The organism is Phenylobacterium sp. VNQ135, from assembly GCF_049445735.1.
Taxonomy (GTDB): domain Bacteria; phylum Pseudomonadota; class Alphaproteobacteria; order Caulobacterales; family Caulobacteraceae; genus Phenylobacterium.
Map to the genome: position 1 here is coordinate 1 of NZ_JBMSDS010000002.1, position 53,568 is coordinate 53,568.

At 69.8% G+C, this 53,568-nt stretch carries 56 protein-coding genes, 1 tRNA gene and 1 pseudogene (1 of these 58 only partly in view); 25 read left to right on the top strand and 33 right to left on the bottom strand.

What is annotated here, in order from left to right; genetic code table 11:
• Window positions 1-89 precede the first annotated feature (89 nt).
• Window positions 90-953 (bottom strand): TonB-dependent receptor plug domain-containing protein, encoded by an 864-nt coding sequence (locus ACO2Q0_RS05650; protein WP_423350526.1) that lies wholly within the window; start codon window positions 951-953, stop codon window positions 90-92.
• Between the two features lie 124 nt (window positions 954-1,077).
• Here ACO2Q0_RS05650 and ACO2Q0_RS05655 point away from each other — a divergent pair.
• Window positions 1,078-1,251 (top strand): annotated as a pseudogene (locus ACO2Q0_RS05655) (FAD-dependent monooxygenase); the annotation flags it as partial.
• 132 nt (window positions 1,252-1,383) lie between these two features.
• Here the strand turns inward: ACO2Q0_RS05655 and ACO2Q0_RS05660 are convergent.
• Genes ACO2Q0_RS05660 through ACO2Q0_RS05675 form a run of 4 tightly spaced genes read right to left on the bottom strand, consistent with a single transcriptional unit; the run spans window position 1,384 to window position 4,643 of the window.
• Window positions 1,384-2,355 (bottom strand): NAD(P)H-quinone oxidoreductase, encoded by a 972-nt coding sequence (locus ACO2Q0_RS05660; protein WP_423350527.1) that lies wholly within the window; start codon window positions 2,353-2,355, stop codon window positions 1,384-1,386.
• Between the two features lie 4 nt (window positions 2,356-2,359).
• Window positions 2,360-3,208 carry a fumarylacetoacetate hydrolase family protein gene (locus ACO2Q0_RS05665; RefSeq protein WP_423350528.1) on the bottom strand — a complete coding sequence of 283 codons (849 nt, stop codon included), beginning with the start codon at window positions 3,206-3,208 and terminating at the stop codon, window positions 2,360-2,362.
• Window positions 3,209-3,243: 35 nt separating this feature from the next.
• A complete protein-coding gene (locus tag ACO2Q0_RS05670) occupies window positions 3,244-3,795 on the bottom strand; it encodes a VOC family protein (protein ID WP_423350529.1) in 552 nt (183 codons plus the stop codon).
• A gap of 11 nt (window positions 3,796-3,806) precedes the next feature.
• Window positions 3,807-4,643: a fumarylacetoacetate hydrolase family protein gene (locus ACO2Q0_RS05675; RefSeq protein WP_423350530.1), complete on the bottom strand. Its 837-nt coding sequence runs from the start codon at window positions 4,641-4,643 to the stop codon at window positions 3,807-3,809.
• Window positions 4,644-4,846: 203 nt separating this feature from the next.
• Between ACO2Q0_RS05675 and ACO2Q0_RS05680 the strand changes: the two genes are divergently transcribed.
• Together ACO2Q0_RS05680 and ACO2Q0_RS05685 are read left to right on the top strand one after the other, a co-directional pair.
• Window positions 4,847-6,067, top strand: coding sequence for a spinster family MFS transporter (locus tag ACO2Q0_RS05680; protein WP_423350531.1), 1,221 nt, complete (start codon window positions 4,847-4,849; stop codon window positions 6,065-6,067).
• Between the two features lie 56 nt (window positions 6,068-6,123).
• On the top strand, window positions 6,124-6,480 hold the full coding sequence (locus ACO2Q0_RS05685) for a S1/P1 nuclease (protein ID WP_423350532.1): 357 nt from the start codon (window positions 6,124-6,126) through the stop codon (window positions 6,478-6,480).
• Window positions 6,481-6,857: 377 nt separating this feature from the next.
• On the opposite strand, the gene ACO2Q0_RS05690 is transcribed toward ACO2Q0_RS05685, so the two are convergent.
• Window positions 6,858-7,283, bottom strand: a complete 426-nt coding sequence (locus tag ACO2Q0_RS05690; RefSeq protein WP_423350533.1) for a PaaI family thioesterase — start codon at window positions 7,281-7,283, stop codon at window positions 6,858-6,860.
• The gene (locus tag ACO2Q0_RS05695; RefSeq protein ID WP_423350534.1) at window positions 7,280-7,705 is read right to left on the bottom strand and encodes a nuclear transport factor 2 family protein; all 426 of its coding nucleotides are present in this window, start codon (window positions 7,703-7,705) and stop codon (window positions 7,280-7,282) included. The genes ACO2Q0_RS05690 and ACO2Q0_RS05695 overlap by 4 nt, the downstream gene beginning before the upstream one ends.
• 103 nt (window positions 7,706-7,808) lie before the next feature.
• Here ACO2Q0_RS05695 and ACO2Q0_RS05700 point away from each other — a divergent pair, with 103 nt between their 5' ends.
• The 3 genes from ACO2Q0_RS05700 to ACO2Q0_RS05710 all read left to right on the top strand — a co-directional run bounded on the left by ACO2Q0_RS05700 (window position 7,809) and on the right by ACO2Q0_RS05710 (window position 13,883).
• Window positions 7,809-11,222 (top strand): indolepyruvate ferredoxin oxidoreductase family protein, encoded by a 3,414-nt coding sequence (locus tag ACO2Q0_RS05700; protein WP_423350535.1) that lies wholly within the window; start codon window positions 7,809-7,811, stop codon window positions 11,220-11,222.
• A 47-nt stretch (window positions 11,223-11,269) separates the two neighbouring features.
• Entirely contained in the window at window positions 11,270-12,856 is a 1,587-nt protein-coding gene (locus tag ACO2Q0_RS05705; RefSeq protein ID WP_423350536.1) for a sulfatase-like hydrolase/transferase, read from the top strand.
• Between the two features lie 148 nt (window positions 12,857-13,004).
• A complete protein-coding gene (locus ACO2Q0_RS05710) occupies window positions 13,005-13,883 on the top strand; it encodes a formylglycine-generating enzyme family protein (RefSeq protein ID WP_423350537.1) in 879 nt (292 codons plus the stop codon).
• Window positions 13,884-14,229: 346 nt separating this feature from the next.
• Here ACO2Q0_RS05710 and ACO2Q0_RS05715 read toward each other — a convergent pair.
• Window positions 14,230-14,306, bottom strand: a tRNA-Arg gene (locus tag ACO2Q0_RS05715).
• A 136-nt stretch (window positions 14,307-14,442) separates the two neighbouring features.
• On the opposite strand from ACO2Q0_RS05715, the gene ACO2Q0_RS05720 reads away from it, so the two are divergent.
• A complete protein-coding gene (locus tag ACO2Q0_RS05720; protein WP_423350538.1) occupies window positions 14,443-15,264 on the top strand; it encodes an FkbM family methyltransferase in 822 nt (273 codons plus the stop codon).
• Window positions 15,265-15,284: 20 nt separating this feature from the next.
• On the opposite strand, the gene ACO2Q0_RS05725 is transcribed toward ACO2Q0_RS05720, so the two are convergent.
• On the bottom strand, window positions 15,285-16,583 hold the full coding sequence (locus ACO2Q0_RS05725; protein WP_423350539.1) for a hypothetical protein: 1,299 nt from the start codon (window positions 16,581-16,583) through the stop codon (window positions 15,285-15,287).
• A gap of 43 nt (window positions 16,584-16,626) precedes the next feature.
• Window positions 16,627-17,649, bottom strand: a complete 1,023-nt coding sequence (locus ACO2Q0_RS05730) for a P1 family peptidase (protein ID WP_423350540.1) — start codon at window positions 17,647-17,649, stop codon at window positions 16,627-16,629.
• Between the two features lie 80 nt (window positions 17,650-17,729).
• On the opposite strand from ACO2Q0_RS05730, the gene ACO2Q0_RS05735 reads away from it, so the two are divergent.
• Entirely contained in the window at window positions 17,730-19,460 is a 1,731-nt protein-coding gene (locus tag ACO2Q0_RS05735; RefSeq protein WP_423350541.1) for a gamma-glutamyltransferase family protein, read from the top strand.
• On the opposite strand, the gene ACO2Q0_RS05740 is transcribed toward ACO2Q0_RS05735, so the two are convergent.
• From ACO2Q0_RS05740 to ACO2Q0_RS05755, 4 genes are read right to left on the bottom strand one after another with little or no spacing between them, the layout of a single operon-like run.
• A complete protein-coding gene (locus tag ACO2Q0_RS05740) occupies window positions 19,457-20,941 on the bottom strand; it encodes a sensor histidine kinase (protein ID WP_423350542.1) in 1,485 nt (494 codons plus the stop codon). The two genes, ACO2Q0_RS05735 and ACO2Q0_RS05740, sit on opposite strands and share 4 nt — an antisense overlap.
• A gap of 60 nt (window positions 20,942-21,001) precedes the next feature.
• Window positions 21,002-22,045 carry a quinone-dependent dihydroorotate dehydrogenase gene (locus ACO2Q0_RS05745; protein ID WP_423350543.1) on the bottom strand — a complete coding sequence of 348 codons (1,044 nt, stop codon included), beginning with the start codon at window positions 22,043-22,045 and terminating at the stop codon, window positions 21,002-21,004.
• Window positions 22,042-22,383, bottom strand: coding sequence for a DUF952 domain-containing protein (locus ACO2Q0_RS05750; protein WP_423350544.1), 342 nt, complete (start codon window positions 22,381-22,383; stop codon window positions 22,042-22,044). Before ACO2Q0_RS05750 ends, ACO2Q0_RS05745 begins: the two co-directional genes overlap by 4 nt.
• Window positions 22,380-22,877: a SixA phosphatase family protein gene (locus ACO2Q0_RS05755; protein WP_423350545.1), complete on the bottom strand. Its 498-nt coding sequence runs from the start codon at window positions 22,875-22,877 to the stop codon at window positions 22,380-22,382. Before ACO2Q0_RS05755 ends, ACO2Q0_RS05750 begins: the two co-directional genes overlap by 4 nt.
• Window positions 22,878-22,966: 89 nt before the next feature.
• On the opposite strand from ACO2Q0_RS05755, the gene metX reads away from it, so the two are divergent.
• Window positions 22,967-24,124: a homoserine O-acetyltransferase MetX gene (metX, locus tag ACO2Q0_RS05760; RefSeq protein WP_423350546.1), complete on the top strand. Its 1,158-nt coding sequence runs from the start codon at window positions 22,967-22,969 to the stop codon at window positions 24,122-24,124.
• A 5-nt stretch (window positions 24,125-24,129) separates the two neighbouring features.
• Entirely contained in the window at window positions 24,130-24,840 is a 711-nt protein-coding gene (gene metW, locus ACO2Q0_RS05765; RefSeq protein WP_423350547.1) for a methionine biosynthesis protein MetW, read from the top strand.
• Here the strand turns inward: metW and ACO2Q0_RS05770 are convergent.
• Both ACO2Q0_RS05770 and ACO2Q0_RS05775 read right to left on the bottom strand, forming a co-directional pair.
• Complete coding sequence (locus ACO2Q0_RS05770) at window positions 24,837-25,181, bottom strand: P-II family nitrogen regulator (protein ID WP_423350548.1); 345 nt, start codon at window positions 25,179-25,181, stop codon at window positions 24,837-24,839. The two genes, metW and ACO2Q0_RS05770, sit on opposite strands and share 4 nt — an antisense overlap.
• A 31-nt stretch (window positions 25,182-25,212) precedes the next feature.
• On the bottom strand, window positions 25,213-26,001 hold the full coding sequence (locus ACO2Q0_RS05775; RefSeq protein ID WP_423350549.1) for a class I SAM-dependent methyltransferase: 789 nt from the start codon (window positions 25,999-26,001) through the stop codon (window positions 25,213-25,215).
• Between the two features lie 65 nt (window positions 26,002-26,066).
• Between ACO2Q0_RS05775 and gloB the strand changes: the two genes are divergently transcribed.
• Window positions 26,067-26,828 (top strand): hydroxyacylglutathione hydrolase, encoded by a 762-nt coding sequence (gloB, locus tag ACO2Q0_RS05780; RefSeq protein WP_423350550.1) that lies wholly within the window; start codon window positions 26,067-26,069, stop codon window positions 26,826-26,828.
• Here gloB and ACO2Q0_RS05785 read toward each other — a convergent pair.
• The 3 genes from ACO2Q0_RS05785 to ACO2Q0_RS05795 all read right to left on the bottom strand — a co-directional run bounded on the left by ACO2Q0_RS05785 (window position 26,825) and on the right by ACO2Q0_RS05795 (window position 29,582).
• Window positions 26,825-27,550: a DUF4908 domain-containing protein gene (locus ACO2Q0_RS05785; RefSeq protein ID WP_423350551.1), complete on the bottom strand. Its 726-nt coding sequence runs from the start codon at window positions 27,548-27,550 to the stop codon at window positions 26,825-26,827. The two genes, gloB and ACO2Q0_RS05785, sit on opposite strands and share 4 nt — an antisense overlap.
• Window positions 27,551-27,641: 91 nt before the next feature.
• Complete coding sequence (locus tag ACO2Q0_RS05790; protein ID WP_423350552.1) at window positions 27,642-28,367, bottom strand: beta-ketoacyl-ACP reductase; 726 nt, start codon at window positions 28,365-28,367, stop codon at window positions 27,642-27,644.
• A 39-nt stretch (window positions 28,368-28,406) separates the two neighbouring features.
• Window positions 28,407-29,582 (bottom strand): acetyl-CoA C-acetyltransferase, encoded by a 1,176-nt coding sequence (locus ACO2Q0_RS05795; RefSeq protein WP_423350553.1) that lies wholly within the window; start codon window positions 29,580-29,582, stop codon window positions 28,407-28,409.
• Between the two features lie 177 nt (window positions 29,583-29,759).
• On the opposite strand from ACO2Q0_RS05795, the gene phaR reads away from it, so the two are divergent.
• Complete coding sequence (phaR, locus tag ACO2Q0_RS05800; RefSeq protein WP_423350554.1) at window positions 29,760-30,395, top strand: polyhydroxyalkanoate synthesis repressor PhaR; 636 nt, start codon at window positions 29,760-29,762, stop codon at window positions 30,393-30,395.
• Window positions 30,396-30,442: 47 nt separating this feature from the next.
• Entirely contained in the window at window positions 30,443-30,766 is a 324-nt protein-coding gene (locus tag ACO2Q0_RS05805; protein WP_423350555.1) for a hypothetical protein, read from the top strand.
• On the opposite strand, the gene ACO2Q0_RS05810 is transcribed toward ACO2Q0_RS05805, so the two are convergent.
• Both ACO2Q0_RS05810 and ACO2Q0_RS05815 read right to left on the bottom strand, forming a co-directional pair.
• Window positions 30,763-31,065 carry a DNA-binding protein gene (locus ACO2Q0_RS05810; protein ID WP_423350556.1) on the bottom strand — a complete coding sequence of 101 codons (303 nt, stop codon included), beginning with the start codon at window positions 31,063-31,065 and terminating at the stop codon, window positions 30,763-30,765. The genes ACO2Q0_RS05805 and ACO2Q0_RS05810 overlap by 4 nt on opposite strands.
• A gap of 143 nt (window positions 31,066-31,208) precedes the next feature.
• Complete coding sequence (locus tag ACO2Q0_RS05815) at window positions 31,209-31,949, bottom strand: glycosyltransferase family 2 protein (RefSeq protein WP_423350557.1); 741 nt, start codon at window positions 31,947-31,949, stop codon at window positions 31,209-31,211.
• Between the two features lie 43 nt (window positions 31,950-31,992).
• Between ACO2Q0_RS05815 and ACO2Q0_RS05820 the strand changes: the two genes are divergently transcribed.
• Together ACO2Q0_RS05820 and ACO2Q0_RS05825 are read left to right on the top strand one after the other, a co-directional pair.
• Window positions 31,993-33,684, top strand: a complete 1,692-nt coding sequence (locus tag ACO2Q0_RS05820; protein WP_423350558.1) for an ArnT family glycosyltransferase — start codon at window positions 31,993-31,995, stop codon at window positions 33,682-33,684.
• Window positions 33,681-34,595, top strand: a complete 915-nt coding sequence (locus tag ACO2Q0_RS05825; RefSeq protein WP_423350559.1) for a hydroxymethylglutaryl-CoA lyase — start codon at window positions 33,681-33,683, stop codon at window positions 34,593-34,595. The genes ACO2Q0_RS05820 and ACO2Q0_RS05825 overlap by 4 nt, the downstream gene beginning before the upstream one ends.
• A gap of 6 nt (window positions 34,596-34,601) precedes the next feature.
• Here ACO2Q0_RS05825 and ACO2Q0_RS05830 read toward each other — a convergent pair whose 3' ends face one another.
• The 6 genes from ACO2Q0_RS05830 to cysS form a co-directional block, all read right to left on the bottom strand.
• A complete protein-coding gene (locus ACO2Q0_RS05830) occupies window positions 34,602-35,537 on the bottom strand; it encodes a glycosyltransferase family 2 protein (RefSeq protein ID WP_423350560.1) in 936 nt (311 codons plus the stop codon).
• Window positions 35,534-37,510 (bottom strand): threonine--tRNA ligase, encoded by a 1,977-nt coding sequence (gene thrS / locus ACO2Q0_RS05835; protein WP_423350561.1) that lies wholly within the window; start codon window positions 37,508-37,510, stop codon window positions 35,534-35,536. Before thrS ends, ACO2Q0_RS05830 begins: the two co-directional genes overlap by 4 nt.
• The gene (gene yidD / locus ACO2Q0_RS05840) at window positions 37,507-37,764 is read right to left on the bottom strand and encodes a membrane protein insertion efficiency factor YidD (protein ID WP_423350562.1); all 258 of its coding nucleotides are present in this window, start codon (window positions 37,762-37,764) and stop codon (window positions 37,507-37,509) included. The genes thrS and yidD overlap by 4 nt, the downstream gene beginning before the upstream one ends.
• 85 nt (window positions 37,765-37,849) lie before the next feature.
• The gene (locus tag ACO2Q0_RS05845) at window positions 37,850-38,299 is read right to left on the bottom strand and encodes an iron-sulfur cluster assembly scaffold protein (protein ID WP_423350563.1); all 450 of its coding nucleotides are present in this window, start codon (window positions 38,297-38,299) and stop codon (window positions 37,850-37,852) included.
• A gap of 3 nt (window positions 38,300-38,302) precedes the next feature.
• Window positions 38,303-38,881, bottom strand: a complete 579-nt coding sequence (locus tag ACO2Q0_RS05850; RefSeq protein WP_423350564.1) for an SRPBCC family protein — start codon at window positions 38,879-38,881, stop codon at window positions 38,303-38,305.
• Window positions 38,881-40,296: a cysteine--tRNA ligase gene (gene cysS, locus ACO2Q0_RS05855; protein ID WP_423350565.1), complete on the bottom strand. Its 1,416-nt coding sequence runs from the start codon at window positions 40,294-40,296 to the stop codon at window positions 38,881-38,883. Before cysS ends, ACO2Q0_RS05850 begins: the two co-directional genes overlap by 1 nt.
• A 180-nt stretch (window positions 40,297-40,476) precedes the next feature.
• On the opposite strand from cysS, the gene folE reads away from it, so the two are divergent.
• The 5 genes from folE to ACO2Q0_RS05880 all read left to right on the top strand — a co-directional run bounded on the left by folE (window position 40,477) and on the right by ACO2Q0_RS05880 (window position 43,315).
• Entirely contained in the window at window positions 40,477-41,106 is a 630-nt protein-coding gene (folE, locus tag ACO2Q0_RS05860; RefSeq protein WP_423350566.1) for a GTP cyclohydrolase I FolE, read from the top strand.
• A 16-nt stretch (window positions 41,107-41,122) separates the two neighbouring features.
• A complete protein-coding gene (gene hisI / locus ACO2Q0_RS05865) occupies window positions 41,123-41,524 on the top strand; it encodes a phosphoribosyl-AMP cyclohydrolase (protein ID WP_423350567.1) in 402 nt (133 codons plus the stop codon).
• A gap of 70 nt (window positions 41,525-41,594) precedes the next feature.
• Window positions 41,595-42,131: a DedA family protein gene (locus ACO2Q0_RS05870; RefSeq protein ID WP_423350568.1), complete on the top strand. Its 537-nt coding sequence runs from the start codon at window positions 41,595-41,597 to the stop codon at window positions 42,129-42,131.
• Complete coding sequence (locus tag ACO2Q0_RS05875) at window positions 42,128-42,754, top strand: LysE family translocator (RefSeq protein WP_423350569.1); 627 nt, start codon at window positions 42,128-42,130, stop codon at window positions 42,752-42,754. The genes ACO2Q0_RS05870 and ACO2Q0_RS05875 overlap by 4 nt, the downstream gene beginning before the upstream one ends.
• Before the next feature lie 123 nt (window positions 42,755-42,877).
• Window positions 42,878-43,315: a calcium-binding protein gene (locus ACO2Q0_RS05880; protein WP_423350570.1), complete on the top strand. Its 438-nt coding sequence runs from the start codon at window positions 42,878-42,880 to the stop codon at window positions 43,313-43,315.
• A gap of 149 nt (window positions 43,316-43,464) precedes the next feature.
• On the opposite strand, the gene ACO2Q0_RS05885 is transcribed toward ACO2Q0_RS05880, so the two are convergent.
• Entirely contained in the window at window positions 43,465-45,129 is a 1,665-nt protein-coding gene (locus ACO2Q0_RS05885; protein WP_423350571.1) for an alkaline phosphatase D family protein, read from the bottom strand.
• 65 nt (window positions 45,130-45,194) lie between these two features.
• Here ACO2Q0_RS05885 and ACO2Q0_RS05890 point away from each other — a divergent pair, with 65 nt between their 5' ends.
• Window positions 45,195-45,512 carry a ferritin family protein gene (locus ACO2Q0_RS05890; RefSeq protein ID WP_423350572.1) on the top strand — a complete coding sequence of 106 codons (318 nt, stop codon included), beginning with the start codon at window positions 45,195-45,197 and terminating at the stop codon, window positions 45,510-45,512.
• A complete protein-coding gene (locus tag ACO2Q0_RS05895; RefSeq protein WP_423350573.1) occupies window positions 45,502-46,488 on the top strand; it encodes an RluA family pseudouridine synthase in 987 nt (328 codons plus the stop codon). The genes ACO2Q0_RS05890 and ACO2Q0_RS05895 overlap by 11 nt, the downstream gene beginning before the upstream one ends.
• On the opposite strand, the gene ACO2Q0_RS05900 is transcribed toward ACO2Q0_RS05895, so the two are convergent.
• On the bottom strand, window positions 46,485-46,961 hold the full coding sequence (locus ACO2Q0_RS05900; RefSeq protein ID WP_423350574.1) for a VOC family protein: 477 nt from the start codon (window positions 46,959-46,961) through the stop codon (window positions 46,485-46,487). The two genes, ACO2Q0_RS05895 and ACO2Q0_RS05900, sit on opposite strands and share 4 nt — an antisense overlap.
• 336 nt (window positions 46,962-47,297) lie before the next feature.
• On the opposite strand from ACO2Q0_RS05900, the gene rpoH reads away from it, so the two are divergent.
• A complete protein-coding gene (gene rpoH, locus ACO2Q0_RS05905) occupies window positions 47,298-48,185 on the top strand; it encodes an RNA polymerase sigma factor RpoH (RefSeq protein WP_423350575.1) in 888 nt (295 codons plus the stop codon).
• Window positions 48,186-48,191: 6 nt separating this feature from the next.
• On the opposite strand, the gene ACO2Q0_RS05910 is transcribed toward rpoH, so the two are convergent.
• A complete protein-coding gene (locus ACO2Q0_RS05910; protein ID WP_423350576.1) occupies window positions 48,192-48,968 on the bottom strand; it encodes a response regulator transcription factor in 777 nt (258 codons plus the stop codon).
• Between the two features lie 102 nt (window positions 48,969-49,070).
• The gene (locus ACO2Q0_RS05915; RefSeq protein WP_423350577.1) at window positions 49,071-50,357 is read right to left on the bottom strand and encodes an adenylosuccinate synthase; all 1,287 of its coding nucleotides are present in this window, start codon (window positions 50,355-50,357) and stop codon (window positions 49,071-49,073) included.
• 141 nt (window positions 50,358-50,498) lie between these two features.
• Here ACO2Q0_RS05915 and ACO2Q0_RS05920 point away from each other — a divergent pair, with 141 nt between their 5' ends.
• Window positions 50,499-50,918, top strand: a complete 420-nt coding sequence (locus ACO2Q0_RS05920) for a VOC family protein (protein ID WP_423350578.1) — start codon at window positions 50,499-50,501, stop codon at window positions 50,916-50,918.
• A complete protein-coding gene (locus ACO2Q0_RS05925) occupies window positions 50,915-51,898 on the top strand; it encodes a threonine ammonia-lyase (RefSeq protein ID WP_423350579.1) in 984 nt (327 codons plus the stop codon). The genes ACO2Q0_RS05920 and ACO2Q0_RS05925 overlap by 4 nt, the downstream gene beginning before the upstream one ends.
• A gap of 6 nt (window positions 51,899-51,904) precedes the next feature.
• On the opposite strand, the gene ACO2Q0_RS05930 is transcribed toward ACO2Q0_RS05925, so the two are convergent.
• Both ACO2Q0_RS05930 and ACO2Q0_RS05935 read right to left on the bottom strand, forming a co-directional pair.
• Complete coding sequence (locus ACO2Q0_RS05930; RefSeq protein ID WP_423350580.1) at window positions 51,905-52,807, bottom strand: hypothetical protein; 903 nt, start codon at window positions 52,805-52,807, stop codon at window positions 51,905-51,907.
• A 59-nt stretch (window positions 52,808-52,866) separates the two neighbouring features.
• Window positions 52,867-53,568 carry the end of an efflux RND transporter permease subunit gene (locus ACO2Q0_RS05935; protein WP_423350581.1) on the bottom strand. It continues 2,442 nt past the right edge of the window, so only the last 702 of its 3,144 coding nucleotides appear in the window; its start codon lies off the right edge, out of view — the gene reads right to left on this strand; the stop codon is at window positions 52,867-52,869.

The window sequence follows — 53,568 nt, forward strand, 5'->3', positions numbered from 1 at the left end:
AGCGGCGGCATCGTGCCATGGGCGAGCGCGCCAGCTGTTGAGGGCGCGCGCTCGCCCACCCCAAACATGGCGTCAGAGCCCGCCGTGCACTAACATTGAGCTTGGATCACCCCCTGGGGGCAGGCCATGGTCAGCAGGTCGTAGGAGAACTGCCCCAGGCCCGGCGAATCCTCGTCGAAATACTCGGCCCGGACGAGGGCGCTGAAGGTCTCGCTGGGCTTCCAGAGCGCCTGGAGCCGGCCGCCCCAATAGTCCTCATGGTCGAGGTAGCGATCGCCCAGAACGTTGGTGCGCGGATCCCGCGTATTGCGGAAGAAGCCCTTGTTCTTGTCGAGGTACGTCGCGCCGAAGCGCAAGGCCAGCTGGTCGTTCACCGGCAGGTTGGCGACGACGTCCCCCGTCCAGGTGTCGCTGACGCCGTAGCCCACCGTGACGCTGCCGCCCGCCGCGCCCAAGTCCGGGCGCTGGTGAACCAGGTTGATCGCGCCGCCGAGCGCGTTGCGGCCGAAATAGGCGCTCTGCGGTCCACGCAGGACTTCCGAGCGCTGCAGGTCGAAGAAGCTCAGGCGGGTGAAGGAGGAAGAACCCACGTAGAGTCCGTCCTCGTAGAGCCCGACCGCGCCGTCGGCGTTGCCGCGGAACGCCGTGGCGCCGCCCTGGCCGCGCACGACGATGTTCATATTGCTCTGGCCGCCCGTGTTGGAGACCGTAAGGCCAGGGACCGTCCGCGCCAGGTCGCGGGAATCCTCCACCGCGCGAGCTTGCAACTCCTCACCGCCCATGAAGGTCGCGGTCGCCGGCACGTCCACCACCGATTCCGCGCGACGACGCGCCGTGACCACGAGTTCCTCGATCACGCCCGCATCGCTCTTCGGCACGGGTTGCGCAGAGGCCATCGTGGCCGCAGCGGAGACGACGGCGAACGCCGTGGCGCCGAGCAGGCGAACTCTCATGAAAATCCCTCCCCCTGAGGTGCTGTGTTATTTTTTGCATGCATAATTGCGACTGCCATGCAGGTCAACACCCGGAATACACGGCTCAGACCACATGATTGCGTGCAACAGGGAGTGGAATGCGATGACGCGGGAACTTCCGGTGGTGGTGGTGGTGGTGGTGGTGGTGGGCGCAGGTCCTGTGGGGCTCACCGCCCTGCTGCGCTCGGCCCGGGGCATCGACCAGCTGCTCGTCGAACGGCGCGGCGGGCCGCACCAGGCGCCCCAGGCCCACGTGCTGAAGACCCGCACCTTGGAGATCTTCCGCGGCCGATTAGGCGCTGTTGAGGGGCGCGCGTTGATGAGCGCCGCCCCCTCGTTGTCCCCCGTGTCGATGCACGCAGGCGTGCCGGTCAAACCATCCGGCTGCGGAGCGACGTCTCGGCACGGCTCACCAGGCCAGCAGCAGCTTTCCGAAGTGGGCGCTCGCGCGCATGCGCGCATGGGCCGCCTCGGCGTCGGCGGCGGGAAAGACCTCATCGATGACTGGGACCACCTCACCACGCGCCACCAGGCGCCAGACGACCTCGACGGTCTCCGTGATCACCTGACGCTTAGCCTCAGGACTGCGAGCGCGCAGCGTCGAAGCGATCACGCTGAGGCGCCGGCGCATCATGAGCGCCAGGTCGAGTTCGCCGATCGGCCCGCCGCTCACCGAGATCACCGAGAGGCGGCCTTCCGGCGCCAGGCATTGCAGGTTCCGGCCGAGGTAAGGCCCGCCCACCAGATCCAGGATGACATCGACACCCTGGCCCTCAGTGAAGGCCAGGGTCTCCGCCACGAAGTCCTGGGCGCGATAGTCGATGGCGAGGGACGCGCCCAGCCGCCGGCAGCGCTCGACCTTTTCCGGCGTGCCGGCCGTGGCCACGACGCGATGGCCCAAGGCGCGTGCGATCTGGATCGCGGCCACGCCGACGCCGCTCCCGCCACCATGCACGAGCAGCGTCTCGGCAGGCTGCAGGCGGCCGCGCCGCCAGACATTGTCCCAGGCGGTGCAGGCCGCCTCCAGGAGCGCCGCCGCACCAGCGAGGGTCGCGCCGGGCGGCACGGGGGCGAGCTGTTCGACGGGGGCCAGGCAGTGGTCGGCATAGCCCCCGCCGGCGACGAGCGCGCAGACCTTGTCGCCGGGGCTCCAGGGGCCGGCCGCTTTGCCGACCGCGACGATCTCGCCGGCGACTTCGATCCCCAGGATGTCCGACGCGCCAAGCGGCGGCGGGTAGCGGCCAGCGCGCTGGGACAGGTCGGCCCGGTTCACTCCGGAGAAGGCGACCTTGATCAGGACCTCGCCCGGCCCAACCGGCGGCTTGGGCCGCTCGGTGAGCTGCAGGGCCGCGCCGCCGTCGACGACCTCGATACACTGCATGACGTCAGTCAGCCTGGGCGACGAAGGGGTTGGAGAGGACCCCGACCCCCGCCACCTCGACCTGCACGACGTCGCCGGGCTTCAGCCAGCGCGGCGGGACACGGGTGTGGCCCGCGCCGCCCGGGGAGCCGGTGGCGATGACGTCGCCCGCATGCAGTCGCGTCCAGCTCGAGAGGTAGGCGATCAGCTCGTCGATCGGATAGGTCAGGCCGTCGGCCGCGCCCGTCTGATAGACCTCTCCATTGAGGCGCGTGGTGAGCTTGAGGTCGCCCACCGAGGCGATCTCGTCGGCCGTCGTCATCCACGGGCCGAAGCCTGCGGAGGCCGGGAACGCCTTGGCGGCCGTGAAGTGGCGGGTGTGGCGCATATAGTCGCGCGCCGCGCAGTCGTTGTAACAGGCATACCCCGCCACGTGCTCCATGGCGTTTTCGCGCGGAATGGCGAACCCGCCACGTCCCAGGATCACAGCGATCTCACCCTCGAAGTCGAACTCGGCCGTGGCCTTGGGGATGACCAGGGGTTCGCCGTGGCCGACCTGGGTGTCCGGAAAGCGCGCCATTAGATGCGGATAGAGCAGCTTCGGACGGCCTTGCGAGATCCGGTCCTCCTCGTAGTTCAGCAGAATGAGGAAAAGCCGGCGCGGCTGCGGCACCACGGGCGCCCAGCGGACCTCGTCGAAGTTGAAGTCCGCGACGGCGCCGGCATGCGCCGCCGCAAGCGACAACTCTCCACGCTCCAGGATATCGCGAAGCGTGACCCAGGCCGGGTCGCGGGCCGTCAGATCGACGACTCCGCGACCGCCCACCAGGCCTACGCGCGTTCGCTCGCCGGCGATGAACGTCGCCAGTTTCATGCAGTCCCCCTCTCGTGTCGTGCGTTCGGCGGCGATCAGGCCGGTTCGAGTTCGCGCGCCGGCGACGCGGCCGGCGCCTCATCGCAACGCGCCTTCATGGCCTGGTAGTCGCGGTAGAGCTGGGCCTGATCGACCGGATAGCCGACGTAGTTCTCCTCGAACTCCTCGGACATCAGCCGGCCGTTCTCGATCGCCTCCTCCATGCTGGAGAAGGCCTCGTACCAAAACTCGAACTGGTTGCCCTCGGGATCGCTGAAGTAGATACCGACGCCGGTCCGGTGATCGGTGACCCGGTCGACCCGGACGCCGGCGTCGACGAGCCGGCCGAAGGCCAGAACCCAGTTCTGGTAATTGCCCAGGTCGAAGCAGATGTGGTGCAGGCCCGCGCCGTGCGCCTTCGGCGTGCCGGGCGGAACCGGAAGCAGCGCGATGTCATGGTGTTGGTAGCCGAAGCTCAGCGTGGCGAACCGCCCCGCGGCCCGTTTCATGACCTTCATGCCGAGCGCGTTCACTCCGAAGTCGATGTAGCGGTCGATGTCAGTGACGGACAGTCCGACGTGCGTGACACGGGTCGAAGGCCATTGCATTGGCAGCTCCTTTAGGCCGGGACGGCGATTGCAGCAGGCGCAGGCTCGTCGACCACGCCGTTGAACAGGGTTCCCACCCCATCGATGTCGACCTCCACGCGGTCGCCGGCCTTCATCCAGAGCGGCGGGGTTCGGCGCGCGCCCACCCCGGCGGGCGTACCGGTCGAGATGACGTCGCCCGGCAGGAGGGTGGTGATCTGCGAGAGGTAGGCGATGATCTCCGGCACGCCCCAGATCATCGTGTCGGTTCCGGCCTCCTGCACCACCTCGCCGTTCAGCCGCGTGCGCAGGCGCATGGCGTCCCAGGCGGGAGCCTCGTCCTTGGTGACGATCCAGGGGCCGATCGCGCCGGAGCGTTCGAAGTTCTTACCGGCACCCACCGAGTGCTTCTGGAAGTCACGAACGCTGCCTTCCATCACGCACGTGTAGCCGAAGACGTGGTCCAGGGCGTCGCACTCGCTGATCTGGCGGCCCGCGCGGCCGATGACGCAGCCCAGTTCGCCTTCGTAGTCGAAGTGGGTCGACGCGTGCGGCCGCCAGAGGGCCGCGCCGGGCGCGGCGAAGGAGTCCGCCGAGCGCAGGAACACCGATGGGCGTTCCGAAGGGTCGCGCGCGGTTTCGGCCACATGGGCAGAATAGTTGAGGCCGATGCAGAAGAAGCGGCCGAGCCGGATGGGCGCGAGCAGTTCCAGTCCGCCCAGCGAGCGCGATGGCCCTGCGCTCACCATCGCCCTGGAGGCGATGAGGCTCGACAGGCAGTCGCCCGTCGCCTGCAGAAGCGTCACCTCATCGCCATCTAGGCGTCCCAGGCGGTCCTTTCCGTTCTCGCGGCAACGTATCAGACGCATGCGACCTCCCTTTTATTGCATGCAATCTATGAGGCTGGTCTGAGACCGTCAAGGAAAGAGCGGCATGCAATCTTGCGAACGGCGTGCGGATATCGCAAGTTGTCCAAAATTGGGAGGACGCCGTGACTACAGACGTTGAGAGCGCCGACGTTGCGCCATCTCAGCCACGCCCCGGCTTCACGCCGGCCTATGTGGGCTATGTCGTGGTGCTGCTCGCTGTGGTGAACGTCTTCAACTTCATGGACCGCACGGTGATCTCGGTCCTCATGCCGTCGATCAAGGCAGACCTCGGCTTGAACGACACGCAGCTGGGCTTCCTGTCCGGCCTGGCCTTTGCCCTGTTCTACGCCACGCTCGGCATCCCGATCGCCGCCCTCGCCGACCGTTCGATCCGCCGCAACATCATCGCGGTCGCGTTGGTCATCTGGAGCAGCATGACCGCCATCTGCGGGACGGCGCAGAGCTTTCTGCACCTCTTGATGTGCCGGGTCGGCGTCGGGGTTGGCGAAGCCGGCTGCCTGCCGTCGTCACATTCCCTGATCAGTGACTACGTGCCCCCTGCCAAGCGGTCCAGCGCGCTCGCCATCCACACCGCGGGCAGCACGATCGGATCCATGTGCGGCCTGATGATCGGCGGGCTGCTGGTGGCCCAGTTCGGCTGGCGAGAGACCTTCGTGATCCTGGGCCTGCCGGGACTCCTCCTCGCCGTCGTGGTCTGGCTCACTCTGCGCGAGCCGCCGCGCGGCGGCGCCGACCCCAAGTCCGCGCTGGTGGCCGCCGCCGGCGAGCCCACCACCATCTTGGGGCTCATCCGGGCGCGGCCGGCCTACATCCACATGGTGCTGGTCTTCGGCGCCGGAGGGTTCGTCTCGTTCGGCCTGCAGCAGTGGCTCCCCTCCTTTTATGTCCGCTCCTACGGCTTGACGATCGGCCAGGTGGGCCTCGTCTACGGCGCCGTCAGTGGCCTCGCCTCGACCCTGGGCGCCCTCCTCGGCGGCTACATCGGTGACCGCCTGCTGAAACGCGGGCCGCTGACCGCCATCGCCTACGCCATCATCTGCGCGATCCTGGCCTTCGCCTTCAAGATCGCCATGCTCCTCGCCGACCAGGCGTCGATCTCGCTGACCTTCAACTTCTTCTCGAGCTTCTTCGGCCTCGCGGCCCATGGCCCCTGCTTTGCCCTGGTGCAAGGCGTGACGCCGGCGCACCTGCGCGCCCGTGCGGCCGCCGTTCTCACCCTGCTCACCAGCCTCATCGGCACCGGGGCGGGGCCTCTGTTCATCGGCTTCGTCAGCGACCTGTATGGGCACGTCGGCGCTGAATCGCTGCGCTATGGACTGCTGTGGTGCAGCGCCATTGCCCTGTGGCCGGTCCTGCATCTGATGCTTGCCCGACGCACCATCCTGCAGGATCTGAAAGCCTAGCCTTCAGGCGTGCGCGAACAACAGAGTGGCGACAATCTGCAGCAACCCGGGAAGCCATGGATGGTCGCCATGGAAGCGCCACTCCGCGGCGACCTGCCTGTCGGCTTCGATCCACCCGCCGACGCGCCGGCTCGCCGGAACAACCTCGCACCGACGACAGCCTGAACCGCGGGGAAATCGAAGAACAGCGCTCCGCGAACCTTGACAGATCTCGCACGATGGAGAACCGAAAGTCCTACCACGTCGTCTGGCTCGCCCACCTGGTGGGTGACCTCCACCAGCCCATGCATGCGGTCGCGCGCTTGTCCGCCGCGACGCCCAACGGCGACAAGGGCGGCGGCGAGGTGTTCGTGAACTGCAGTGGCTGCGATGGCGTGCTGCACGCGTTCTGGAAGCACAGCTGGGCGCCGTGAACGGCGCGAGCGCGAGCGTCGCGCCGGCGAAGGCAGTTGCGAACGGCCTCGCCGGGTGCGGGCCCCTTCAGCCTGACGGACGATTATAGCGCCCAGGCGCCGGTGCATGCCAAAGGCCCGCGCGGCGCTCGCGGCAGCGCGGCTCGCCAACCTGCTCGACCAGAACTTGAAGTAGCCCGCAAGCCGATTCGCACCGGTCTCGCCTTGCAGCGAGCAACGACAGCGAGGCGCCGGCAGGGCGCCTGATCATGACCTTCGTGGAAGCGCTGCTCGCCAACGCAAAACGCTGCGGAACCTAGGGCCGCGCCACGCAGCCGCTCTGCCGTCAGCAGAGGTCCGCGGGGCTACCATCTGAAGTGTCAGGCGGGCGAAGGCGCCTAGGCGGGACGAGGTTCGAGAGGCGCAGCTGTCACCGTCGCCAGCGCAACCTCACGTTCGACGCCGTGGCGCAGGACGAAGACCTCGCTTTGGGCGACGCTGAGGTTGCGGCCGAGGCGGACAACGCGGGCCCGGGCCAGGAGCAGCTCGCCCTTCGCCGGGGCCAGGAAGTGGATGTTCATCTGGCTGGTGACGTTGGGGCCGGTCTGGGAGGCGCAGGCCCACGCGCCGGCGACATCGGCGATGAAGCCCACGATCCCGCCGAACACGAAGCCGGCGTATTGCTGGATGTGCGGGCCGACAGGGACCTGCACCTCGCAGACCCCGTCGGAGCAGGAGACGACTTCACCCTTAAGCACCTGACCGAAGAAGCCTCCGGAGACACTCGTCCGCAGGCGCTCGAGGGTGACCGGCGGTTGGCTCACGCCGCCAACACGGTGCGGAACGCGAACTGGCCGCTCAGTTCCTTCATGCGCCAGCCGTCGGGCGTCTCCACGCAGATCGAGTGGTAATCCGCCAGGAGGCTCGGCGGGCCAGCCGGATAGGGCGGCGGCCCAGCGTTCGCGCTGCGGCTGGAGAAGGCGGTCAGATAGTAGCGGCAATGCACGCCATCGGCGCCATCCTCGCAGCGCAGGTTGGTGATGACGTGGCGCACGAAGAGGCCCCCCGGGCGCTCGTCCATGGCCGCGCGGACCTCGGCCACACCTTCGCGCCACTTGCCGGCGCGGTTCCAGCGGCCATCCGGCACCATCAGCGAGACGAGACCCTCGTAGTCGTCGCGATCGAGCTGTCCCCAGAACTCGGCGATCAGCTGTTGGCAGGCGGCGTAGCGCTCGGCGGCGATCATTTACTCTCCCTCAAGTCTCGTGCTGCACCCGCTTGATCGCGGAAAAGATTGCATAGTACAAGCCTTTTTGCATGCATTCTTGGAGAGCGATTTGTCCGCCCCGGTGATCTCTGCGCCTACGCTCGACGATCGGTACGACCTTAGCCAGGAGCGAATCCTGGTCAATGGCATGCAAGCGATCGTGCGGATGCTCATCGAGCAGCATGAGCGGGACGTCCGCGCAGGGTTGCGCACCGGCGGGTTCGTCTCTGGCTATCGGGGCTCGCCGCTGGGCCGTCTGGACGCCGAGCTCTGGGCGGCCAAAGGACGCTTGCAACCGCGCAACATCCGCTTCCAGCCCGGGGTCAACGAGGAGCTCGCCGCGACCGCGATCTGGGGGTCACAGCAGACCGGTCTTATCGCAGACGCCCGCGTCGATGGCGTGCTGGGACTCTGGTACGGCAAGGGGCCGGGCGTCGACCGTTGCGGTGACGTCTTCAAACACGCCAACATGGCCGGCACATCCGCCAAAGGCGGCGTGTTGGCCATCGGCGGCGACGATCATGCCGCCAAGTCCTCGACCATCGCCCACCAGAGCGAGCAGGCCTTCGTCGCGGCCATGATGCCCGTGCTGGCGCCGTCCGACCTGCGCGAGGTCGTTGAGTACGGGCTCCTGGGCTATGCCATGTCCCGCTACGCAGGCTGCTGGGTGGGTATGAAGGTGACGACCCAGGTCGCCGATTCCAGCGCCTCGATCCCGGGCTACGCCGCGCGGCCGCCCATCCGCTTGCCGGAGAGCGACGAACGTCCGGCGGACGGGCTCTCCATTCGGTGGCCGGAAGACAAGATGCGCATGGAGGCCCGGCTGGTGGACGCCAAGCTTGCCGCGGCGCAGGCGTTTGCGCGGGCCAACGGCGTCGACCGCCAGGTCTGGGGGGCGAAGACCCCTCGGCTGGGCCTGGTCACGGTCGGCAAGGCGCACGGCGACGTCGTCGAAGCGCTGCGCGCCAGTGGTCTCGACGAGGCCCGGGCAGAGCAGTTGGGCCTGGCCGTCTTCAAGGTCGGCATGCCCTGGCCGCTCGAGCCCAACGCCATCCTGGCCTTCGCGGGGTCGTGCGAGCGCCTGCTCGTGGTGGAAGAGAAGCGCGGCCTGGTCGAGCCCCAGCTGAAGGCGCTTCTGTTCGACGCCGCGGCGGCCGCAGCCCCCAAAGTGTTCGGCAAGCGCGGCCCGGATGGCCGACCGCTGCTCCCGGAGCACGGCGAGCTTTCTCCGCGTCTCATCGCCGAGGCGTTGTCGGCGCTCGACCCTGGCCTGGGGACGGACCTGACGCCGCGCCCGGCCCCGGTCGCGCCGCTCCCGGACCTGCTGGTTCGCAAGGAGTTCTTCTGCGCGGGCTGTCCCCACAACCGCTCCACGCGGGTGCCGGACGGCTCCATCGCCCTGGGCGGCATCGGCTGCCACACCATGGCCAGCCGGATGCCCGACCGGAACACCGCCACCGTCTGTCAGATGGGCGGCGAAGGCGCGACCTGGATCGGCCAGGCGCCCTTTGTGCATCGCCCGCACGTGTTCCAGAACCTGGGCGATGGGACCTATTTCCACTCGGGCTTCCTAGCCATCCGCGCGGCCGTCGCGGCGGACGTCAACATCACCTACAAGATCCTGCACAACGACGCCGTCGCCATGACGGGCGGGCAGCCCGTGGACGGGACCCTCGGCGTCGAAGAGATCTGCCGGGAACTTGCCGCCGAAGGCGTTCGGCGGATCGTGGTGGTGACCGACGAGCCCGAGCGCCCGCGGGCCCTCGAGTCCGCCGTGCAGGTGCGTGCGCGCCAGGAGGTCGACGCCGTCCAGCGTGAACTGCGCGAGGTCCAAGGCGTCAGCGCGATGATCTACGAGCAGGTCTGCGCTGCCGAGAAGCGGCGGCGGCGCAAGCGCAAGCTGATGCCAGATCCGCCCAAGCGCCTCTTCATCAACGAGCGGGTCTGCGAGGGCTGCGGTGACTGCGTCAAGGTGTCGGGCTGCATCGCGGTCACGCCAATCGAGACGTCGTTGGGGCGCAAGCGGGCGATCGATCAGTCGGCCTGCAACAAGGACTTCTCCTGCCTGGAGGGCTTCTGCCCCTCGTTCGCGGAGATCTCGGGAGCCCAGCCCCGCCGCGCCGACAACCGCCGCCTGCAGGACTGGCTGGCGGCCCAGCCGGACCTCCCGCCGCCGGCGCTTGCGTTGGACGCGCCCCGGCGGATTCTGATCACCGGGATCGGCGGCACCGGCGTCGTCACCATCGGCGCGGTCACCGCGATGGCCGCCCACCTGGATGGGCTGGCCGGTAGCGTACTCGACATGACCGGCCTGGCGCAGAAGAACGGCGCGGTCGCCAGCCACCTCACCCTGGCGCGGACACCGGAGGAGATCGCCGCGGTGAAGATCGGCGCGGGCGGCGCTGATCTGCTGATCGCGTGCGACGCCGTGGTGGCCGCCACACCGGAGCACCTCGATCTTCTGAGCGCAGCCGCGCGCGCCGTGATCAACGCCGATGTTGCGCCGACCTCGGGCGTGACCTTCGATACGAAGGCCCGTCTCGATGCGAACGCGGTGATCGGGCGGATCGAAGCCGCGGCCTTGGGCGGGATCGCCCGGTGCGCGGCCGCCGGCCTCGCCCGTCAGTTGCTGGGGGACACGGTCTTCTCGAACATGCTGATGCTGGGTTTCGCCTGGCAGGGCGGGGGCCTTCCCGTCAGCCTGGAGAGCCTCCACACCGCCATCCGACTGAACGGCGCCGCCGTGCCGATGAACCTGGCAGCCTTCGAACTCGGCCGGCGGCTGGCGGCCGACGGTGAGGCCGCGCTGCAGGCGCTGACGAACCCGACGGAGGTCCAGGCGGCGGCGCCCGAGCCGTTGGACGTCCTGGAGACGCGTCACCGGGCCTTCCTGGAAGCCTATCAGGATCGCGCCTATGCCGACCGCTACAGCGCTTGGGTCCGCCGTTACGCGGCCAAGGACGCCGAGTTGGCCCGGGCGGCCGCCACGGGACTCTTCAAGCTAATGGCCATCAAGGACGAGTACGAAGTGGCCCGGCTCTACAGCGACGGCGAGTTCCGCCGCGCGCTCGAACGGGAGTTCACCGACGTCGGCGCGGTGCGCCTTTATCTGTCGCCGCCGCTCATCGCCCCCAAGGGTTCGGACGGACGGCCCCGCAAGGTCGCCTTCGGGCCCTGGGTCTTCCCGATGTTCGGGGTGCTGGCCCGCCTAAAGGGGCTGCGAGGCTCGCCGTTCGATGTGTTCGGCTACGCCCTCGAGCGGCGGCGCGAGCGACGGCTGCTCGCCGACTACGAAGCCACCCTGCATGAGGTCCTGGACGGGTTGGGCGGTCGTCCGCGCGACGTCGCCCAGGCGCTCCTGGCCCTGCCGGGCGATGTGCGCGGCTTCGGCCACGTGAAGGCCGCTGCGATGGACCGCTTTGACGCCGAACGCGCCCGGCTGCTGGCCGCCTGGCGCACGCCGTCGGCAGCCAATCAACAACTCGAAACGGTCTAGGCGCAGAGCGCTCCAGGCCACAAGAATTGCTTCAAGGGAGGCGTAGAGTGTTCAAATCCATTCGCAAGGCCGGCGGCATCGCCGCCCTTTGTGCGGCGGTCGCGCTGCCGACAGCATCCGCGGCTCCTCAGGCCGCGGCCCAGGCGCCGCGCCGGCCGAACATCATCGTCATCCTCGCGGACGACCTGGGCTACAACGACATCTCTCTGAACGGCCAGACGGTGGTCCGGACGCCGAACATCGACTCGCTGGCGCGCGACGGAGTGCGCTTCACGCAGGCCTATTCGTCCGACGCCGTCTGTGCGCCGTCGCGCGCCGGGTTGCTCACCGGGCGCTACCAGCAGCGCTTCGGATTCGAATCCAACGTCCCGCCCGCCGGGGTGATCGAGAACGCCCTGGCCGAGCGCGCCGCCGGCAAGGTCGACGACGATCATGAGCCCGGCGACATCATGCAGGCGAAGGACCTGCCGCCGTTGGCGCCGCCCGAGCAACGCGGCATCCCCGACACCGAAACGACCTGGGCTCAGACCTTGAAGGCGGCGGGCTATCGGACCGCGGCCTACGGCAAGTGGCATGTGGGCTATGCTCCGAACCTCTTGCCGGCCGCCCGGGGCTTCGACGAGTCGTTGATCTTCCCCGGCGGCGCTTCCCTGATGGCGCCGGCCGACGATCCGAAGATGGTCAATGCGCCCCTCCCCTGGAGCACCTTCGACACTGCGATCTGGAAACGCCTGAAGGCGCAGCTGATGCGCAATGGCAAGGTCGAGCCGGTCAAGGATTACATGACCTATCAACTGGCCGACGAGGCGGTGGACTTCATCGGCCGCAACAAGGACCGGCCGTTCGCGATCTATCTGGCCTTCAACGCCCCGCACAATCCGCTGCAGGCGCCGAAGGACATCTACGATCGCATGGGTCACATCCCCGAACACCAGCTTCGCGTCTACTATTCGATGATCGTCGCCTTGGACGACTCCATCGGGCGCGTCATACGCAAGCTGGAAGCCGAGGGCCTGGACCAGGACACTATCGTCGTCTTCGCCAGCGACAACGGGGCCGCGTCGTACATCCACAGCCCCACCTCCAACCTCCCCAACCGCGGCTGGAAGACCACCTACTTCCAGGGCGGCTTCAATGTCCCGATGATGATCCGCTGGCCGCGTCGGCTTCCGGCCGGCGAGGTGATCCGAGCGCCGGCGAGTCTCCTGGACCTGGCGCCGACGTTGCTGTCGGCCGGCCAGGCCCAGCGCCCGGGCGGCAAGCCGCTCGATGGGCGCAATCTGATGCCGATCATGACGGAGGGCCGCGACGACCTGACCGGCCGCACTCTGTTCTGGCGCAGCGAGCACTACCACGCCGTTCTGCAGGGCGACTTCAAGCTGCAGGTGAGCAAGTACCCGGACAAGGTCTGGCTCTACAATCTGCGCACCGATCCGGGCGAGCGCAGCAATCTGGCGGAGGCGATGCCGGACAAGGTCAAGGCGATGCGCGCGCTGGTCGATGCGCACGACAAGGAACTGGTGACGCCGAACTGGCCGCACCTGGGTCGCCGGCGCATCTGGATCGACGGCGATATCTCGCCGCGGCCGAAGGACGCCGAGTTTATCTACTGGGCGCTCTCGACGCCGGAATAGGATGCGTGGTTCAGGCCCGATCGCCGCGCTCATCGCGCTCGTCGCGACCGGTTGCGATCGGGCTTCGCCCCCACGCGCCGCCGCGCCGCCGTCGCGCCATTGCGCGGCGTTGGCGGGCGATGTGGCGCTGCCCGGGGGGGCGTTCACCATGGGCGCTGATCCGCAGGGGCCGGACGAAGGCCCGCCACGGCGCGTGACGGTCGCGGCCTTCCGCATCGACCGCACCGAAGTGACGAACGCGCAGTTCGCGGCGTTCGTACGGGCCACCGGCTACGTGACCCTGGCCGAACGACAGCCTGACCCGCGTGATTACCCCGGCATGGATGCCGCGCGGCTGCGTCCCTCGTCGCTAGTCTTCGTCGGCGCCGACGCCGACCCGCGACTGGAGGATCCAGCGCGCTGGTGGCGCATCGTCGACGGCGCCGACTGGCGCCACCCCCGGGGGCCTGGAAGTTCGATCCAAGGCGCCGATCAGGAGCCGGTCGTACATGTCGGCTATGCCGACGCCCTGGCCTACGCTCGCTGGCGTGGGCGCGACCTCCCAACCGAGGCCGAATGGGAATACGCCGCCCGCGGCGGCCTGGACGGCGCCCGATATGTGTGGGGCAACGCGCCGCCGACCGCCGAGGCGCCCCGCGCGAACTACTGGCAGGGTCCCTTTCCCGCCGTTGACGCGGCGTCCGACGGCTATCGCGCCAAGGCGGCCCCCGTCGGCTGCTTTCCGGCCAACGGCTTTGGCCTCTACGATATGGCGGGCAACGTGTGGGAATGGACGCGCCAACCCACCTCCGACGGTGCGGCTGCAACTCACCTGATCAAGGGCGGCTCATTCCTATGCGCCGACGACTTCTGCTTCCGCTACCGGCCGTCGGCGCGCCAGGCGGGACCGCCGGACACGGGCGCGTCGCACATCGGCTTTCGCACCGTGACGCGAGACCCAAACGTCACGCGATCTTCGAACAACGATCACGGAACCGTGCAATCAGCGTCTATTACGACCACAAGCTATGCTTCACCAAGACGCTGACCAGGGGTTGCGTCAAGGGGTTCCACCGTTGGCGCATGACCGGTTCATGCGACGTCTCGTGCAGACGCCGCCCGGAGGAATACTGGCCTCGATCGGGTCGCTCGGCAGCGGAACGTCCGTCGAAATTTCGACGAGAGGTCGACCTCTTGGGCGCGTCTTGATGGACCCGGAAGCGCTATCTCAGGATCGAAGGAGATCGTGTGCTTACCAGGCGTTGGGTGAAAACGGCGGTGTTCTCATGCCGTTTCGGCGTAAACCCCAACCTAAACCCCAACCTAATGCCTATTCTAGGTTGGGGAGAGCCAGGAGCGCGGACTCTATCTTATTGATCTTTAAGGGAAGAAAATGGCGCGCCCGGAACGATTCGAACGTCCGACCCTCAGATTCGTAGTCTGATGCTCTATCCAGCTGAGCTACGGGCGCGCATGCCTTTCGGCGAGGGGCGCTATCTAGCGAGGTGGGACGGCGGTTTCAACCGTTTCCTTGCGCAGCGTGGCATCTCGACGGGCTCCGGCTCGCGGTCTACCAGATCCTCCGTCCTAAGAGTGGTCCTCGAACGATGCTGAACTGCACCCGCGCCTCCGGGCTGACGTTCCTGTTCCCCGAGGGCGACACTGTCGTGGGCCAGGCGCTGCAGAGGTATGGCGAGTTCGCCGGCCCCGAGGTGGACTTCCTTGTCGAGGCGGCTACGGCCGCAGAGGGCCGATTCCTGGACATCGGCGCCAACATCGGGGCGATCGCCTTGCCCTTCGCCAGACGCGCGCCCGGCTGGCGCGTCACGGCCGTCGAGCCGCATCGCGGCCTCTGCTCTGTGCTGGCCGCCAACACGCATGCGAACCACCTGGAGAACGTGGAGGTCGTCAACGCCGCCGCCGGCGCCGTGCGGACCATCGTCGATTTTCCGACGCTGCCCCTCGACCAGAAGCTCAATTTCGGCGACTCGGGCTTTCACCAGAACGCCCCGCTCACCCCGGTTCTGCAGCTCCCGGCCGACGCGCTGGGCGCCGACGCGGCGGTCATCAAGGTCGACGTCCAGGGTTTCGAGGCCGAGGTGCTGAAGGGGTCGAGCGAGATCCTGAGGACGGGTCGAGCCCTCTGGTTCATCGAGAAACCCGCCACGCCCGAAAGCCGTCGCGAGGTGTTCGAGACGCTACAGGCGGCCGGCTGCGAGATCTTCTGGTTCTTCTCTCCGTTCGGCACACGCCGCTCGCCGCGTCCGCGGGCGCGGAACGACCGGGTCAACGGCGACGACAACTGGGTTGCAACGCCCGCGGGCGTCAGCTCGCCGTGGCCCCTGACGCGGGTTGCGGACGCGGAAGAGCCGCGCCCGCACCACGTGGACGCCTATCCCTATCTCAGGCGGTACGGCCTCGGCGCCTAGCCACCCGGAGACCGCCCGCGTCAGGGGATCGGCACGCCCAGGGCTCCGCCGACCGCGCCGCCCAGGCCGCGCATGATCGCCTTGCGGCGCTCGGCCTTGGGGTCCTTCGGAGGCTGTTGCTGCTGCGCGCCGCGGCGTGACGGCGCCGCGTCCTGGTCGTCGGCGTCGAAGCCGCCCATGCCCGGCATCGCCTGGCCCAGCAGGCCGCCGGTCGCCGAGCGGTAGCGGACCTTCACCGCCCACTCCTGATTCCAGGCGACCTTCGGGTCCTGCGGCCGGGGCGGATGGACGAAGTTCGCCTCGCCGCCGTAGGCCACCAGCTGGAACATCGCCTGCGGGGCGGCGTCCAGAACCTCCTTCGGCACCGCACAGCTCGTCGTCTGCGGCCCCAGCAGGGTCTTGTTGGCGACAAGCCGCGAGATGTCGCCCTGGCTCAGGTAGTCGGGATTCGAGAACGCCGCGGCCTGGGCCTCGGACGAGGACCACATCACCACCGTCTCGCCGTCGCCGCCCATGGCCGAGGCGTAGTAGGCGCGCGCCTGGGGCACGGCGCCCCAGCCCAGGTTGGCCCAGCCGCCGGGCGCCTTCTGGTTGGTCGTCAGGTTGATGGGCGCCAGGAAGTCCTGGTCGGGCGTCAGGCTGAAGCTGATCTCGGGGCTGTAGTTGCCGCGGACGGTGTGGGCGCCCACCAGGGAGCCGCGCGCCGGCACGAGGTCGCGCGTCTTCTCGTTCGGCCACTCGCCATAAGTCTTGTTGCGCGAGGCCGACGGCGGCTGCATGGCCCGATAGTCGATGCCCTTGAACAGGCCGGCAGGGTTCTGCTTGCCTTCGGCCATCTTGGCGAAGTCGATGACGTACGGCTGGCCCGGCCGGGCGCGTTCGCCGCAACCCCAGAAGATCAGCATCCGGCCGCGCGGCTTCCTGTACTCGGGCGGCACGTACGCCTCAGGGGTGTTCTCCTTCACCGCCGGCGTCTGCTTCGGCGTGAGCAGGGGCAGCCTGGCGCCCGCCTGCAGGCCCGTCGGCGGCAGGTGGTCGGCGGCCGGCGCGGGATTGGCCTGGCTGGAGCCCAGCTGCAGCTGCAGCGACTTCGAGGCTCCGCCGCCGCCCATCATGGCGCGCATCATCGCCCCGGCGTCCGGACCGCCGCTGGCGCCCGGCATGCCGAAGCCGCTCTGGGTCGCGGCGCTCATCCAATAGGTGGCGATGGGGCCCGTCACCTTCTGTTGCGGCTGGGCCGGGGCCTTGGTTTGCGCCACGGCGCCGGTGGCGAGCACGGCCACGCCGGCGGCCAGCACGAACTTGCGTGCGGTAGACATCATGCACTCCTGAAACAGCAGCGCTCGTGTAACAGCGGTCGCCTCAGGCCGGAAGGTCCCGCCAGCAGCGCACGTCGGCGTGCGGCCAAGCTGTGGCCTCGTGGACACCCCTGGCGACGGCCCGGGCCAGCGTGTCGGCCGCCAGCGAACCCAGTCGCGCAAGCGTAAAGTCGGCCAGCCCCTCCAGGGGCTTTCGATCGGTCGAGAGCGCGAAGACGATGTCGCCGTCGAACGGGGCGTGCGCCGGGCGGATCGCCCGGGCGAGGCCGTCCTGAGCCATCACCGCCAGCCGCTTGGCTTGGGCGGGGGTCAGCGCCGCATCCGTCGCGACGCAGGCGATGGTGGTGTTTCGGGTGGCGTCGGGGCGCTTGGCGAGGCCCCAGGCCTCCGGCTCCGCCATCAGGCCTGCCGAGCCCACACCGCCGAATTCGCCGTCGATCTCGTAGGGCGCGGCCCAGAACGTCCGGCCCCCGGGCGCCGTCACCGAGCCCCACGCATTCACCGCCACGATCGCCCCGACCGTGTAGCCGTCGCCGGCGACGATCGAAGCGGAGCCGGTTCCGCCTTTCAGGGCGCCCGCCATGGCGCCGTAGCCTGCGCCCGCCGTGCCGAGCGCGAACTCGGCGGCCGCGGACTCCGCCGCCTCGCGCCCGAGCGCGCGGTAGGGCGGATCCTCGCCCCAGGCCTTGTCGCCCCCGTTGGCCATGTCGAAGAGGATCGCCGCCGGAACCACTGGCGAAGGCGGGACACCCGGAATGAGGCCGTAGCCCCGGCCCTGCGCCCCCAGCCAGGCGACCACGCCGTCCGCCGCCGACAGGCCATAGACGGAGCCTCCGGACAGCACGACGGCGTCCACGGCTTCCACCAGGTTCTCGGGCGCCAAGGCGTCGGTCTCGCGAGTGCCGGGCGCGCCGCCCCGGACATCGACGGCGCACACCGCGCGCTCATCGGGCAGGATCACCGTGACCCCGGTCCGCGTGCGCGCGTCATGCGCCTGTCCGACCTTCAGGCCCGGCACGTCGGTGATCAGGTTGCGGAGCCCGGGTCTTGCGCGCATCTCGACCATGTCCCGACCTCGCACGAGCCGGCGCTTGTTGTCCACGCGGGCGGGGCTATGGTCGCGGCCTCCTGCTTCCGGAGTGACCTGTGACCGTCAGAACGCGCTTCCTTCCGCTGGCCCTTTCGGTCCTGCTGGCCGCCTGCCAATCGTCGCCCCCGGCGCGCTTGGAGAGCGCGCCCGTCGCCGCACCCGCCGCGCGCGGCCAGGGCATGGTCGCGGCGGCCAATCCGATGGCCGTCGAAGCGGGTCTCAGGGTGCTGCGCGAGGGCGGCTCGGCCGTCGACGCCGCCGTGGCGGTGCAGGCGGTGCTGGGCCTCGTGGAGCCGCAGAGCTCGGGTCTCGGCGGCGGCGCCTTCATGACCTACTACGACGCCCGGACCCGCAGCGTGACCGCCTACGATGGCCGCGAAACCGCACCGGCCGGCGCAACGCCAGACATGTTCATCGGGCCGGACGGCAGGCCGCTGGATCGGGCGACGGCGATCCTGTCGGGGCGCTCGACGGGAGCGCCGGGTGCGGTCGCCATGCTCGCCATGGCCCAGGCCGATCACGGCAAGCTGGCCTGGAACCGCCTGTTCCTCGACGCCGAGCGCCTGGCCGACCAGGGCTTCCCGGCGCCCGGCCGCATGGCCATGTCGGCGTCCAGCCGCTCGCCCCAGGCGTCCACGCCGGACGCCGTCGCCTATTTCAGCAAGCCTGACGGGACGAAGATCCAGAAGGGCGACACGGTCCGCAATCCGGCCTACGCCGCCACCGTCCGGAAGATCGCCGCGCAAGGTCCGAAGGCCCTGCTCGAGGGCGAGATCGCAGAAGCCATCGTCGCCAAGGTCCGCGAAGGCGCCCTGCCGGGGACGCTGAGCCTGGACGACCTCAAGCGCTACCGCCCCCGAAAGGGCGAAGCCCTGTGCCGTCCGTTCCGGGTCTACATCGTCTGCACGCCGGGCGCGCCCTCGGGCGGACCGGCCGTCCTCCAGGGCCTGGGCCTGCTGGAGCGCACCGACATCGCCGTCCACCCGAACGACGCCGAGGGCTGGTACCTGTTCAGCCAGGCGAGCCGGCTGATGTACGCCGACCGCGACCGCTACATCGGCGACCCTGCGTTCGTGGATGTGCCGATCGAGGGCCTGCTGGAGCCGGCCTACCTCGACGCCCGCGCCAAGCTGATCGGCCCTGTCGCCAGCCCCACGGCGCCTGAGCCGGGCATGCCGCGCGGCGCCAAGGCGCGTTCGCCGGACGCCACCCGCGAGCCCGCCGGCACCACCCATTTCGTGGTGGTCGATCCCGCCGGCAACGTGGTCTCGATGACCACGACCGTGGAGAGCATCTTCGGCTCGGGCCGGATGGTCCACGGCTTCTTCCTGAACAACCAGCTGACCGACTTCTCCTTCTCCCCGAAGGACAAGACGGGGGCGCCGGTCGCCAACGCCGTGGCGCCCGGCAAGCGGCCCCGTTCGTCGATGGCCCCGGCCATCGTGCTCGACCGCAACCGCAACTTCGTGGCCGCGGTCGGCTCGCCGGGCGGGCCGGCGATCCTCGCCTACAACCTCAAAGCTCTCGTCGGCGTCCTCGACTGGAAGCTGCCGATACAGGAGGCGCTGGCCCTGCCGAACCTGATCTCGTCGGGAACCTTCTATGCCGCCGAGGTGGACAAGTTTCCGCCGGGGATCGCGCAAGGCCTCGCGGCCAAGGGCGTGACCTTGCGGAGCGGCGCGGGCGCCGAGGGCTCCGGCCTGCACGGCGTGGAGGTGACGCCCCAGGGGCTGCGTGGCGGCGCCGATCCGCGGCGCGAGGGCGTGGCGCTGCCGCTGAACCCCTAGGCCGGGTTCCTCGTCCGCCGGCGGCGCGGCGCGGCCCTGGTGGGCGCGCCAGGCAGGCGAATCTCGAAGGTGGAACCTTCCGGTCCGGTGGAGGCGAGGGTCAGGTCGCCGCCGTGGCCGATGGCCAGCTCCCGGGCGATGGCCAGGCCAAGGCCTGCGCCGTCGGGCCGCCCCGAGCCGGCGAACGGCTGGAAGAGCCGCTCGCGCACCCGCTCGGGCACGCCGGGCCCGTTGTCGGACACCCGGATCACCGCGGCGTTCGGGGCCGCCTCCAGGGCGACCTCGATCTTGCCCTGGCTGCGCCGTCCCTGCTGATGCTCGATCGCCTGCCGGGCGTTGCGGAACAGGTTCACCAGGATGCGGTGCAGCTGGTCGGGATCGGCGAGCACCTGGTCCGAACTGTCCATGTGGCGGACCAGCCGCAGGCCGCGTTCGGCCAAGCCGGCCTCGAAGGCCGCCTCATCCACCGCGTCCGCTAAGCGCAGCGGCTTCGGCTCGGGCGCGGCCTCCTGGGTCTTGCCGTAGGTCAGCACGTCGGACGCCAGCTTCACCGCGCGGTCCAGCGCCCGTTCGAGCCGGGGCAGGGCCTGGCTGACCTTCGGGTCCTTCAGCGCCGCCAGCCGCTCCGAGGCGATCTGCGCGGCCGTGAGCATGTTCTTCAGGTCGTGATTGATCTTGGCGACCGCCTCGCCCAGCGCCGCCAGCCGCGCGCGGGAATTCAGCGCCGCGCGCAGGTCGGCCTGCATGCGGTCGAGCTCGGCCTCGGCGCGACCGATCTCGTCGCGGCGGCCGGACAGCTCCACCCGCGCCATCGGATCCTCCGGATCGGCCCGGAAACGCTCCATGGCGTAGGTGATCCGCTGCATGGGCCGCACGAGGAAGAGGTTCAGCGCCACGAAGACCAGCACGCCGGCCAGGGTCGAGACAAAGGCCACGATCGCCAGCAGCCGCCACAGGTAGCTCGCCAGCGCCCGCTTCAGCTCGGTGTCGACGGCGACGAACTCGATGAATTCGGCCTGCCGGAACCGCGGCTCGGCGACGACCCGGACCCGCCGCCCCTCGGGACCGAAGATCGTGCGGAACGGCGCGAACATGCCGAGGCCCGCCGCCCGCGGGCGCAGGTCCACGAGATAGGGCGCCTCGGCCGGCCGCGTGCCGGCGAACACCAGCGAACGCACGCCGTCGACGGAGATGGCCACGATCTCGACGCCGGCGCCCTCCAGGAGCTGGGTCTTGAGCTGCTCGCTGACCACCCGGTCCGGCGCCACCTCGGGAGCCAATGAGGCGAGTTCGGCCGCGCGCACGCGGTCCAGCAGCCACTGGCGCTCATACGCGGCGAGCGTCGGCGGGATCGCGATCAGGCCGCCCAGCAGGGCGAACACGACGGTAAGCACCAGCAGGCGCGCCGACAGGCCGCCGGGCCAGAAGATGCGGCGCCTGCCCCTTTCGGGAGGCTCCATGCGCGCAGAGGCGTCCGCCATGATCTCCGAGTAATCCGTCAGCGGCGCTAGGGCAACGCGGCGAAGACCGTTCAAGCTCCGCTATTTCGCACCCACGGCCTCGGCGACCGAGCGGAATCCATCGGCCCTGAGCCGCTCGGCCAGCTCGCGCTTGATCCGCGTGACGAGGCCCGGCCCTTCGAAGACCAGCGCCGAATAGAGCTGCACCGCCTGCGCGCCGGCCCGGATCTTGGCGTAGGCGTCCGCGCCGGACGCGATTCCGCCCGCCCCGATCAGCGTCAGCCGCCCGGCCGAGACGGCCGCGAACTCCGCCAGGACGTGGGTCGACAGCGCCATCAGCGGCGCGCCCGACATGCCGCCGGCCTCGTCCCGGTGGGGCGAGGTCAGTCCCGCGCGGCTCAAGGTGGTGTTGGAGACGATGATCCCGGCGAGGCCGGAGGCGGCCGTGACCTGGGCGATGCTCTCCACCTCGCCCTCCTCCAGGTCGGGCGCGACCTTGAGGAACATGGGCGCGCGACCCGAGGCCGGCAGCGCGTCGCGCGCCGCGCCGAGCCGACCCAGGAGCTCCTCCAGCGCCGCCTTGGTCTGCAGGGCCCGAAGGCCCGGCGTGTTCGGCGAGGAGATGTTGATCGTGAAATAGCTGGCGAGCCCCCACAGCCGCCGCAGCCCGGTCACGTAGTCCCCGATCCGGTCTTCGGAGTCCTTGTTGGCGCCGATGTTCGCGCCGACGACTCCGGCCCCGCGGCGCGCCAGACGGGCGGCGAACGCTTCCAGGCCCTCGTTGTTGAAGCCCATCCGGTTGATCACCGCGTGATCCTCCGTCAGGCGGAAGAGGCGCGGTCGCGGATTGCCTGCCTGGGGCTTCGGGGTGACGGTGCCGCACTCCACGAAACCGAAGCCGGCCTTGAGCATCGGCCCGAACACCTCGGCGTTTTTGTCGAAACCCGGCGCCAGGCCGACGGGATTCGGCAGGGCCAGGCCCGCCAGCGTGGTCGCCAGGATCGGGTCGTCGGCGCCCGTGCGAGGGCCGAGGCCCGCCTTCAGGCCGCGTATCGCCAGGCTGTGGGCGTCCTCCGGATCGAGGCCGCGCAAAGCCCTCGTCGCCAGCGCGTGCAGCCCGCTCATGCCAAGGGGCCCAGTTGCGGAACGCCCTCGGCGTCCAGCGGAGCATCGGTGACCGCCCTGACGTGGCCCACGTCCAGCAGCCCGTAGAGGTGCGGGAAGAGGTCGCCGCCGCGGGACGGCTCGAACTTCAGCGCAGGGCCCAGGTCGTCGCCTTCGATCTCCAGCACGACGAGGTCGTCCTGGCCGGCGAAATGCCGCCGGGCGGTCTCCTGCGCCTGCAGGCCGGTCGAGAAGTGGATGAAGCCGTCCTTCAGGTCCACGGCCGAGCCTTCGAACCGGCCGACCGCCTGCGCCCGCGTCCAATCGGCCCGCGGCAGGATCTTGTAGATCCGGGTCATCGCGGCGGATCGGGATAGAAGAGGCCGTCGAAGCTGGGGCGCCCGTTGGCGTCGATCAGGAACACCGCCGTCGCCGCCGGCGGGAACTTGCGCGAGGCCTGGTTGACCAGGTCGTTCGGCGCCGAACCCTCGAGCAGGAGCTGCAGGGTCAGCTCCTGGAGGCCCGGATTGTGCGCCACCAGCATCACCGTGCCGGCGGTCCTGCCCGCGTCCCGCGCCGCCTGCCGCAGGGCGCCGGAGTCGGCGTGATAGAGTTCCGGGTCGAACCGGGCCTCGGCGTTCGGGAAGCTCGCGGCCATCGCCTCCCAGGTCTCGCGCGTGCGGGCCGCGGTGGAGACCAGCACCACGTCCGGCGTGAAGCCCAGGTCGGCCAGGCTCGCGCCCATGGCGGCCGATTCCAGCACCCCGCGGGGCGCCAGACGGCGGTCGAAGTCGTCGCCGCTCAGGGAGTCCGGTTCGGCCTTGCCGTGCCGGAAGAGGATCAGCCGCTGCATGAGGAACCCTTGCCCGAAGCGCCTTCTAGCCGAGCCCCGCGTGGCTGCAAGCCATTGACAGGGGAAGGCCCCGGCGGTCCAAGGCGACCATGACGGCTCAGGCCCAGATCGCGGGAAGCTTCGAGACCGGCGGCGGGACCTGGCGGTTCCCGGCGAACCAGCCGCTGCGCCTGGATTCCGGCGGCGAGATCGCCGGGCTCGAGATCGCCTACAAGACCTACGGCCAGCTCAACGAGACGCGTTCGAACGCCGTGCTCGTCTGCCATGCGCTGACCGGCGACCAGCACCTGGCCTCCACCCATCCGGTGACCGGCAAGCCCGGCTGGTGGAGCCGGGTCGTCGGTCCCGGCCTGCCGCTGGACCCGGAGCGCTACTTCATCATCTGCACCAACGTCGTCGGCGGCTGCATGGGCACGACCGGGCCCGCCAGCACCAACCCCGCCACGGGGGAGCCCTACGGCCTGGCCTTCCCGGTGATCACCATCGCCGACATGGTCCGCGCCCAGGCCATGCTGATCGAGGCGATGGGCATCGAGACCCTGTTCGCCGTCGTCGGCGGCTCGATGGGCGGCATGCAGGTGCTGCAGTGGGCGGCGGACCATCCGGAGAAGCTGTTCAGCGCCGTGTGCATCGCCGCGGCGGCGCGTCACTCCGCCCAGAACATCGCCTTCCACGAGGTGGGCCGCCAGGCGATCATGGCCGACCCGAACTGGGTGGGCGGCGCCTACCTGAAGGCCGGCGTGCGCCCCGAGAAGGGCCTGGCGGTGGCGCGGATGGCCGCGCACATCACCTACCTGTCGGAACCCGCGCTCCAGCGGAAGTTCGGCCGCGAGCTGCAGCGCGACGGCCTCTCCTGGGGTTTCGACGCGGACTTCCAGGTGGAGAGCTACCTGCGCCACCAGGGGGCGAGCTTCGTCGACCGCTTCGACGCCAACAGCTACCTCTACATCACCCGCGCGCTGGACTACTTCGACCTCGCCGCCAAGTCGGGCGGCTCCCTGGCCGAGGCGTTCCGCAAGGCGCGCGGCGTGCGCTTCTGCGTGCTCTCGTTCTCGTCCGACTGGCTCTACCCCACCGCCGAGAGCCGGGACATCGTGCGCGCGCTGAACGCCGCCGGTTGCCGCGCCAGCTTCGTCGAGATCGAGAGCGACAAGGGCCATGACGCCTTCTTCCTCGACGAGCCGCAGCTCGACGCCACCCTGCGCGGCTTCCTTGCCGCCCAGGCGTCGGCCCGGGGCCTTGGGTGACGGTCATGCGCGAGGACTTCCGCGAGATCCTCAGGCTGGTGCGTCCCGGCGCGCGGGTGCTGGACGTGGGCTGCGGCGAGGGCGAGCTGCTGGAGCTGCTGACCCGCGAGAAGCGCGTGGACGGCCAGGGCCTGGAGATCAGCCCCGAGGGCGTCGCCGCCTGCCTGGCGCGGGGCCTGGCCGTGGTGCAGGGCGACGGCGACCGCGACCTCGACCACTTTCCGACGCGGGCCTTCGACTACGCCATCCTGTCCAAGACCCTGCAGCAGATGCGCGAGCCTCGGCACGTGCTGTCCGAGCTGCTGCGGATCGCCGACCAGGCGGTGGTCTCCGTCCCGAACTTCGGCCACTGGAAGGTCCGCTGGGCGCTGCTGTCGCGCGGCCGCATGCCCGAGACCGGCGCCCTGCCCGAGCCCTGGTGGTCGACGCCGAACATCCACCTCTGCACGCTCCGGGACTTCACCACCCTCTGCGAGGAACTGGACCTCCGGATCGACGCCTGCGCGGCCCTGGCCGAAGGAAAGGCCGCCCGGCCGATCGATCCTTCCAGGCCGATGGAGAACTGGCGCGCCGAGACCGCCCTCTTCCTGCTCAGCCGCAGGACCGAGGCCGCGTCCGGACCCGTGCCGCAGAACCTGTTCGGCGAGGTCGAGCTGCCGAAGCCGGACGTGGCGCCGCAGAAGCCGAAGTCCCGGCGGAAGAAGGCGAGGGCCTAGCCCGCGATCGCCGCCGCGCCGGTTTCGCCCGTGCGGATGCGCAGCGCCTGCTCCAGGTCGATGACGAACACCTTGCCGTCGCCGATCTTGCCGCTGTTGGCGGCGTTCTGGATGGCCTCGACCACGGCGTCGACGATGTCGGCCGGCGCGGCGATCTCCAGCTTCACCTTCGGCAGCAGCTTCACCTCGTATTCGGCGCCGCGATAGACCTCGGTCTTGCCGCGCTGGCGGCCATAGCCGCGCACCTCCGTGACGGTGAGGCCCGAAGCGCCGGCCTCGGTCACCGCGTCGAGGACGGCGTCCAGACGGCTGGGCTTGATGACCGCGATGATCAGCTTCATGCGCCGAGCGACTCCGGTTTGTGGGGCAAGGCTAAGGCTTTCGACGGGTTCTCGCCAAGGGCTTGCGCGCGCATGGGCCCGCCGGCGCCCGAGAAATGGGCGCGCCCGCCGGGCTGGGCGCAAGCACCGGCCGGGCCACGGCCGCCTTCACGCGATGACCTTTGGGCTTGACGGCATAGGTCTGCTTCACCGCCTCCATGAGCACGAGGCCTGCAAAGCCGGGCCACAACCTGGAGCCCGCCTGCTCGAAGCCCTCGGCCCAGCGCGCCATCCAGGCCACCGGCGGGACGTAGAGCGCGCGGGTCCAGCCCGACGGCTCCAGCTCGGCCTCCCGCAGCAGCTCAGCGAGCTGGCCGCGGCTATAGGGGCGGCCGTGGCCAAGGGGCGTCTTTTCGGTGTTGGCCCACAGCCCGTTGCGCGAGGCCACCGCGACGATGACCCGGCCCGAGGGGGCCATCACCTGCCAGACCTCCTTCAGCAGGGCCACGGGATCGGCGCTCTCCTCGATCGCATGCACGACCAGGATGCGGTCGAACAACGCATTGCGGAAGGGGAGGGCGTCCTCGGGCGTCAGGACCGCCAGGTTACGTCCGTCCGGCGGCCAGATCTCCACCCCTTGCTGGGCGGGCATGGCGGCCACCACGCGCCGGGCGGCGGGGCGGAACGGACCCATGAAGGGCGTGCCGTAGCCCAGCGCCAGCACGTCCAGGCCGTGGGCGTCGCCCCAGGCCTCGACCAGCTTGCGCTCGACCATGGCGCGCGCCGCCTGCCCGAGATCCGAGCCGTAGAACCGACGGAGTTCGAGGACGTCCCTTCGCATCTCTCCCCGAGGTATGCTCGACGCGGGCCTACGGCCAGCCTAAACCGGTTGCAGGAGATCGGAACATGCCCCTTACGGTCCACCAGTTCCCTTGCCTGGAAGACAATTACGGCTTCCTGGTCCGCGACGAAGCCTCGGGGCTCGCGGCCTGCGTGGATACGCCCGAATCCGGGGCCATCCTGCGCGAACTGGGCAAGCTGGGCTGGAAGCTCGCCCTGATCCTCAACACCCACTGGCACCCCGACCACGCCGGCGGCAACGCCGAGATCCAGGCCGCCACGGGCGCCCGGATCGTAGGCCCGAAGGAGGTCACCCGGATCGCGCCGCTCGACCGCGAGGTGAAGGGGGGCGACGAGGTGATGCTTGGCGAGACCCGCTTCCAGGTCATCGAGAGCGGCGGCCACACCCTGGGCCACATCGCCTATTTCGATCCGGACGACCGGGTCGCCTTCGTGGGCGACACCCTCTTCGCCCTGGGTTGCGGCCGGCTCTTCGAAGGCACGGCCGAGCAGATGTGGGCGAGCCTCCAGCGGCTCGCGGCGCTGCCCGAGGACACCCGGGTCTACTGCGCCCACGAATACACCGCGTCCAACGCCCGTTTCGCGCTGTCGGTCGACGACGACCCGGCGCTGAAGGCCCGGGCCGAGGCGATCTTCGCCGCCCGCGAGCGCGGCGAGCCCACGGTGCCGACCACCATCGGCCTCGAGCGCGCCACCAACCCGTTCCTCCGGGCGCCGGTGCTGGCGGACCGCGTGGGCGCGGCGGGTGAGAACGACGTCAAGGCCTTCGCCGCGGTGCGCGCGGCCAAGGACGTCTTCCGAGGCTAGCTTCCGGCCGCCACCCGAATGATCCGATCCGAAGAGGGTCGGCCCGCCAGGCCCTGCGACGGTGAGACGGTGATCCGCAGCACCTGGTCGTCGATGACCGCCGAAGCCTTCTTGCCCTCCACGAGCAGCACCTTCCGGAACTGCGAGAGCATGGTGCGGCCGTCCTTGCGGCGGGACATGCGCACAACGGCCACGCTGGTCACGGTGGCGGCGTCGGCGATCAGCGCCGAGGAGTTCGGCGTCGCCTCGGCTTCGAACAGGATCGGGCGGCGGGCGGCGCGGCTGGCCCGGAGGCTCGCCTGCGCCAGACGTTCCAGGAGCGCCTGCGGCCCCAGCGGCGCCAGCCGGAGCGGGGACCCGTCGCCCGCGAGCGCCGCGGCCGCCCCCGCCGGGCGCTGGTCGGTGAAGAGCGTCACGCCGCCCAGTCGCGTCGCGCGCAGGACAGGCTCGCCCAGGTCGTTCTTGTAGATCACGTCGCCGCGCGGCGCGGGCATCGGCTGCAGAGCCCAGACTTCGGGACTGTCCTCGAACTTCAGCAGGGGCCGCCCTTGCGTGCGGTCCAGCACGAAGGTTTGGCCGTCTTCCGAGACGTAGCGGGCGATCGGCGGGGAGGCGGCGTGACGGCCCGAGCCGCCGTGCTTTCCGAAGAGGCCCTGCCGCAGGCCCTCCTGGGCGAAGGACGGCTGTGCGAATCCGGCCGCGAGCGCTGCGAGGAGCGCCACGATGACCGCATTTCTCGACGCTGGCTCGCCCGTCATGATCGGCCAGCAGATGCCGTGCGAGCGTGGCGCTTTTTGGACGTGCTCAGGGCGGTTAGCCGACGAGGTATTGGCCGCCATTCAGCGAAAGCGTCGTTCCGTTGACGTAACCGGCCCGTTCGCCCGCCAGGAACGACACGGCGTCGGCGATCTCCTCGCCGTGGCCCAGCCGACCCGCCGGGATCTGGGCGATGATCGCCTCCAGCACCTTGGGCGGCACCGCCTGCACCATCTCGGTGTCCACATACCCGGGAGCGACGCAGTTCACCGTCACGCCCTTGCGGGCGTTCTCCAGGGCCAGCGCCTTGGTGAAGCCGATGACGCCGGCCTTGGCCGCGGAATAGTTCGTCTGCCCGAGCTGGCCCTTCTGGCCGTTGATCGAGCTGATGTTGACGATCCGGCCCCACTCGCGCTCGCGCATGCCTTCGATGACCTGCCGGGTCATGTTGTAGAGCGAGTCCATGTTGACCCGGATGACCTCGCTCCACTGCTCGGGGGTCATCTTGTGGAAGAAGCCGTCGCGGGTGATGCCGGCGTTGTTGACCAGCACGTCGACCGGACCAAGCTCGGCTTCGACCTCGCGCACCGCCCGCTGGCAGTCCTCGAAGACGCCGACATTGCCCTTCACGACCATCACGCCCAGCGACTTTGCGCAGGCGAAGGCGGCCTCGTCGTTGCCGGAATAGCCGGCCGCCACCTTGAAGCCGTCGGCGCAGAGCCGCTCGACGATGGCGCGGCCGATCCCGCGCGTCCCGCCCGTCACCAGAGCAACCCTGGCCATCCGTCACCTCCCTTAGCGGCGGGGGCTTGTGCGTCCCGCTCAGATCTTCTCGACGCAGAGGGCCACGCCCATCCCGCCGCCCACGCAAAGCGTAGCGAGGCCTTTGGATGCGTCCGTCCGCTTCATCTCGTGCAGCAGCGTGGTGAGCACCCGGGCGCCCGAGGCGCCGATCGGGTGGCCGATGGCGATCGCGCCGCCGTTGACGTTGACCTTCTCCGGGTCGAGGCCCAGCTCGCGCACCACGCAGATCGACTGCGCGGCGAAGGCCTCGTTCGATTCCACCAGATCCAGGTCGGCGACCTTCCAGCCGGCCTTCTCCAGCGCCTTGCGGCTGGCCGGGATCGGACCCGTGCCCATGATCTCGGGATCGACGCCGGCATGGGCCCACGAGGCGATCCGCGCCAGCGGCTTCAGGCCGCGCCTGGCTGCTTCGTCGGCGCTCATCAGCACCAGGGCCGCGGCGCCGTCGTTGATGCCGGACGCATTGGCCGCCGTCACCGAGCCCTCCTTGGCGAAGGCGGGCTTCAGGCCCGAGACGCTGTCCAGCGTCACGCCGTGGCGGATGTATTCGTCCTGGTCGACGACGGTGTCGCCCTTGCGGCCCTTGATCGTCACCGGGACGATTTCGTCGGCGAACTTGCCGGCCTTCTGGGCCGCCTCCGCGCGGTTCTGCGACGTCACGGCGAAGCGGTCCTGGTCCTCGCGGGTGATCTGCCAGCGGGCGGCGATGTTCTCCGCCGTCTGGCCCATGTGATAGCCGTGGAAGGCGTCCCACAGCCCGTCCTTCAGCATGGTGTCGACGAGGCCGAGCTCGCCCATCTTCGTCCCGTTGCGGAGGTTCGCGGCGTGCGGCGACTGGCTCATGCTCTCCTGGCCGCCGGCCACCACCACCTTGGACGAGCCCTCGGCGATCTGCTGGGCGGCCAGCGCGACGGCCCGCAGGCCCGAGCCGCAGAGCTGGTTCAGGCTCCACGCCGGGCTTTCGACGGGAACGCCCGCCGCCACCGCCGCCTGGCGCGCCGGGCCCTGGCCGGCGCCGGCCTGCAGCACCTGGCCCATGATCACCTCGTCGACATCCGTGGCCTGGATGCCCGCGCGCTCGACGGCGGCCCGGATCGCCACCTTGCCCAGCTCGTGGGCGGGCAGGCTGGCCAGGGCTCCGTTGAACGAGCCCACGGGCGTGCGGGCGGCGGAAACGATGACGATGTCGCTCATGGCAGGGGCTCCTCAGCAGATCGAACGCGGCCCGGCTTCTTCTATCGACAAGCCAGGCCCCGCGGGCAAGGCCTGCTCGGGAAATCGTTTCGCGACATTTGCTTATGTCCTCGCATCCGCGATACTGCGGTGCAGAACGAGGCCGGGCTGAACCCTGCCTGCGAATAAGGATCAGGGATGGCAGACACCCAGGATTCCGGCGCCGCCGAGGGCGAGCGCGTCGTCATCAAGAAGTACGCCAACCGGCGGCTCTACAACACCGCTTCGTCCAGCTACGTGACGCTCGAGCACCTGGCGGAGATGGTGAAGAAGGGCGTCGACTTCGTCGTCTATGACGCCAAGACCAACGAGGACATCACCCGCACGGTCCTCACCCAGATCATCTTCGAGGAGGAGGAGAAGAGCCAGGGCCAGTCGCTGCTGCCGATCCAGTTCCTCCGCCAGCTCATCAGCTTCTACGGCAACTCGATGCAGGCGTTCCTGCCCAGCTACCTGGAGCTCTCCCTGGCCTCGTTCGCGCAGCAGCAGGAGCGGCTGCGGAGCCAGATCGCCGCGATGGGCGGAGCCAATCCGGGCTTCAACGCCGGGATGACGGGCGCCTATGAGGACCAGATCCGCCAGAACCTGCAGCTCTTCGACCGGGCGATGAAGATGTTCTCGCCCTTCGCCTTCGCCCCCGCCGCCCGGACCGAGGCGGCCGCGCCGCCCCCGCCGCCCAAGACCGAAGCGCCGGCCGACGACGCGCTCGAGCTTCTGCGCAAACAGATGGCCGAGATGCAGGCTCAGATCGAGAGACTCGCATCCAAGGGATGATCCTCTAAGGTTGAACCTGGCTCGGGCTTTGCAGTTGAGTGCGTATGATGTCCCGAATTGACCGCATCCGGCGCGCGGCCCAGGTGGGCGGGATCGTCCGGGCCGACAACGATGCGCACGAGGAGACGGGCGAGCCCCGGCCCGTGCGGCTGCCGGCCGTCGTGCCGGTGGCCAAGACGCCGCCTCCGGGGGGCGGCGATCCGGACGCGGCGTTCACCGCACAACTGATGGGGCAGGACGGTCAGAAGCGCGGCCTGCGCGCGGGCCCGGCTCAGATCGAGGCCGCCCGCGGCGCGTACAACAAGGTCGAGTGGTCCGGCTCCAGGGACCGCCGCGCGCGCGCCGGCCGAAGGGCCAAGACCGAGATCTAGTCCTTCAGGAGCGCCAGCTCCGCCTCCAGAGCCGCGACCCGCCTCTCCAGCGCGGTCAGCCGATCCTCTCCGCCCGGCCGTGGCGTCGACACGCCGGCCCGGTCGGCGACCTCCGCGGCGCTCACGCCCAGCAGCTCGGCAAAAGCCGCCACCTCGCGGGCCGAAAGTTCCCTCTGGTCCTTGAAGACGAGCGCCAGGTCGGCGGCGCTCATGGCCGCCGCGGCCGCCAGCACCTCGCGCGAGAGCTCCCGTTCCGAGAGCCGGGCGTCGAACCATTCCGCATCGAAGAAGAGGGCCATGGGCTGGCGCCGGACTTGCTTAACCGTGATCGCAACCTTCGATCACGGACCGGGTCATGATTCAATTCGCTCTGAGCGCATTCGGGAAAGCCTTCGACCTGGCCGTGGTGACCCTGATCTTCACCGCCTTCACCTGAAGCGGCCTACAGCTCGTCCCAGCCGCCCGGGACGCGGGCCCGGCTCTGCAGCCACATCACCCCGAGCAGGTCCGACAGCGAAGCCCACAGCCGGCCGAGGTTGGTGTACTTCGACCGCCCGGTCTGCCGGTGACGGTGGTTGACCGGCCGGAACTCCGAACGGAAGCCTTCCCGGATCATCAGCGCCGGCAGGTAGCGGTGCATGTGGTCGAAGTAGGGAAGCCGCAGGAACGCCTCGCGGCGGAACGCCTTCAGCCCGCACCCGGTGTCGTTGGCCGTGTCCTTCAGCAGCCGCTTGCGCACGCCGTTGCCGACCCGCGAGGCGATCTTCTTCGCCTGACTGTCCTGGCGCTTCACCCGTTCGCCGCCGACCATGGCCAGGTCGGGACCGCCCGCGGTCAAGGCGTCCACAAGGCCGGGGCCGTCGGCGGGGTCGTTCTGGCCGTCGCCGTCCAGGGTGAGGACCACCGGCGCCCTGGCGGCCAGCACGCCCGTGCGGATGGCGCGGCTCTGGCCGGCGTTCCTGCGGTGCCCCACGACCCGGAGCTGCGGGATTTCGGCCTTCAGCGCCGACAGGGCCGCCCGGGTGCCGTCGCGGCTCGCGTCATCGACGAACACGATCTCGAAGTTGCGGCCGGCGAAGGCCTGGGCGATCTCCCGCGCCAGGGCGGGCGCGGCGCCTTCCTCGTCGAAGACGGGCACGACCACCGAAACGGCCGGCTCGGGGATGTTGGGCGCTTTGGCCATGCCTCCCCATAGCGGAAGGACGGATCGTGCTACTAGAGGCGCAATGACGCTCGAGCGCCTGATCGCCTATTGGAGCCGCGGATGGCGGGGGCCCGCGGCCGCCGCCTTCATCGCCTTCGTGGCCGGCCTGCCGGGTCTTCTGGCCGTGCCGCCGCTCGATCGCGACGAATCGCGATTCGCCCAGGCGACGGCCCAGATGCTGGAGACCGGCGACTACGTGGTCATCCAGTTCCAGGACCAGCCGCGCTTCAAGAAGCCGGTCGGCATCCATTGGCTGCAGGCGGCCACGGTCAACCTCGTCTCCAGTCCGGAGGCGCGCGAGATCTGGGCCTACCGCCTGCCGTCCCTGCTGGGCGCCATGCTGGCCGCGGCCGCCTGCGCCTGGGGCGCGGCGGCGTTCTTCGGCGGTCCTGCGGGACTTGCCGCCGGCGCGCTGCTGGGCGCGACCTTCCTGCTCTCCACCGAGGCCTTCATCGCCAAGACCGATGCGGTGCTGGCCGGCGCGACCACCCTGGCGCTGGCGGCGCTGGGCCGGCTCTACGCCGCCAGCCGCGGCGGCCCGCCCGCCGGGCGGCGCACCGAGCCTCTGTTCTGGGGCGCGCTGGCGGTCGCCATCCTCGTGAAGGGGCCGGTCGCCCCGCTGATCATCGCCCTGACCATGCTGACGCTCTGGCTCTGGGATCGCCGGGTCCGCTGGATGGCCCGTCTGCGCTGGTACTGGGGGCTGATCGCCATCCTCGCCGTCGTCGGCCCCTGGGCCGGGGCGGTCACCGTCGCCACCGACGGCGGCTTCTGGAGCGAAGCTATCGGCGCAGACCTCGCGCCCAAGCTGGCCGGCGGCCAGGAGAGCCACGGCGCCCCGCCCGGCTACCACACGCTGCTGACGCCGCTGCTGGCCTTCCCGATCACCCTGCTGCTGCCCGCCGCCCTGGTCGTGGCATGGAAGCGTCGTGACGAGCCCGGCGTCCGCTTCGCCCTGGCCTGGCTGGTTCCCGCCTGGCTGCTCTTCGAACTGACGCCCACCAAGCTGCCCCACTATCCGCTGCCCACCTATGGGGCCCTGGCGTGGCTCGCGGCGGCCGCGCTCGCACAGCCGATCGGGGCGAAGGCCCGCTGGAGCGGCGCCATCCTCGCCGCCCTCGTGAGCGCACTGCTTGCCGGCGGCGTGGTCTATCTGCTCAGTCTCTATGGCGACGCGTCGGACGGATGGGCCGCCGCACTCACGGCCGTGCTGCTGGTGGCGGCGGGCCTCGTCGGCGGCTACCTGTCGATCAAGGGCGCGCCGCGCGGCGGCGCGGCCGCGGCGCTGGTCCTGGCGATCGCCGCCCACGGCGCGCTCGCCGCCGCCCTCGTCCCACGGCTCGATCCGCTCTGGACGTCCGCCCGCGTGGGCCGGGCGATGGAGAAGGCCCGCCTCCTGCCCCGCCAGGGGGTGGCCGAGGCGCCGATCGCCGTCGCCGGCTACGCCGAGCCGAGCCTGGTCTTCGCCCTGGGCACCCCGACCGAGCTGTACGGCCCCGATCAGGCCGCCCAGGCCATCGCCGAGAACCGTCCGGCCATCGTCGAAGCGCACGAGGAAGCCGCCTTCCGCGAGCAGCTCGCCGCAAGAGGGGTGACCGTGCGTGAAGTGGCCCGCGTCGACGGCCTCAACTATTCCAAGGGCGACGACGTGACGTTGCGGGTCTACATGCCCGCCGCGCCGGGCAGCGGGCAGACGCGTGAGGTGAGGCCATGAGCCGCCGGATCGAAATCGTGGAAGTGGGGCCGCGCGACGGTCTCCAGAACGAGAAGACCCTGCTCGACGTCAACCAGAAGCTCGAGCTGATCCGCCGCCTCGAGGACGCCGGCGCCCGGCGCATGGAGGTGGTCTCCTTCGTCAATCCCAAGCGCGTGCCGCAGATGGCCGGCGCCGAGGAGATCATGGCCGCCCTGCCCACGACCTCGGGCCGCTCGCGGATCGGGCTCGTGCTGAACCAGCGCGGCTGGGACCGCTGCGTCGAGGCTGGGTGCGACGAGGCCAACGTCGTGGTCTGCGCCACCGACGGCTTCGGCATCCGCAACCAGGGCGCCTCCACGGCCGAGCAGGTGGATGCGCTCGCCGCCATCGTCGCGGCGCGCAGGCCGGAAGATCCGCCGATTTCCGTCACGGTCTCGGTCGCCTTCGGTTGCCCGTTCGACGGCGAGGTGGCCGAGGAACGCGTGGTCGACATCGTCCGCGCCGCCGCCGATCTGCGCGTGGCCGAGATCGCGCTCGCCGACACCATCGGCGTGGCCGATCCCTGGACCGTCCGCAGGCGGATCGAGGCCTCGCGCAAGGCCGCCGGCCGGATCCCGCTTCGCCTGCACTTTCACGACACCCGGAACACCGGCCTCGCCAACGCCTTCGCGGGCGTCGAGGCAGGCGTCGACATCCTGGACGCCAGCGTCGGGGGCCTGGGCGGCTGCCCCTTCGCGCCGAACGCCACCGGCAACATCGGGACCGAGGACCTGGTCTACATGCTGGAGCGGGCGGGCTTCGAAACCGGCTACGATCTCGGCAAGCTCATCGAGATCGGGACCTGGGTCTCGGGCCTGCTCGGCAAGGCGCCCACCGCGTCGCTGGACAAGGCGGGGCCGTTCCCGCTGCCGAAGCCCGACGGGACCTAGGACTCTTCAGCCGCGGGTCTTCAGCCGCCACATGATCGGCCGCACGAGGGCGGTGGCGACGATCACCGGCGAGAGCAGCCACGCGGCGGCGTACTCGCCGAGCCCGCGGGCGCGCTTGCGGAAGTAACGGGCCAGCCCGACGCCCTTGTGGAATTCCACCTTGAGCGGGCTCGCCAGGCTGGTGTGGCCCAGGTGGACGACCTCGGCCTTGGGATGGAACAACACCTCGCCGCCGGCGCGCCGCACGCGCCAGCAGAGGTCGACGTCCTCGACGTGCAGGAAATAGCCCTCGTCGAAGCCGTCCACGGCGTCGAAGTCGGTCCGGCGCATGCAGAAGCAGGCGCCCGAGATGGTTGGCACCGACGCGGCCTTGTCGGGCGAGGCGTCTTCCTCCCAGTGCACCTCGAACCGCCGGAAGGCCGGCACGCGCCGCGACAGCCGGCTGAGGGAGAGCAGGGCGCTCATCGGCGTGATGTCGCCGCGCCGCGCGCCGCGCTGCTCGGTGCGGTCTGCGTTCAGCACTCGGCCGCCGACGATGCAGGGCGAGGCCCGGCCTTCGACCTCACGCACCAGTTCGGCGATGCAGCCCGGCTGCAGGAAGGCGTCCGGGTTGAGGAAGACCAGCAGGTCTCCGCTCGCGTTGCGGGCGCCCAGGTTCGCGCCCCGGGCGAATCCGATGTTGCCGTGACCCGAGAGCAGCACCACCCGGTCGTCGCGGGACGCCAGCCCGCGCAGGCGCTGGGCCTCGGTTGGGCTGGAGCCGTTGTCCACGAGGACGAACTCGTCGACGAGAGGATCGGCCAGCACCCGTTCGAGGCTTTGTTCCAGCGCCTCGCCCGTCATGTAGACGACCATCACCACCGAGACGCTGCGGCGCGGCCGCAGGGCCTCGGGGATGGCGACGCGCTCGGACGCGACGATGGGCGCGGCGACCCCGTTCATCCAGCCTCCTTCTCGGCGCCCGCACCGGACGCGAGCGCCCCCGCGCTCCCCTTGCGGGCAAGATCAGGCGGAGTCGCCTCCGAGGCAAGCGTGTTGGACGCCTCGGCCAGGGTCAGGATCTCCTGACGGTCGGATCCCAGGCGCCGCAGCGCCACCTTGCCCTCTTCCGCCTCGCGGCGGCCGACGACGGCGATGACCGGGACCTTCGCGAGGCTGTGCTCGCGGACCTTGTAGTTGATCTTCTCGTTGCGCAGGTCGAGTTCCACGCGCAGGCCCTTCGCCTTCAGCTCCTCGGCGGCCTTCCGCGCATAGTCGTCGGCGTCCGAGGTGATCGTCGCCACTACAACCTGAACGGGCGCCAGCCACAAGGGGAACGCACCGGCGTAGTTTTCGATCAGCACGCCGATGAAGCGCTCCAGCGAGCCGCAGATCGCCCGGTGCAGCATGACCGGCCGCTGCTTCGACCCATCCTCGGCTACGTACTCGGCGCCCAGCCGCTCGGGCAGGACATAGTCGAGCTGGATCGTGCCGCACGTCCAGGTGCGGCCGATGGAGTCCTTCAGCACCCAGTCCAGCTTCGGCGCGTAGAAGGCCCCGTCGCCCTCGGCGATCACCGGCTCGACGCCGGCCTTGCGGGCGGCGGACAGCATCTGCGCCTCGGCCTTGTCCCAGAACTTGTCCGAGCCGGCGCGGATCTCGGGCCGGGTCGCGAGCGCGATGTGGTCGCGCTCCAGGCCAAAGTCCGAATGGATCGAGTTGGCCAGCTCGATGAACCGGGCCGTCTCCTCCTCGATCTGGTCCTCGCGGCAGAAGATGTGGGCGTCGTCCTGGGTGAAGGCGCGCACCCGCATCAGGCCGTGCAGCGAGCCGGACGGCTCATAGCGGTGGCAGGCGCCGAACTCGGCCATGCGCAGCGGCAGGTCGCGGTAGGACTTCTGGCCGAACTTGAAGATCTGCACGTGGCCCGGGCAGTTCATCGGCTTCAGCGAGAGCTCCTCGCCCTCCTCCGTCTCGCAGACGAACATGTTCGGACGATACTTGTCCCAGTGGCCGGACTTCTCCCAGAAGACCCGGTCCAGGACCTGCGGCGTGCGCACCTCCTGATAGCCGGCGTCGTCCAGCCTGCGGCGGACATAGCTCTCCACCGTGCGCCACAGCGTCAGGCCCTTCTCGTGCCAGAACACCATGCCCTTGCCCTCTTCCTGCATGTGGAAGAGGTCCATGGCCCGGCCGAGCTTGCGGTGATCGCGCTTCTCCGCCTCCTCCAGGCGCTGGATGTAGGCTTCGAGATCGGCTTCCGAGGCCCAGGCCGTGCCGTAGATGCGCTGGAGCTGGGCGTTGCGGTGGTCGCCGCGCCAGTAGGCGCCGGCCAGCTTCGTCAGCTTGAAGGCCTTGCCGACGTGCTTCGTCGACGGCAGGTGCGGCCCGCGGCAGAGGTCCTTCCATTGGCCCTGGCGATAGACGGTGATCTTCTCGCCGGCCGGGATGCTCTCGATGATCTGGGCCTTGTACTCCTCGCCGATCTCGCGGAAGTGCCGGATCGCCTCGTCGCGGTCCCACTCCTCGCGCTGGATGGGCTCGTCGCGGTCGACGATCTCCCTCATCCGCTGCTCGATCTTGGCCAGGTCGTCCAGGCTGAACGGCTCTTCGCGCGCGAAGTCGTAGTAGAAGCCGTCCTCGATCGCCGGGCCGATGGTCACCTGCGTGCCGGGGAACAGCTCCTGCACGGCCTCGGCCAGGATGTGGCTCACGTCGTGGCGGATGGTCTCCAGCGCCTCGGGCGCCTCGCGCGTCAGGATCTTGAACGACCCGCCCTTGTCGAGCTGCCGGTCGAGGTCCAGCAGCTCGCCGTCCACCTCGACGAGGATCGCCTTCTTCTCGAGGCTCTTGGAGATGCCGGCGGCGATCTCGCGGCCCGTGACGCCGTCGGCGAACTCGCGCTTGGAGCCGTCGGGGAAAACCAGTTCGATCATGTCTCACACGTCCAGTTCGCGCCTTTTCGGCGCGGAGGCGGCGGCGGGTCCCAGCCCGACGCGCCCCAGGGATGACAACGGCACAGGCGGCGCACGGTCAGCCAGGAGCCGCGCACCGGTCCATGCCCGATCAGCGCCTGCGCGGCATACTCCGAACAGGTCGGAGCGAACCGGCAATGACGGCCGATCAAGGGTGAAAGCGTCCACTTGTAGGCGCGGAGCGCCCCTCTGACGCATCTCTCGTAGAGGTTCATGCCGGCGGCGGAAGCTTATGGAGTTCGGCCCTGCGTTACGCTGGGGGCCCGAACGGATCAAGCCGAGAGGATCAAGCCGAGAGGATCAAGCCGCGCCGGCGGGGCTAGTTCGTGTGCCCGCGGTCCGGACAGCCTCCACCGCCGCCTCGAACGCCAGAAGCGTCGAGGCATGGCGGGCGGGATAGTCCTTCACCGGGGCCAGCATCTGGAGATCCGAAAAGCGTCCTTCGGGCGGAGGACCGCCCGCCTTCAGCATAGCACGGAACTGCTCGGCGGCCACTTCCAGCTCGGGAAGGCTGGCGCCGATGACGTTCGCGCCCAGGACCGAGGCCGACGCCTGGCCCAGCGCGCAGGCCTTCACGTCCTGGGCGAAGTCGGTCACCCGCTCGCCGTCGACCTTGACGTCCACCACCACGCGGCTGCCGCACAGCTTGGACACCTTCTCGGCCGAGCCGTCGGGCGTGGCGAGACGCCCGGCGTGCGGGATTTCCGCCGCCAGCCGCAGGAGCTTCGCCGAGTAGAGGTCGTCGATCATCGGCTAGGACGTAGGCGCGCGCCGCCGCTCCTGCCAGAGCGCCTCGGCCCGCGCCTTCAGCGCCTCGTTCATGGCCCGGAAGCCGCGGCGGACGGGGCCCTGCATCCGCCGGCCCAGCGAGGAGCCCATCAGACCGCCGAAGATCTCGCCGTTGTCGATGACGCAGCCGGTCTCGGACAGCGCCTCGATCTCGATGTAGCGCAGCGTCTTGATCATGCCGCCCAGCATCGAGAGCTGCCAGTGGAGCTGCTCGTTGGGCACCCACTCCAGCACGCGGGGCCGGATCTCCTGCGGCGCCTGACCGGGCAGGGCCAGGGTCAGCGTCAGCGGCTCGCCGATGCGGATCACGCCCGAGGCCTTGGGATAGGCCGGGTTCCACTCCTCCCAGCGCGCCAGGTCGTAGAGCACCTCCCAGATCACCTCGGCCGGCGCCTGGATGCCGATGCGGTCCTCGACGCGATAGCCCCGCGGCGCCTTCGGCGGCGGCGGCTTCCCCTCGGTCTTGAGGTCCATCATCTTCGGCCCCATGCCGCCGGTGCGGCCGAAGGGCGTCGCCTTGAGTTGGGGGCCGTTGAAGGCCATCACGCCTGCTCCTTGATCCGCCAGGTCGCCCCGGACGGACCGTCCATCACCTCGACGTTCAACGCCGCGAGCTCGCCGCGGATGCGGTCGGCCTCGGGCCAGTTCTTCTCGGCCCGGGCCGTCTGGCGGGCGGCGATCAGGCCCTCGACCTTGGACTTCAGGTCGTCGTCCGCGCCGGCGTGGAACCAGGCCTGCGGCGCTTCGCCCAGGAAGCCCATCAGGTTCGCCGAGCCGAGCAGCCGCGCCCGCGCCCGGGCCGCCGCGGCCTTGTCCTTCCTGGTGACCGCCGCGCGGAGCTCGTCCGAGATCTGGAACAGCGCCGCCATGGCCGCGGGCGTGTTCAGGTCGTCGTGCAGCGCCCGGGCCACCGCCGGGTCGATCCCCGGCTCGTCCACCTCGTCGCCGGCTTCGCGCAGGCTGTCGTCCAGGGTCCGATAGAGGCGGTCGAGCGCGCTCTTCGCCTGCTCGATCAGCGTGTCGGTCCACTCCAGCGGCTGACGGTAGTGGCCGGACAGCAGGGCCCAGCGCAGAGCCTCGCCCGGATAGGTCTTCAGCAGGTCGTGGGCGAGGGCCACGTTGCCAAGGCTCTTGCTCATCTTCTCGTCGGCCATGTTCAGGAAGCCGTTGTGCATCCAGTACCTGGCATACGTCTGGCCATGGCCGCCCGGATGCGCCGCGCAGACGCCCTGGGCCAGTTCGTTCTCGTGATGCGGGAAGACGAGGTCGATGCCGCCGCCGTGGATGTCGATGGGCAGGCCAAGCGCCGCCTCGATCATCGCCGAGCACTCGATGTGCCAGCCGGGCCGCCCCGGCCCCCAGGGGCTGGCCCACTCGGGCTCGCCGGGCTTCGACGGCTTCCAGAGCACGAAGTCGCGGGCGTCCTTCTTGTAGGGCGCCACGTCCACCCGGGCGCCGGCGATCAGGTCGTCCATCGGCTTTCCCGAGAGCTGGCCGTAGCCGGGGAAGCTCTCGGTGGCGAACAGCACATGGCCTTCCGCCGCATACGCCGAGCCGTTCTCCACCAGCCGGCCGATCATGGCGACGATCTCGTCCATGGTCTCGGTGACGCGCGGCTGGAAGGTCGGCGCAAGGGCGCCCAGCGCCCGGGCGTCGGCGTTGTAGGCCTCGAGGTAACGGTCGGTGATCGTGCCGATCGGCACGCCCTCGTCGGCCGCCTTCCTGTTGATCTTGTCGTCGACGTCCGTGACGTTGGCTGCATAGACCACCGCGTCTTCGCCGTAGAGCTCGCGCAGCACGCGGAACAGCAGATCGAAGACCACCACCGGGCGGAAGTTGCCGATGTGGGCGTAGTTGTAGACCGTCGGCCCGCACACATACATCGTCACCCGCGACGGATCGGTGGGGACGAAGGGCCGCTTCTCGCGGGCCATGGTGTCGTAGAGAGCCAGGGTCATTGGGAAGTCACAGTCACGCTAACGCTGCGGCACGGTTGCCGGTAAGGGGTTGCGACCCATATACAGATCGCCCGGACGGGACGCCACGCCGCGCCCCCGCCGTGAGGATATAGGGTGGCACGCGTCATTTCCGGGGCCTTCGTCCCGGCGCAACTCAGCCCTTCAGGAAGACCGCTCTCCATGGACGCCGTTTCCCGCGACCGGACCCTGATCGGGACCGACGAGACCCTCGAACCGGTCAAGCGCCCCAGCCGCGAGGAGGCCATGGAGGCCGTCCGCACGCTCATCGCCTGGGCCGGCGACGACCCGCGCCGGGAAGGCGTGATCGACACGCCCAAGCGCGTCGTCGACGCCTATGAGGAATGGTTCGAGGGCTACAAGGCCGATCCGGCCAAGGAGCTGTCGCGGACCTTCGAAGACGTCCAGGGCTACGACGACATCGTCATGCTCCGCGACATCGAGGTGGAGAGCCACTGCGAGCACCACATGGCGCCGTTCCTGGGCAAGGCCTACGTGGCCTACATGCCGACGAACCGCGTGGTGGGCATCTCCAAGCTGGCCAAGGTGGTCGAGATCTTCGCCCGCCGCCTCCAGACCCAGGAGACCATGACCCAGCAGATCGCCGACGCCATCACCGACAGCCTGCGCCCGGCGGGCGTCGCCGTGCTGATCGACGCGGCTCACCAGTGCATGACCACCCGCGGCGTCCACCACCGCCACGTCTCGACGATCACCACCCAGTTCACCGGGGTCTTCAAGACCGACCCGACGCTGCGCCAGCGCTTCCTGGACTTCGTGAACCGGAAATAGCGGTCTAGAGGGAAGCATGAACCAGCCGAACAGCTTCCCGACCGCCACCGACCAGAAGCAGTTGGAGGAGGGCAATAAGCTCGCGCCCCGCTTCGACGAGAACGGCCTGATCGCCGCCGTCGCCACCCATGCCGAGACCGGCGAGGTGCTGATGCTCGCCTGGATGAACGCCGAGGCGCTCACCCGCACGATGGAGACCGGCGAGGCCCACTACTGGAGCCGCTCGCGCCAGGAGCTCTGGCACAAGGGCGCGACGTCCGGCCAGGTCCAGGTCCTGGAGGAGCTGCGCATCGACTGCGACCAGGACGCCGTCTGGCTGAAGGTCTGGCCCCAGGGCGACGGCGGCGCGTGCCACACCGGCCAGCGCTCCTGCTTCTACCGCACCATCGAGAACGGCAAGCTGGTCAAGCGGCCCTGAGGCCCGCCCCCATGTTCGAGTTCGTCGTCAACGTGATCGAGTCGCCGGGCTGCTGGGCGTCGCCTTCCTGATGTTCGCCGAGAACGTCATCCCGCCGATCCCGTCGGAACTCATCATGCCGCTGGCCGGCTTCGCCGCCGCGAGGGGCGATCTCAGCTTCGCCGGCGTCGTGATCGCCGGAACCGCCGGGGCCGTCGCCGGCGCCTACGGCTGGTACGAGGTGGGCCGCCGCGTGCCCGACGCCACGCTCGAGCGCTGGATCGGCCGCTACGGCCGCTGGCTGACCCTCGACCGCGACGACCTCGATCGCGCGCGGCAGCTGTTCCGCCGGCGCGGCGGGCTCGCCGTTTTCGTCGGCCGCCTGATCCCCGCCGTCCGCACGCTCATTTCGGTGCCGGCGGGCCTGACGCGGATGCCGCATGCGCCGTTCCTGGCCTGGACGACGGCCGGCACGGCGATCTGGACACTGTTGCTCGCCGCCACCGGCTATCTGCTGGAGCATGAGTACCGCCGGGTCGAGAGGTGGCTGGATCCCGCCACCGGCATCGTGTTCGGCCTGATCCTGATGCTCTACATCTATCGCCTGGTCCGGCGGAGCCGCGCATGACCATCCTCCAGGCCCTCCTTGCCTTCTCGGCCGCCGCGGCGCTGCTCACCGTCACGCCCGGCCTCGACACGGCGCTGGTGCTGCGCACGGCGGCCGTCGAAGGTCCGAAGCGGGCCGCGCTGGCGGGCCTCGGCATCATCGCCGGCTGCCTCGTCTGGGGCGCGGCCGTCGCCCTGGGCCTCGCCGCCCTGCTGCAGGCGTCGCAGCTCGCCTTCACCATCCTGAAGTGGGCCGGCGCGGCCTACCTCGTGTGGCTCGGCCTCAACATTGTCCTGAGACCCCGCCAGAGCTTCGACGTGGACGGCGCCGCTTCGGCCGGCGGCGGGGATTTCGCCTGGATGCGCCGCGGCTTCCTGACCAACCTGCTCAACCCCAAGGTCGGCGTCTTCTACGTCAGCTTCCTGCCGCAGTTCCTGCCTGAGGGCGTTCCCGCCGCGCCCTTCATCTTCGGCCTCGCGGCCCTGCACGGGCTGATGACCGTGTTCTGGTTCGCCGGCCTGATCGCCGCCACCCGCCCTCTGGCCGCGGCGCTGCGCAGGGCCGCCGTCGTGCGCTGGCTGGATCGTGTGACCGGAGGCGTCTTCCTGGGCTTCGGCGTCCGCCTCGCGCTCGAACGACGCTGAAAATACAACCCCTGGCGGCAAACCTTGCCGCAATTACGAGATCGTGAAGGATGATTTTCCCCGCCTCCGCAGTTGAGGCGCCGCGAGGGACCTCTACGGCGCATCAACCAAGGAGAAACGTCCATGGGAACCTGGGTACCGAAGCAAGGCGACTGGAAGCACACGCTGTACGGCACGGATCAGGGCGAGTGGCTGGTCGGCTACGACTCTGACGACACCATCTACGCCAACGGCGGCGATGACATCGGCGACGGCACGAACGGCACCGACATCATCGACGGCGGCGACGGCAACGACACGTTGGTCGGCGGCACCGGTACGGACTACCTGACCGGGGGCCTCGGAGCCGACGCCTTCGTGATCAACCAGCACAGCGACTGGGAAGTCATCTACGACTTCCACCGCGAGCAGGGCGACCACCTGCTCGTGAAGGCCAACATGGCCGACGAGTACACGTGGACCGTCCAGGACGGCGACACGTTCGTGAACTTCGGCAATGGCAACGGCGTCGTTCTCGTCGGCGTCACCAGCTTCTTCGACAGCGACATCGTCGCGTACTGAGGCTGCGCCCGCGCCCCTCTCCGCCTGCGGAGAGGGGTTGCGGAGGCCAAAAGAAAAGCCCCCGCCGAAGCGAGGGCTGCTAAGTGCTGACGCGTGCAACCTAGCCGCGCAGACCCCCGGGTTTCGATCCCGTGCTTATACGGGGACCGTCAGCCTTGCCGGAGCGCCGAGACGCCGCCGCCTTCGGTCCCGACCTCGAAGGTCTTCACCGGCGCGGCCTTGAAGTCCCGCGCCACGATCGTCGAGACCGCGATCATGTCGGCCTTGGCCGCCTCGCGGGTGAGGGTCAGCAGCACGAAACCCTTCGCCACCTGGTTGTTGTAGATCACCTCCGGATTCACCCGGGCGATGAGCTCGCCCAGGTCGACGCCGGGCGCGAACTCGCCGGCTCCGGGGCTGGTCACCCCGGTGGTGCCGAACTCGCAGGCGACCCTGCGGCCATCGGCGTCGTGCAGCTCGTTGGCCCAGAACGAGTGGCTGTCTCCCGACAGCACGATCGGCCGCGCCCCCGCCCCCCTGAACAGGCCATAGAGCCGTTCCCGGTCCACCGGGTATCCGTCCCACATGTCCAGCGCCGCCGGCAGGCCCAGCTCGGCGGGCCGGGCGCGCCGGTCGAGGCGCTGCAGGGCCTGGGGCGTCGCGGCGGCGATTTCCTCCGGCTTCAGGTCCTTGCGGGTGACGCCGTTGACGCGCGCCATGACCACCTGGTTGCCGATCACCTGCCAGGCGTGGCCGGCCTTGACGGAGGCCGCCAGCTCGCGCCCGATCCAGGCCTCCTGGCGTTCGCTCATCATCCGGCGCTTCGGATCGTTCAGCCTGGCCCGGAACGCCGCCACGTCGGGTTTGCCGTCGACCACCGGCAGATCTGTCTCGAGGTCGAGCTGCAGGTCGCGCGCGCCCAGCCGCGTCTCGATCATGATCAGGCTGGCCAGGTCTCCGAAGTGGAAGGCCCGTTCGCTCGCGGAGACCAGGTCCTGCCCGGCGCCCGGCTCGCGGATCGGCATCCACTCGTAATAGGCCCGCAGCGCGGCCGCCTTGCGCGCGTCCCAGTCGCCGTCCTCCGCCGGCTGGTGGTTCTCCGCGCCGTGCATCCAGCTGTTGTTCGCCGTCTCGTGGTCGTCCCAGGCGACGATCCAGGGGGCGCGGGCGTGCGCCGCCTGCAGGTCGGGATCGGCCTTGTACTGGGCGTGCCGGCGCCGGTAGTCCGCCAGGGTGACGATGTCGTGCGGCGGGTCGTGCGGCCGCTCGGCGGCCACGGGCGAGTTCATGCCGTAGGTGCCGGGGCCGCCGTACTCGTAGATGTAGTCGCCCAGGTGCAGCACCGCGTCGACCCGCGGCAGGTCGGCGATGGCGCGGTAGGCGTTGAAGTAGCCGTTCGGGTAGAGCGTGCAGGACGCCACTGCGAGCACGACGTCCTTCGTCCCGCCCTTCGGAAGGGTGCGCGTGCGGCCCACCTGGGACGGCGGACCGTCGTAACCGCGGGGGCGGCTGAACATGTAGTAGTAGGTAGTCCCCGGACGCAGCCCGGTTACGTCCACCTTCACCGTGTGATCACGGCCACGCTCCGCAACCGCGGTTCCGCGCGCCACCACGCGCTCGAACCGCTCGTCTTCCGCGACAAGCCAGCCGAGCGTCAGGCTCTCAAGATTTGTGGTGACGCGCGTCCATATGACGACGCGATCGTGGAGCGGATCGCCAGACGCGACGCCGTGCTCGAAGAAGGGTGGCGGGACATAGCCGGCCGCGGGCGCGGGCCCGCTCGCCGCCGCCCCCATACCCAGCAGCGCCAAGGCCTTGCGTCGATTGAGCCTCATAGCCGTTCCCCCTGATCCGTCCGCCACGTATTAGTCGGCCGAACACCACAGGAGCATGACAGTCCATGTCGAAGGAAGGCCTTCACGTCCCGCGCGAGAAGCTGTCGCGGGACACGCTGAACAAGCACTACGCCATCACCTCGATCATCGAGGAGCTGGAGGCCGTCGACTGGTACCGCCAGCGGGCCGACGACTGCGACGACGAGGAGCTGAAGAAGATCCTGCTGCACAACGCCCGCGAGGAGCTGGAGCACGCGGCGATGGTGCTGGAGTGGCTGCGCCGCAACGACGAGGAAGCCGACGAGCAGCTCCGCGAATACCTCTTCAAGGACGGCTCCATCGCCGGCCACGAGGAAGGCGCCAGCGAGAAGCATGGCCTCTGAGGACGAGGACGCGTCCGGCGAAGTCCGGACCGTCGAGGTCGGCGAAGATCTGGCGGGCGAGCGCATCGACAAGGTCCTGGCGGCGCTCGTCCCGGACCTGTCGCGGGCCCGCCTGCAGGCGCTGATCGCCGAAGGCCGCGTGGCCTTCGGCGACACAGCCTTGGCCGACGGCAAGCTGAAGGCTCGCGCCGGCCTCTACACCGTCGAGGTGCCGCCGCCGGAGCCCGCCGAACCGCAGCCGGAGGCGATCCCGCTCACGGTGCTCTACGAGGACGCCGACCTCATCGTCATCGACAAGCCGCCGGGCCTTGCCATGCATCCGGCGCCGGGCAGCGAGAGCGGCACCCTGGTCAACGCCCTGCTGCACCACTGCGGCGACACGCTCTCGGGCATCGGGGGCGTCGCTCGGCCGGGCATCGTCCACCGGATCGATAAGGAGACTTCCGGCGTAGTCGTCGCCGCCAAGACCGACGCCGCCCATCAGGGCCTGTCGGCGCTGTTCGCGACCCACGACATCGAGCGCATCTACGTGGCCTTCACGCGCGGCGCGCCGCATCCGCTGAAGGGCACGATCGAGGGCGCCATCGCCCGCTCCACCCACGACCGCAAGAAGATGGCGATGGTGAAGACCGGCGGCCGCCACGCCGTCACCCACTACGCCGTCGAGCGCACGTTCGGACCGCAGGAGAAGCCGCTCGCCGCCCGGGTCGCCTGCCGGCTGGAGACCGGCCGCACCCATCAGATCCGCGTGCACCTCGCCTCGAAAGGGACGCCCTGCCTGGGCGACCCCGTGTACGGCTCGGGCCCGCCGGCCGAGGTGGTGCGGACCGCGATCCGCGAGGCGGGCCTGAACCGCCAGGCGCTGCACGCCTCCGTGCTCGGCTTCCGCCACCCGGTGACAGGCGAGGCGCTGCGGTTCGAAAGCCCGCTGCCCCCCGACATGGCGCGACTGGAAGGGCTGCTGGCGAGGCTCTAGCCCGCCGCCGCTTCCTCGAGCTTGGCGATGTCGATCTTGACCATGTGCATCATCGCCGCGAACACCCGATTGGCCGCGTCGCGATCCGGCCCGGTCGTCAGCTCCAGCAGGCGCCGCGGGACGACCTGCCAGGACAGTCCGTACCGGTCGGTCAGCCAGCCGCACTGGCTCTCGCGCCCGCCGCCGGCCAGCAGGGCCTCCCAGTAGCGGTCGACCTCGGCCTGGTCCTGGCAGTCGATCATGAGACTGATCGCCTCGTCGAACTTGAACTCCGGCCCGCCGTTCAGGCCGAGGAAGGGTCTCCCGTCCAGTTCGAACTCGACGGTCATCACCGTGCCGGCGCGGCCGCCTCCCATGCTGTCGGGATAGCGCGCCACCTTGGTGATCTTCGAGTTCGGAAACACCGAGCAGTAGAACGCGGCGGCCTCTTCGGCTTGCGTGTCGAACCACAGGCAGTTGGTGATCTTCGGCATCGTCGGTCTCCGTTGCGCGCGCCGCCGTGGACCCTATCTCCCGTGCGGCGTCGCCTTCCAGCCGAGGACGATCGCCGTGCGCCTGTTCCGACACTGGCGTGCGGAAAAGCCTCCGCTGCAAGCTCTGCTAACAACGCGTGTGAGAAAGCCTGCCTTGAAGGCGCCCAAGTCGGGGCGTAGATAATGTCCCACTAGAGCAGTCGGACTTTTTGGCCGTCTCCCACGGTCTAGCTTCCTCGAAACTTCGTACCTATCTGAGAGGTTGGAGGGGGCGATGGTCCTTTGCGCGTCGGGTTGGCGCGCGGCCTGAAGGTCCGTTCCAGAGGGGATATTTCCATGGCCGCGAACGCGCTTGCCGTGATGTCGCCGGAAGGCGGCCTCAGCCGGTATCTTTCCGAAATCCGTAAGTTCCCGATGCTGGCCAAGGACGAAGAGTTCATGCTGGCCAAGCGGTGGACCGAGCACCAGGACCCCGAGGCGGCGCACCGCCTCGTGACCAGCCACCTGCGCCTCGTGGCGAAGATCGCCATGGGCTACCGCGGCTACGGCCTGCCGATCGGCGAGGTGATCTCCGAGGGCAACGTCGGCCTGATGCAGGCGGTGAAGAAGTTCGATCCCGACAAGGGCTTCCGCCTCGCCACCTACGCCATGTGGTGGATCCGCGCCTCGATCCAGGAATACATCCTGCGGTCCTGGAGCCTCGTGAAGATGGGCACCACCGCGGCGCAGAAGAAGCTGTTCTTCAACCTGCGGAAGGCGAAGTCCGAAATCTCGGCGCTGGAAGAAGGCGACCTGCATCCCGAGCACGTCCGCCAGATCGCCACCAAGCTGGGCGTGCTGGACGAGGAAGTGATTTCGATGAACCGCCGGCTGTCCGGCGGGGACGCCTCGCTGAACTCGCCGCTGCGTTCGGATAGCGAAAGCGAATGGCAGGACTGGCTGGTCGACGACCAGACGCCGAGCCAGGAAAGCGTCATCGCCGAAACCGAGGAGCGCGGCATCCGCATGGAGCTGCTGCAGGAGGCCATGGCCGAGCTCACCGACCGCGAGCGTCACATCCTGACCGAGCGCCGGCTGAAGGACGAGCCCACCACCCTGGAAGAGCTCGCCTCGCAGTACGGCGTCAGCCGCGAGCGCGTGCGCCAGATCGAGGTGCGCGCCTTCGAGAAGCTGCAGAAGTCGATGCGGGCCGCGGCCGAAGAGCGGAACCTCGTCGACGCCTGATCCAGGCTAGGCCGCCGCCGCGTCGTCCTTCGGCATGTAGGCCAGGAGGGCGGCGGCGTGCTTGCTCACGTCCGCCTGGTTCAAGGCCACGCCCATCTTGCGCGACGTCACGATGTAGCGGGCGAGTTCGGCCGCCGCCGTCGTCAGCTTCAGGTCGGCCGCGGCGGTCGCCGCCTTCTGGATCGCCTGCACCTGCGCTTCTATGGACCGCGCCGCCTGGGCGGGGTCGCTGTCGAACGATGAGACCGCCGAGCGCAGGATCTTCAGCGCCTGGGCGAGCCTCGCCGCGTCCGGCGTCGAGCGGTTGTCCGACCGCCGCTTCAGCGGGCCCGTATAGTCGCCCGAGTTGAACCGCCGCCGGTCCGGCCCGACGTAGCCCACCGCCTCGATCCAGTCCCGCTGGCGCAGCGTCACCGCCTCCAGCCGCCGCAGCAGGTCCTTCATCGTGAAGGGGCGGCGGAGAACCTCGTGCACGCCGGCGTCGCGGGCGGCGAGGATGCCGGCGGCCGTTGCGGCGCCCGTCATCATGATCACCGGGACCTGCCGGGCGGCGATCTGGCTGCGGCGCAGCTTCTTCGTGAACTCGACGCCGCTCATCTTGGCGAGGGCCAGCTCCACGAAGACGATCTGCGGATCGACCGTTTCGCACAGCTTCAGGCCGCGCTCGGGGGTGGTGGCGATCCAGCTCTGCGAGCGGGCGATGTTGCGCATCGCCTCGCCGATCAGCGTGGCGCTGGCCGGCTGCGGATCAACGATCAGCACCCTCTGCAGGAGGGGCGCCATCCGCCGCATCGTTGCCTTGCCGTCGTCGAACACGGGGACCTCTCCGCCCCCGAATACGGTGTTCTCGTAAAAGAACTCCGAATCCGGCCGACCCCGCGCGGATCAGTCCTGGAAGGGATCGCGCATCAGGATGGTGTCGTCCCGCTGCGGGCTGGTGGAGAGCAGGCTGACCGGGGCGCCGATCAACTCCTCGATCCGGCGCACGTACTTCACCGCATTCGCCGGCAGGTCCTTCCACGAGCGCGCGCCCTGCGTCGTCTCGCTCCACCCGTCCATTTCCTCATAGACGGGCATCAGCTGGCCCTGCGCCTTCAGGCCGGCCGGCAGGTAGCCGATGGCTTCGCCGTTCAGCTCGTAGCCGGTGCAGATCTTGAGCTTGGGCAGGCCGTCCAGAACGTCCAGCTTGGTCAGCGCCACGCCCGCGATGCCGTTCAGCGCCACCGACTGGCGAACCAGCGCGGCGTCGAACCAGCCGCAGCGGCGCGAGCGGCCGGTCACGGTGCCGAACTCCCGGCCGACCGTCCCCAGGTGCTGGCCCACCTCGTCCTTCAGTTCGGTCGGGAACGGGCCCTCCCCAACGCGGGTGGTGTAGGCCTTCACGATCCCCAGGACATAGCCCGGCCCCTTCGGCCCCAGGCCCGAGCCGGCCGCGGCCTGGCCCGCCACGGTGTTCGACGAGGTCACATAGGGATAGGTGCCGTGGTCGACGTCCAGCAGCGCCCCCTGCGCGCCTTCGAACAGCACCCGCCGACCCGCCTTCACCACCTCGTCCAGCATCAGCCACGCGGGCCGGGCGAACGGCAGGATCTTCGGGGCCATCTCTTCCAGTTCCGCCAGCAGCGCGGCGCCGTCGTACTCGGGCAGGCCGAGGCCCCGGCGGAGCGGCGTGTGATGCGCCAGCAGGCGGTCGATCTTGGCCTCCAGCGCCGCGCGGTCGGCGAGGTCGGCCACGCGGATCGCGCGCCGCCCGACCTTGTCCTCATAGGCGGGGCCGATGCCGCGGCCGGTCGTTCCGATCTTGTTGGTCGCCGCGGCCTCGCGCGCCTGATCCAGGTCGCGATGCAGGGGTAGGATCAGGCAGGCGTTGTCGGCCAGGACCAGCAGGTCGGGCGTGATCTTCACGCCCTGCTCGCCGAGCGTCCCGATCTCCTTCAGCAGGTGCCAGGGATCGACGACCACGCCGTTGCCGATGATCGACAGCTTGCCCTGCACCACCCCGGACGGCAGCAGCGACAGCTTGTAGACCTGATCGCCGACGACCAGCGTGTGGCCGGCGTTGTGGCCGCCCTGGAAGCGCACGACCACGTCCGCCCGGTTGGACAGCCAGTCCACCAGCTTGCCCTTGCCCTCGTCGCCCCACTGGGCGCCGATCACCGTCACGTTGGCCATGGGGTACGATCTCTCCACCTGCCCGGAGAAACCTCCCGGCCCTTCGACAGGTGCTCGGCGGGGAGGCGGAGATCGATTGCGGGCGCCCGTTTAGACCAAGTGGCCCTCGCCCTCAAGCCGCCCCGGCGCTATCACCGCGTCATGAACATCCCGCGCTTCCACCTGGCCTTCCCCGTCCGCGACCTGGAAGAGGCCCGCGCCTTCTATGGCGGCTTGCTGGGCTGCCCCGAGGGCCGCTCGAGCCCCGAGTGGATCGACTTCGACTTCCGCGGCCACCAGATCGTGGCCCACCTCGCGCCCGAGGAGATCGGCCACCGTTCCACCAATGCCGTGGACGGCGAGGACGTGCCGGTCCGCCACTTCGGCGTCATCCTGACCCTGCCGGAATGGCACGATCTTTCGGAGAAGCTGAAAGCCGCCGGCGTGAAATTCGTCATCGAGCCGCAGATCCGCTTCAAGGGTCAGCCGGGCGAGCAGGCGACGATGTTCTTCCTCGACCCCTCCGGCAACGCGCTCGAGTTCAAGGCCTTTGCCGACGACGCCATGGTGTTCGCGAAGTGACCGACGTCAGCCTGCACGACATCGAGGCCGCCGCCGCGCGGCTGAAGGGCGTCGCCGTCGAGACGCCGCTCATCGAAAGCCCGGCGCTGAACGAGCGCGTCGGCGTCCGCGTGCTGATCAAGCCCGAGACGCTGCAGCGGGTGGGCGCCTTCAAGTTCCGGGGCGCCTACAACCGCCTTGTCCAGCTCGACGAGGACGAGCGCCGGCGCGGCGTTGTCGCCTTCTCGTCCGGCAACCACGCCCAGGGCGTGGCGCTGGCCGCCAAGCTGCTGGACGTGCCCGCCGTCATCGTCATGCCCAGCGACGCGCCGGCCATGAAGGTCGCCGCCACCAAGGGCTATGGCGCGGAGGTCCGGCTCTACGACCGGCTCACCGAAAGCCGCGAGGCCATCGCCACCGAGACCGCGCGGGAGCGCGGCTCGACCGTCGTCCCGTCGTTCGACGACCCGCACATCGTCGCCGGCCAGGGTACGATCGGCCTCGAGCTCGTCCGTCAGGCGGAAGCCCTGGGCGCGATGCTGGACCTCGTAGCCACCGGCATCAGCGGCGGCGGTCTGCTGTCGGGCGTCGCCACGGCGGTGAAGGCGCTGTCGCCCGCCACCACGATCATGGGCGTCGAGCCGGCCGGCTTCGACGATGCGCGCGAGTCGCTCGAAAAGGGCGAGATCGTCGTCCAGAAGCGCACCGGCCGCTGCCTCTGCGACGCCCTGGAGAGCGCCTCGATCGGGCACATCAACTTCCCGATCCTCAAGCGGACGGTGGCGCAGGTGGCGGTCGTCACCGACGCCGAGGTGACCGAGGCCATGCGCTACGCCTTCAAGACGCTGAAGCTGGTCGTCGAACCGGGCGGGGCGGTCAGCCTCGCGGCCCTGCTGACGGGCAAGCTTCCGGCCGCGCCGGGCTCGACCGTCGCGCTGATCCTCTCGGGCGGCAACGTGGATCCGGAACTCTACGCCCAAATCCTGCGCGGCGAGCTCTAGGCCGCCCTAGGCGAACACCTCGGCCGTCTCGCCGCCCGGCAGCCCCACGCCTCTCAGCTCGCGGTAGATCTCGACGTAAGCAGCGGCCACAGCCGCCACGAACACGCCGTTGAACGCGGCGAAGAAGATCAGGCCCGCAATCGCCACGAGCGAGATCACGATGGCGGCCGCTGCCCCGCCTGCCATGCCGGCGACGGCGAAGAAGATGCCTGCGACGATCGCCACCGGGATCATGACGACGATCGCGACGATGAGGAGCAGGAAGAGCAGCGCGATCGCGGCAAGGACCATCCTCCAGCCCTGGCCTTTCGTCAGCCGCCACGAGTCGAGCAGGACGAACCGCTGCTCGTCCCAGGCCATCACCCAGGCCAGGGAGAAACGCGCCGCCAGATAGAGGTACCCGGCCGTCGCCGCGCCGCCGATCAGCACGGCCCATGGCCATCCGGGTGTTCCGGTCACCGCCGAAACGCCGCCGACGAGTCCGCCGGTCACCACGACAATCGGGACGATGACGAGCATCGCAAGTACGCCCATCGCCAGCATGGTGAGGAGCATGGAGAGTTCACGGCGCTGGAGGCGCATGAAGAAGAACCCGCGCTCGTCCGGGCGCAGCATGGCGCGGCACACCGCGCCGTAGATCAGCGTCCCGAGCGCCAGTCCGAGAACGAGCGCGACAGGCAGGGTCACGAAAGCCTGCGCGGCCGAGGCCTGCTCCAGCGCCGCGGCGGCGCCTTCGGGATCGTCCCGCAGGTTGCGCATGTAGGCCGGCAGCGCGGCGCCGATGGAGACCATCTGCATCGCCAGGCTCAGCAGCAGGTAGGCCGCGCCCCATACCAGCACCGCGCCCCACTCCCGCCTGGCCAGCCGGAACCCGGACTTCAGCGCCGTATCGATCGAAAACCGGGCCATCATGCTCCCCCTGAACCCCGGACCACCATAGGCGTCCAAGGCTCAGGTTGAACAGGGGCCTAGAGCCGGTCTTCCGGCGCCAGGCGGCGGGGCTCCTCGCGCGGCGTGATCAGCTTCGCCGCCCGCGGGCGGATCCAGTTCTCGAAGTCGTCGACGAACCGATAGACCACCGGCACCAGCACCAGCGACAGCAGGGTCGAGGTGATCAGGCCGCCGATCACCGCCACGGCCATAGGCTGGCGGAACTCGGCGCCCTTCTCGAGCGCGAAGGCGGTCGGCAGCATGCCGGCGGCCATGGCCACCGTGGTCATGATGATCGGCCGCGCCCGCTCGCGGCAGGCCTCGATCAGGGCATCGTGCTGGCTCATGCCCTCGCGCTCGCGCTCGATGGCGTACTCCACCAGCAGGATCGAGTTCTTCGCCGCCAGGCCCATCAGCATCAGGAAGCCGATCAGCGAGGGGATCGACAGCGACAGGTTGAAGATCAGCAGGCCGATGAACGCCCCGCCCACCGCCAGCGGCAGGGCCGCCAGGATGACGATCGGCTTGAAGAAGCTGCGGAACAGCAGGACGAGCACCGCGAACATCAGGAAGACGGCCGTGGCGAAGGCCACCACGAATCCGCCGAACATCTCCTGCATGGCTTCCGCGTCGCCGATCGCGCCCGGCTTCACGCCGGCAGGCAGCTTCTTCATGATCGGCAGCGCGTGGACGGCCTTGGTCGCCTCGCCCAGCTCGACGCCGTCGCCCAACTCGGCCTG

Bases quoted from the DNA above. Each gene is read 5' to 3' on its own strand.
- ACO2Q0_RS05650 (WP_423350526.1), bottom strand. From the start codon at position 953: ATGAGAGTTCGCCTGCTCGGCGCCACGGCGTTCGCCGTCGTCTCCGCT.
- ACO2Q0_RS05660 (WP_423350527.1), bottom strand. From the start codon at position 2,355: ATGCAGTGTATCGAGGTCGTCGACGGCGGCGCGGCCCTGCAGCTCACC.
- ACO2Q0_RS05665 (WP_423350528.1), bottom strand. From the start codon at position 3,208: ATGAAACTGGCGACGTTCATCGCCGGCGAGCGAACGCGCGTAGGCCTG.
- ACO2Q0_RS05670 (WP_423350529.1), bottom strand. From the start codon at position 3,795: ATGCAATGGCCTTCGACCCGTGTCACGCACGTCGGACTGTCCGTCACT.
- ACO2Q0_RS05675 (WP_423350530.1), bottom strand. From the start codon at position 4,643: ATGCGTCTGATACGTTGCCGCGAGAACGGAAAGGACCGCCTGGGACGC.
- ACO2Q0_RS05685 (WP_423350532.1), top strand. From the start codon at position 6,124: ATGGATGGTCGCCATGGAAGCGCCACTCCGCGGCGACCTGCCTGTCGG.
- ACO2Q0_RS05695 (WP_423350534.1), bottom strand. From the start codon at position 7,705: ATGATCGCCGCCGAGCGCTACGCCGCCTGCCAACAGCTGATCGCCGAG.
- ACO2Q0_RS05710 (WP_423350537.1), top strand. From the start codon at position 13,005: ATGGGCGCTGATCCGCAGGGGCCGGACGAAGGCCCGCCACGGCGCGTG.
- ACO2Q0_RS05720 (WP_423350538.1), top strand. From the start codon at position 14,443: ATGCTGAACTGCACCCGCGCCTCCGGGCTGACGTTCCTGTTCCCCGAG.
- ACO2Q0_RS05725 (WP_423350539.1), bottom strand. From the start codon at position 16,583: ATGTCTACCGCACGCAAGTTCGTGCTGGCCGCCGGCGTGGCCGTGCTC.
- ACO2Q0_RS05730 (WP_423350540.1), bottom strand. From the start codon at position 17,649: ATGGTCGAGATGCGCGCAAGACCCGGGCTCCGCAACCTGATCACCGAC.
- ACO2Q0_RS05740 (WP_423350542.1), bottom strand. From the start codon at position 20,941: ATGGCGGACGCCTCTGCGCGCATGGAGCCTCCCGAAAGGGGCAGGCGC.
- ACO2Q0_RS05745 (WP_423350543.1), bottom strand. From the start codon at position 22,045: ATGAGCGGGCTGCACGCGCTGGCGACGAGGGCTTTGCGCGGCCTCGAT.
- ACO2Q0_RS05750 (WP_423350544.1), bottom strand. From the start codon at position 22,383: ATGACCCGGATCTACAAGATCCTGCCGCGGGCCGATTGGACGCGGGCG.
- ACO2Q0_RS05755 (WP_423350545.1), bottom strand. From the start codon at position 22,877: ATGCAGCGGCTGATCCTCTTCCGGCACGGCAAGGCCGAACCGGACTCC.
- metX (WP_423350546.1), top strand. From the start codon at position 22,967: ATGACGGCTCAGGCCCAGATCGCGGGAAGCTTCGAGACCGGCGGCGGG.
- metW (WP_423350547.1), top strand. From the start codon at position 24,130: ATGCGCGAGGACTTCCGCGAGATCCTCAGGCTGGTGCGTCCCGGCGCG.
- ACO2Q0_RS05770 (WP_423350548.1), bottom strand. From the start codon at position 25,181: ATGAAGCTGATCATCGCGGTCATCAAGCCCAGCCGTCTGGACGCCGTC.
- ACO2Q0_RS05775 (WP_423350549.1), bottom strand. From the start codon at position 26,001: ATGCGAAGGGACGTCCTCGAACTCCGTCGGTTCTACGGCTCGGATCTC.
- gloB (WP_423350550.1), top strand. From the start codon at position 26,067: ATGCCCCTTACGGTCCACCAGTTCCCTTGCCTGGAAGACAATTACGGC.
- ACO2Q0_RS05790 (WP_423350552.1), bottom strand. From the start codon at position 28,367: ATGGCCAGGGTTGCTCTGGTGACGGGCGGGACGCGCGGGATCGGCCGC.
- ACO2Q0_RS05795 (WP_423350553.1), bottom strand. From the start codon at position 29,582: ATGAGCGACATCGTCATCGTTTCCGCCGCCCGCACGCCCGTGGGCTCG.
- phaR (WP_423350554.1), top strand. From the start codon at position 29,760: ATGGCAGACACCCAGGATTCCGGCGCCGCCGAGGGCGAGCGCGTCGTC.
- ACO2Q0_RS05805 (WP_423350555.1), top strand. From the start codon at position 30,443: ATGTCCCGAATTGACCGCATCCGGCGCGCGGCCCAGGTGGGCGGGATC.
- ACO2Q0_RS05810 (WP_423350556.1), bottom strand. From the start codon at position 31,065: ATGGCCCTCTTCTTCGATGCGGAATGGTTCGACGCCCGGCTCTCGGAA.
- ACO2Q0_RS05815 (WP_423350557.1), bottom strand. From the start codon at position 31,949: ATGGCCAAAGCGCCCAACATCCCCGAGCCGGCCGTTTCGGTGGTCGTG.
- ACO2Q0_RS05820 (WP_423350558.1), top strand. From the start codon at position 31,993: ATGACGCTCGAGCGCCTGATCGCCTATTGGAGCCGCGGATGGCGGGGG.
- ACO2Q0_RS05825 (WP_423350559.1), top strand. From the start codon at position 33,681: ATGAGCCGCCGGATCGAAATCGTGGAAGTGGGGCCGCGCGACGGTCTC.
- ACO2Q0_RS05830 (WP_423350560.1), bottom strand. From the start codon at position 35,537: ATGAACGGGGTCGCCGCGCCCATCGTCGCGTCCGAGCGCGTCGCCATC.
- thrS (WP_423350561.1), bottom strand. From the start codon at position 37,510: ATGATCGAACTGGTTTTCCCCGACGGCTCCAAGCGCGAGTTCGCCGAC.
- yidD (WP_423350562.1), bottom strand. From the start codon at position 37,764: ATGAACCTCTACGAGAGATGCGTCAGAGGGGCGCTCCGCGCCTACAAG.
- ACO2Q0_RS05845 (WP_423350563.1), bottom strand. From the start codon at position 38,299: ATGATCGACGACCTCTACTCGGCGAAGCTCCTGCGGCTGGCGGCGGAA.
- ACO2Q0_RS05850 (WP_423350564.1), bottom strand. From the start codon at position 38,881: ATGGCCTTCAACGGCCCCCAACTCAAGGCGACGCCCTTCGGCCGCACC.
- cysS (WP_423350565.1), bottom strand. From the start codon at position 40,296: ATGACCCTGGCTCTCTACGACACCATGGCCCGCGAGAAGCGGCCCTTC.
- folE (WP_423350566.1), top strand. From the start codon at position 40,477: ATGGACGCCGTTTCCCGCGACCGGACCCTGATCGGGACCGACGAGACC.
- hisI (WP_423350567.1), top strand. From the start codon at position 41,123: ATGAACCAGCCGAACAGCTTCCCGACCGCCACCGACCAGAAGCAGTTG.
- ACO2Q0_RS05870 (WP_423350568.1), top strand. From the start codon at position 41,595: ATGTTCGCCGAGAACGTCATCCCGCCGATCCCGTCGGAACTCATCATG.
- ACO2Q0_RS05875 (WP_423350569.1), top strand. From the start codon at position 42,128: ATGACCATCCTCCAGGCCCTCCTTGCCTTCTCGGCCGCCGCGGCGCTG.
- ACO2Q0_RS05880 (WP_423350570.1), top strand. From the start codon at position 42,878: ATGGGAACCTGGGTACCGAAGCAAGGCGACTGGAAGCACACGCTGTAC.
- ACO2Q0_RS05885 (WP_423350571.1), bottom strand. From the start codon at position 45,129: ATGAGGCTCAATCGACGCAAGGCCTTGGCGCTGCTGGGTATGGGGGCG.
- ACO2Q0_RS05890 (WP_423350572.1), top strand. From the start codon at position 45,195: ATGTCGAAGGAAGGCCTTCACGTCCCGCGCGAGAAGCTGTCGCGGGAC.
- ACO2Q0_RS05895 (WP_423350573.1), top strand. From the start codon at position 45,502: ATGGCCTCTGAGGACGAGGACGCGTCCGGCGAAGTCCGGACCGTCGAG.
- ACO2Q0_RS05900 (WP_423350574.1), bottom strand. From the start codon at position 46,961: ATGCCGAAGATCACCAACTGCCTGTGGTTCGACACGCAAGCCGAAGAG.
- rpoH (WP_423350575.1), top strand. From the start codon at position 47,298: ATGGCCGCGAACGCGCTTGCCGTGATGTCGCCGGAAGGCGGCCTCAGC.
- ACO2Q0_RS05910 (WP_423350576.1), bottom strand. From the start codon at position 48,968: ATGGCGCCCCTCCTGCAGAGGGTGCTGATCGTTGATCCGCAGCCGGCC.
- ACO2Q0_RS05915 (WP_423350577.1), bottom strand. From the start codon at position 50,357: ATGGCCAACGTGACGGTGATCGGCGCCCAGTGGGGCGACGAGGGCAAG.
- ACO2Q0_RS05920 (WP_423350578.1), top strand. From the start codon at position 50,499: ATGAACATCCCGCGCTTCCACCTGGCCTTCCCCGTCCGCGACCTGGAA.
- ACO2Q0_RS05930 (WP_423350580.1), bottom strand. From the start codon at position 52,807: ATGGCCCGGTTTTCGATCGATACGGCGCTGAAGTCCGGGTTCCGGCTG.